The sequence below is a fragment of the Actinomycetota bacterium genome (genome assembly GCA_035765775.1).
In the GTDB taxonomy this organism is placed as follows: domain Bacteria; phylum Actinomycetota; class CADDZG01; order JAHWKV01; family JAOPZY01; genus DASTWV01.
Genome location: DASTWV010000021.1, coordinates 115343 through 171339, shown reverse-complemented (window position 1 = coordinate 171339; position 55997 = coordinate 115343). Strand labels below are relative to the sequence as shown.

Below are 55997 nucleotides of genomic sequence, written 5' to 3'. Positions count from 1 at the left end.
CTGGGATTCCTGAGCAGCCTAACGGGGCGTACTCACCCGCGACCCGCCTTCGACCCTCCTGGCGGCAAGTACCGGGCCGCCCCGCTGCCGGGCTTCGGGTGCACCAAGGTCACCGGCCCCGCCATCGCCGCCGACGCGATCGGGCGCATCGACGCCGCGCTGCTCTCGCACGACCAGCACTTCGACAACCTCGATCCGGCCGGTCGGGCGCTGCTGCCCACGATCCCGATCGTCCCCACCACCCCGCAGGGCGCCCGCCGGCTGGGCGGCAACGCCCGGGGCTCGAAGACCTGGGAGACCACGACGCTCACCGCCAGCGACGGCCGGGAAATCCGGGTGACGGCCACGCCCGCCCGCCACGGGCCGCCCGGGGCGACGCTGACCGCCGGTCCGGTCACCGGCTTCTGCCTCGCCTGGGAGGGTCAGGTCCACGGCCAGTTCTACCGTCCTCAACCTGGGAGGGCCCGGTTCCAAGCCTCCGGCCCGATGCGCTACACGATGAACGCCGCCAGATTCCCGGCCCGCTGGATCCTGCCGGGCCAGACCGAAGGCGTCGAGGTCTAGCGCTGCAGGGTCGCCGCCACGCCGATGGCGACGTTGCCCTCCAGGGCGAGCGACACCGGGCAGCCGTCCTTGGCCGCCAGGGCGAGCTTCTGGAACGACTCGTCGTCGCAGCCCGGCACCCGGCCGGTGGCGGTCAGGCTCATGGAGGTGATCTTCCAGTTGCCCGCCCGCTGGTCGAAGGTGCACACCGCCTCGGTGGCGAGCCGTTCGGGGACATGCCCGGCCTGGCCCAGCTCGTAGGCGAGCGCCATGCAGTAGCACGCGGCGTGAGCGGCGGCGATCAGCTCCTCGGGGCTCGTCTTGCCGCCGGCGGCCTCGGTGCGGGAGTGCCAGGACACCGGGAGCTCGGAGCTGCCGCTACCGAGCTTCGTTACCCCCGATCCCCGCAGGAGATCCCCCGTCCAGACCGCTTCGGCATGGCTTCTCATCGCGCCCTCCAGTTCATCCGGTTCCCGAGCACCCCGACACTACCGGAACGGGCACACCTCGGGCCCAGGGTCTTGCCTTACAATGCTTGTGCTACTGTCCAACGCGCTCCGGGTCTTCTTCCGGCAGTGCCTCTCTGGCGCTCTGAGCGGAGGTTCATTTGTCCGTATCATCCGTAGACACGCGCGCCCGCGGGGGCGAGATCGTCCAACTCCCGACCCTCCTCCGCACTCAGAAGTGCCTCACGCTTGCCATCACGATCATCCCCTTCATCGGGCTCCTGGTCGGCCTACGCCTGCTCTGGGGGGGCATCACCGCCCTGGACCTGGGACTGCTGGTCGGCCTCTACAGCTTCTCGATCCTCGGCGTCACGCTGGGCTTCCACCGGATGCTCACCCACGGGGCGTTCGAGGCCCCGACCTGGGTGCGGGTGGGCCTCGCCATCGCCGGCTCCTTCGCGGTCGAGGGCTCGGTGATCCGCTGGGTGGCCGACCACCGCCGCCACCACATGTTCACCGACCGGGAGGGCGACCCCCACTCCCCCCACCTCATCGACGACGAGACCTGGCGCGGGACCCTGCGGGGCCTGTGGCACGCCCACATCGGCTGGTTCTTCGTCGAGGAGACCACGGTGGTCCCCCGCTTCGCCCCCGACCTGCTGAAGGATCGTCCGATCGTCGTCGTGAGCGCCCTGTTCCCCCTGTGGACCGTGCTTTCCCTCGCCACCGCGCCGGCTATCGCCCTGGCGCTCACGCACTCGTGGCACGACGCCCTGACCGCCCTGGTCTGGGGCAGCCTGGTGCGCATCTTCCTGCTGCACCACGTCACGTGGAGTGTCAACTCGATCTGCCACTTCTTCGGCAAGCGCCCCTACGAGACCGGTGACTTCTCCACCAACAACTGGCTGATGTCGATCGTGTCCTTCGGTGAGGGATGGCACAACAACCACCACGCCTTCCCCAGCTCGGCGTTCCACGGCCTCGAGTGGTGGCAGGTGGACCTCACCGGCCTGGTCCTCCGTCTGCTGCGCCGGGTCGGCCTGGTGCGCAATCTGCGGATGCCCTCCGAGAAGCAGCTGGCCAAGAAGGCGGTCCACGGCGAGCCCGTGGAGGTCACCGAAGGGGTCTAGGCCCTCCGCCGGCGCACCAACCACACGGTGGCGCCGGCCAGCAGCAGGGCAACCAGCACGTAGGCTGCCGCCTCCACGCCCTGGAAGTGCCAGAAGCGGCTCCCCGGCTCGAAGGTCGCCCACTGCGTGAAACCATGTTGGGTGAAGTAGCTCTGCAGCGGCCCACGCGAGTCCGGCGCCACCTTCACCGGCCCCCGGCCCGGCCCGGCGGGTCCCGACCCGAACAGGGTGGCGGCTGCCTGCTGCATGACGGAGCGCACCTGGGCGCTGGTCAGGTGCGCCCCGGCGGCGTTGGTGGTCCACTGCGAGATGATCCAGGCGGTGGGCTTGTCGGCCAGGCGGGGCGGGGCGGCGCCGCTGACCGGGTGCGCCGACGAGATGACGGCCAGGATGGGCTTCTCGATATGGGACCGGAGCCACCGGGCTGAGGCCAGCACGGCGCCGACCGACACCAGCAACGTGGCCCCCATCGCCGCGACCGTGCGCCGGATCAGCGCACCGAGAAACGCCCCCAGCATGAGGGTGAACAGCGTCCGGGCGGCGAAGACGAGGCCCGACACCTCGTAGGCGCCGATGCTGTTGGACAGCCGGCCGTCGATGGCGGTCCACGGGCCGTACCACCAGGTGAAGACGCCGGCGAAGGCGAGGGCGAGGCCGGTGACCGCGGCCCCCAGGAGCGCGAGCCGGATGACCGTCCACCGGGTCCGGCTGGCGCCCTGGGTCCAGGCGAAGCGGAACGTGCCCGACTCCAGCTCCCGGGCGACCACCGGGGCTCCGAGGAAGGTGCCGATGACCATCGGGAGGAGCATCAGGAAGGCGGGGAGGGCCGACACCCAGCCCTGGTAGGCCTGTTCGAAGAGGCCGAGCTGCACGGCGCAGCCGGGCCCGGTCACGATGCCGCAGGTGGTGAGGCCGTCGGCGACGTAGGCGTGGTGCATCGCCCGCCCGTTCACCACCATCAGGACGGTGAAGGCGGCGAGGAGCAGGAACGTGCCGGCCAGGGCCAGCCGGTGCTGGCGCCAGGTCACCCAGCTGAGTCCCGGGAGGAGCCGCCGGCGCGGCAGGGAGAGGGCGGCAGTGCTCATGCCGAGGCCCGGCTCTCCGCCGACCGCTGCGGGCCGGGCAGGGCGGAGGCGCTCGGGGAGCGCAGGTAGGCCAGGACCAGTTCCTCGAGGTTGGTCGATGACACCTCCCAGCCCGGCGGCGGGGAGACTGCCGCCCCGGTGCGGGCCAGCAGGGTGGCGTGGCGGTCGGTGCGCTGCTCGGAGACCACAGCCAGCGACGCCGGCAGGGACGCCGCCCCCTCCGCCGGCCCCGAGAGGATGCGGTGCTCCACCAGCAGCTCGTCGACGTCGCCGGCCAGCTGCACCGTCCCCCGGTTCAGGACCACCAGGTAGTCACAGACCCGCTGGAGCTCTGCCACGACGTGCGAGGAGAGCACCACCGAGATGCCCTCCTCGGCAACCGCCGCCATGAGGGTGGCCAGGAAGTCGTGGCGGGCGAGGGGATCCAGGCGGGCGACGGGCTCGTCCAGCACCAGCAGCTCCGGGTGGCGGGCCAGGGCGACGGCCAGGGCCACCTGGGCGTACTGCCCGCCCGAGAGCTGGCCCACCCTGCGGTCGAGCGGGATCTCCAGTGCCCCCAGGCGCTCCCGGGCGTTGGCCTCGTCCCAGGTGGCGCTCATGCTGGCGACCAGGCGCAGGGTGTCGGCGGCACTGAGGTTCTTGTAGAGCGGTGTGTCCTGGGCGACGAAGGCGACCCGCTGGAGGGCGCCCGGCGACCCGGGGACCTGCCCGCCCAGCACGGCGATGCTGCCGGTGGTGGGGGCCAGCAGGCCGACGGTCAGGTGGATGAGCGTGCTCTTGCCCGCCCCGTTCGGGCCCACCAGGGCCACCACCCGGCCGGCGGGGATGGTGAGGTTGCACCCGGCCAGGGCCCAGGTCCGCCGGTACCGTTTGGCGAGGCCCTGGGTCTCGATGGCGTTCACGACGCGGCGCCCCCGGCCCGGTCCTGCTCAGAAGGGAGGTTTCCCCGGGGATCCCCCTTCGGCCCCGGCGCTGGCCCGGCCGCAGCGCGGTCCTGGAGGGCGTTGGCGAAGAGGGCGGCGACGCCCTCGGCGTCGAGCCCCGCCTCGAAGGCGGTGTCCAGCCAGCGGGCCAGGCCCTTGCGCAGGGCCTGCTGGTCCCGCAGCGGCACGACATCCAGCGCCCGCTCGACGAAAGTTCCCTGCCCGGGGCGGCCACCCACCAGGCCCTTGTGCTCCAGCTCCCGGTAGGCCTTGAGGACGGTGTTGGGATTGATGGCCAGGGCGGCCACCACATCCTTGACGGTCGGGAGCTGGTCCCCCGGCGCCAGGTAGCCGAGGCGCAGCGCATGCTCCACCTGGCGGACGATCTGCTGGTAGGTCGGCACCCCGGACCCCGGGTCGAGCCGGAAAGTGACCGGGACACCGTTACCCTCTTTATCTATCACCATAGATAAATGGTGGCACGGAAGAGCGGGGCCGTCAAGTCCCCGGGTAGCGCCCCGGGTAGCGCCGGACTGTCATACCCTCTCAGTACGCTTCTGCCGATGGACGACGATGCAGACGGCAGCGAAAGCACCAAGAGGGAAAGAGAGGACGCCCTCAGGCAGCTAGCGGCCCGTCAACAAGGACTTATGAGCCGCAAACAAGTATCGGCGATCGGCATCAAGCCCGACGCCATCGCCTACCGGCTGAAGTCGGGTGCATGGCAGCTGGCCTACCCGAACGTGTACCGGATGGCCGGCACAGCGCCCACCTGGGAGGGCGATCTGTTGGCCGCACAGCTCTGGGGTGGCCCCGGGACGGTGATCTCGCATGAGTCTGCCGGAGCCCTGTTCGGCCTCGATGGGGTCCCGCAGGGCGTGGTGGCCATCACGAGCCGGCGCAGCGTGGCTCCGGAGGGCATCACGCTGCACCGCAGCGGCAACCTGAGGCGCTGGGAGCACGGGCTGCTGCACCCCTTCAACGTCACTGGCATCGTGCGGACGCTCTTCGACCTGGGTTCAGTGCTGGCGCCCGCACAGCTTGCGGTGGCGTTCGAGGACGCGCTGCGCCGCGACGACGAGCGATTCGAACTCCTGCGCCGCCGGCTTGACCAGTCCGGGCTGCGGGGCCGGCCGGCGGTACAGGCGCTGGCTCAACTGGTGCACTCACGCGACCCAGGGGCGGCGGTCGCCGGCAGCGCGCCCGAGGTGTTCCTCGAGCGCCTCATCGTCTCCGCCGGCCTCCCGCCACCCGTCCGCCAGTTCGAGGTGAAGATCGGCGGCAAGACCTACCGGATCGATTTTTCCTACCCCAGCATCAAGCTGGCGATCGAGTTCGATGGCTTCACCTGGCACTGGGGCCGGAAGAAATGGAGGTACGACCTCGCTCGCAGCAACCAACTGATGCTGCTGGGCTGGAGGGTGCTGCATGTCACCTGGGACGACCTCGTCAACCACCCGGACAAGGTCGTCGCCCAGATCCGGGAAGCTCTGGGGATGTAGCAGGTGGCCCCGGGCGGCCCGGGCGGGGCGGAGAGTCGTTTCGTGCGAGCCTGACCGCCAAAATGGCGGCGAGACTCGCATGAAAGCCCCCACCCGGCCCAGGCGGGGGCCTCACGCCCAGCCCGGGCGCACCAGGCCGGACTCGTAGGCCTTCACCACCAGCTGCGCCCGGTCCCGGGCCTGGAGCTTCGTCATCGCCCGGCTCACGTGGGTCTTGGCGGTGGCGACGCTCACGAACAGGCGCTCGCCGATCTCGGCGTTGGAGAGCCCTTCGGCCACCAGGGCCACCACCTCCCGCTCCCGCTCGGTGAGCAGCCGCAGCTCGGGGAGGGGGGCCGGCGGGCGGGACTTCGCCACGAACTCCTCGATGAGCCGGCGGGTGACACTGGGGGCCAGCAGCGCCTCCCCACCGGCCACCGCCCGCACCCCGCGCACGAGGTCGGCGGGCTCGATGTCCTTCACCAGGAAGCCGCTGGCGCCCGAGCGGAGGGCTTCGAAGACGTACTCGTCGAGTTGGAAGGTGGTGAGCACCACCACCTTCACGCCGCTCAGCCCGGGATCGCTCGCGATGGCCCGGGTGGCTTCGAGGCCATCGGTGCCCGGCATGCGGATGTCCATCAGGACGACATCAGGTCGCAGGCGACGCGCCTGGCTGACCGCCTCGGAGCCGGTGGCTGCCTCGCCCACGACCGAGACGCCGTCCTCGGACTCCAGCAGCGCCCGGAACCCGGCCCGCACCAGGGCCTGGTCGTCGGCGAGGACCACCGTGATCACTGCCCGGGCTCCGCGGCCACCGGAGCCCCCGCCGGCAACTCGGCGTGCACCCGGAACCCGCCGCCCGGCCGGGGGCCGGCGTTAAGGGTCCCCCCGAGTGCAGCCGCCCGCTCCCGCATACCCAGGATGCCGCTGCCCGGGGACGGTAGGGTCCCGGCCCCGGAGCCGTGCCCGTCGTCCTCGACGGTGAGCACCAGGGCCGCGCCGGTCCGCCGGATGGTTACCTCGGCCGAACCCGCACCGGCGTGGCGGATGACGTTGGTGAGCGCCTCCTGCACGATCCGGTAGGCGGCGACATCGACCGGCACCGGAACCGGCACCGGAACCGGCCCCCCGACCCCCTCCACCGACACCGCCACGTGCAGCCCGGCAGCCCGGGCACCGGCCACCAGGTCGTCGAGCTGGGCGAGCCCGGGCGATGGCCTGTGGGGGGCGGCGTCGCCGGTCTGGCGCAGGGCGTCCAGCGCCGAGCGCAGCTCGCCGAGCGCCTCCTTGCTGGCCGCCCGGATGGCGGTGAGCGCCGAGCGGGCCTGGTCGGGCAGCTCGCCGTTGACGTGGAGCGCGACCCCGGCCTGGACGCTGATCAGCGAGATGTTGTGGGCCAGCACGTCGTGCAGGTCGCGTGCGATGCGCAGCCGCTCCTCCGTGGCCGTCCGGGCGGCCTCCTCCTCACGCCGGCGGCGCTCCTCGTCACGCCGGGCACGCCGGGCGCGCACCGCCTCGGCCGCCCCGAAGAGCACCAACAGCCCGGCCGCCAGCAACGTCAGGCCTAGCGCATTGGGCGCCGGCCCCCGCCCCAGCCAGTCGTCCAGCCAGGGAAAGACCGAGAAACCCACGACCGCGGCGATCCCCGCCGCCAGGCGCTGGCCGTGGACGACGGCGGTGGCATACGCCACCAGGAGGGCAAGCCATACCGGCCCGGGGCCGTAGCCGATGAGGAAGTACACGAGCAGCAGGCCGGAGACTGCCCCGAGGACGATCGCCGGCTGGCGGCGCCGGAACGCCAGCGCCCCGGCGATCGCCAGGATGAGCAGGCCGCCGGCGGCGTCCATCGGGCGATGGGCGTGGAGGTGGTGCGACGTCCCGAAGCTGCCGGCCTCCATGACCCCGGCCAGGAGGGCGGCCAGGGCCACATCCCCCAGCCGTGGCCGCCACGACGACGCCGTGCTCATCCCGCGAGCGTAGGCCACCGCGCGCTCGGCGTCATCGGCCGGAGGTATGACCCTGGACGACCCCGGCCTACTCCCGGCGTGGTACGCGGCCGGCCCGGAACGGGCGGCCGGGAGGACACCGAAAGGGCCCACCGGCTGACGACTCGGGAGCCCCCGGCGCCCAGCATGGTGACCCTGCCCATCGCGCAGGTTCACCCGGCCCTAGGAGGCTTGCCATGCAACGAACCATGCTCCGCACCGCCGCCCGGGCGGTCGCCGCCACCAAGGTCTACGGCACCGGGCCCACCGCGGTCGTCGCCCTCGACGCGGTGACCGTCGACATCCCCGCTGCCCGCTTCACCGCCATCATGGGGCCCTCGGGATCGGGCAAGTCCACGCTGATGCACTGCCTGGCCGGCCTCGACCAGCTCACCGACGGGCAGGTCTTCCTGGGCGAGGTGGACCTCGGCACCCTGTCCGACACCGAGCTCACCGTCCTGCGGCGCACCCGCCTCGGCTTCATCTTCCAGTCCTTCAACCTGCTGCCCACCCTGACCGCAGCTGAGAACATCACCCTCCCGCTCCGACTGGCAGGCACCCGCGCCGACCCGGCGTGGGTGGACGAGGTCGCCCGCCAGCTCCACCTCGAGGACCGCCTGCGCCACCGCCCGTCCGAGCTCTCCGGCGGCCAGCAGCAGCGGGTGGCCGTCGCCCGGGCGCTGGTCACCCGGCCCGAGCTGATCTTCGCCGACGAGCCCACCGGCAACCTGGACTCCCGCACCGGGGCCGAGCTGCTCCTCCACCTGCGGGGGGCGGTGGACCGCCTGGGCCAGACCATCGTCATGGTCACCCACGACCCCCGGGCTGCCGCCGTGGCCGACGCCGTGGTGTTCCTGTCCGACGGCCGCATCGTCGGGACGCTCCCCGAACCCACCGAGGGCGCCGTCCTCGACCGCCTGAAGGCCCTGGGCGCCTAGCCAGGCCTGGTACCCGCCACCAAAGGAGACCCGCCAATGCTGTCCGTCATCCTCACCGGGCTGTGGGCCCGCAAGCGCCGCCTCATCGGCATGCTGGCCGCCGTCGTCCTCGGGGTCGGGTTCCTCGCCGGGGCGCTCGCCCTGGGCGACACCCTGAGCGCCAACTTCAACCAGCTCTTCACCCAGGCCAGCGCCGGGACCGACGTCGTCGTCCGCGCTCCCGCCGCGGTGGGTACCGGCCTGGATGCCTCCCGGCCGCTCATCCCCCAGTCGCTGGTGGCCGCGATCGCCAAGGTGCCCGGCGTGGCCGACGCCCAGCCCTCGATCACCGGCTCCGGGCAGATCATCGGCTCGGACGGCAACGCGGTGGGCGGCCTCGGCCCGCCCCGCACCGCCGGCGCCTGGATCTCCGACCCCGCTCTCACGCCCTACCGCCTGGTCGAGGGCCGGGCCCCCGCCGGCGCCAACGAGGTGGTCATCAACAAGGGCGCCGCCCTCAGCGGCCACCTGCAGCTCGGACAGGAGATCACGGTCGAAACGCCGGCTGCCATCCAGGTACGCATCGTGGGCATCGTCACCTTCGGCGACGCCAACGGCTTCGGCCAAGCGACCTACGTGGGCTTCAGCCTGCCGGGGGCGCAGGCCTACGTGACCGGACGCCCGGGCTCGGTGTCCAGCATCCTGGTCCGGGCCGCCTCTGGCGTCACCCAGCCGGAGCTGGCCGCCCGCATCGCCCGAGTGCTACCCGCCAACGTCCAGGCCCTGACCGGGGCTGTGGTCACCCAGCAGACCATCGCCGACCTGACCGGCGGCTTCCTCTCCGCCCTGCGGGCGCTCCTGGTGATCTTCGCCGCCATCGCCCTGCTGGTGGCCACGTTCTCCATCGTGAACACCTTCTCGATCCTCATGGCCCAGCGCTCCCGGGAGCAGGCTCTGCTCCGCTCGCTGGGCGGCACCCGGCGCCAGCTCCTCCTCGCCGTGCTGGCCGAGGCCCTGGCGCTCGGGATCGCCGCCAGCGGGCTGGGGCTGGCGTGCGGTCTGGCCATCGCCGGCCTGCTGAAAGGCGTCTTCGACAGCTTCGGTTTCGCCCTCCCGGCCGGTGGACTCGTCATCTCGCCGACGACGGTGATCGCCGCCCTCGTGGTCGGCATCGGGGTCACTGTGGGCGCCGGCCTGTTCCCCGCCCTGCGGGCGTCCCGGGTGCCGCCCCTGGCCGCCCTCCGGGGGGCCGCGGTGGAGGCTCCGCCCTCGCTGCGCCGCCGGCTGATCCTCGGCGCCGGGGCGGGCGTTCTGGGGGCGATCCTCCTGGCGGTGGGCGTCACCACCGCGGCCAACGGCCTGCGCTGGGTGGGTCTGGGCTCGCTGCTGGCCACGGTGGCAGTGGTCGTGCTGGGCCCGGTGGCAGCTCGGAGCGTGGCCGGTTGGATCGGCACCCCGTTCGAGTCGCTGCGCGGCATGCCGGGCGCCCTCGCCCGGGAGAACGCCCGGCGCAACCCGCGCCGGACGGCGGCCGCCGCCACCGCGCTCATGGTGGGGGTGGCCGTCGTGTCGCTGTTCACGGTGTTCGCCCGGTCGATCTCGGCCGCCGGCACCGCGGGCGTGAGCGATGCCTTCAAGGGCGACATCGCCGTGGTGGCCGATGGCTTCGGCCCAGGCGGCGTCGCCCCCCAGTTGGTGGGCGCGATCGCCGCCCTCCCCGGCATCGGTACGGTGTCGGGGATCGGCGAGGGCCAGGCGCTGATCGGTGGGCGGGCCGAGCAGGTCAGCGTCATCGACCCCGCCACCCTCCCGGCCGTCCTGGACCTGGCTCCGGCCGCGGGCTCGCTGGCGAAGCTGCAGCCGGACCAGCTGGCGGTGTCGCAGGCCGAGGCCACCAAGCGGGGATGGCACCTGGGCAGCACGGTCACGGCGGTGCTCCCCGACGGGACCCGCCAGGCGCTCACGGTAGGGGCGCTGTACGGCTCCCGGGTGCTCACCGGCGACTACCTCCTCCCCCAGGCGCTGTGGGCACCGCACGCCCTGCAGAGCCTGGACGCCGAGATCTACGTCACCCTGCCGCCGGGGGCGCCGGCCGGCCCGCAACTGGCGGCGGTCAAGAAGGCGGCGGCGCCCTTCGGCAAACCGTCGGTTGAGGACCGGGCGACGTACCTCGCCCAGGCGGGCTCGGCCATCAACGTCGTCCTCGGCATCGTCTACGTCCTCTTGGCCCTGGCGATCGTGATCGCCGTGCTGGGCATCGCCAACACGCTGTCGCTGGCGGTCCACGAGCGCACCCGGGAGATCGGCCTGCTGCGGGCAGTCGGCCAGACCCGACGCCAACTGCGCACGATGATCCGCTTGGAGTCGGTGGTCATCTCCCTGTTCGGGGCGATCGGCGGGGTGGGCCTCGGCCTCGTGCTCGGCCTCGCCCTGGCCGAGGCAGCGGGCCAGTCCGACGGCCTCACGAAGTTGTCGGTCCCGGTGCCGCAGTTGGTCGTCATCCTGGCCCTGGGCGCCGTCGCCGGGCTCCTGGCCGCCATCCGCCCCGCCCGCCGGGCTGCCCGCATGCCGCTCCTGGGAGCGATCACGGCCGAGTAGGGGCCGGCCGGGCCCAGCGGCGGGGCGAAGGGGTCGTTCGTGCGAGCTTGACCGCCAAAATGGCGGCGAGATTCGCAGGAAAGCCGCCCACCCTGCGCAAACGCGAGCCCGAACGGAGGGGCGGCCCCCAGCCCAAAACGGGGGCTGGCCCCCTGTGCGCCGCACCTGCGGGATGCCACACTTGCGGACGTGGGGGCGGTGCGGTACCGGTTTGGCGCCGAGTGGCGCGCGCGGTGGCGGGGTTGGCTCGCCATCGCGCTGCTGGCCGCGGGGTTCGCCGGCCCGGCCCTCGCCGGCATGGCGGGCGCCATCCGCACGGACACCGCCTACGCCCGCTTCAACAAGGCCCACAAGGGCGCCGACCTCCTCGTCGAGGACTTCATCCCGAACCCCGATGCGGCCACGGTCACCCACGCCCAGGTGGCCGCCACCAAGGGCGTCGCCGAAGCGGAGAACGTGCGCTCGTTCGGCTTCGAGGAGGTCGGCTTCGACGGCTCGAACCCGGACACCACCACGGCGGCCCTCACGGCCGCCGGCCAGGACAGCCTCGAGGTGATCGCCAGCGCCGACGGCCAGGCGTACGGGTCGGGGATGGACCGCCCCAAGCTGCTGGCCGGCCGGTTCCCCGACCCGGCGAACCCGAGCGAGGTCGCCGTCGACTTCACATTCCCCCGCACCCGGCTGGGCACCAAGGTCACGGTGCTGGCCGACAGGAGCCTCGACGGTGACCCCCACCAGCCCGACCAGCAGGCGAACCCCATCCCCATCACGTTCACCATCGTCGGCGTGGTGGCGGCACCGGGACAGTTCCCGCCGCAGACCCCGAACAACTACTACACGGGTGCCGCCATGTACGCCACCCCGGCCTTCTACCGGGCCCACACCGGCGACCTGATCGGGCTGGACATCGACCTGGTCCGCCTGGCTGCGGGCACCACGCCGGACCGGGCCGAGAACCAGTTGCAGACCCTGAGCCCGGATACCCGGCAGGTGCCCGTGAACGCGCAGTCCGAGCAGGCCGCCGAGGTGGAGCGCTCGACCCACCTGGAAGCGCTCGCCCTCTGGGTGGTCGCCGGGCTGATCGGGGTTGTGGGCCTGCTGGTGCTAGGCCACATCCTCGCCCGGGCCGCCGCCTTCGACGCGGCCGACTTCCCCACGCTGCGCTCGATGGGCCTCACCCGCGGGCAGGGCTTCGCCCTGGGCCTGCTGCGGCTGGCGATCATCGGCGTCGTGGGCGGCGCCCTGGCGGTGCTCCTGGCCGTGGCGATCTCCCCCCTGACCCCGATCGGCCTGGCGCGGGTCGCCGAGCCCTCGCCCGGCTTCGCCCTGAACTGGGCGGTGCTGGGGCTGGGCTTTCTGGCGGTCGCCGCCGGGTGCCCCGTCCTCGGGGCGCTGCCGCTGTGGCTGGCCACGGCCCCCAACCGGGCAGCCGACGCCGGGCGCCGGACCCAGCCCTCGATCGCCGTCGCCCGGCTCTCGGCCGGTGGTGCCTCCCCGGCGGCAACCTGCGGCGTGTGGATGGCGCTCGAGCCCGGGCGGGGCCGCCGGGCGGTGCCCGTCCGCTCCACGCTGGCCGGAGCCGCCATCGGACTGGCCGCCCTGGCCGGAGCGCTGACCCTGGGCGCCAGCCTCACGCACCTGCTCGGCAGCCCCCGGCTGTACGGCGTCACCTGGGACACCGACATCCTGAACAACAACGGCCCGGACGGGGTCCCGGCCGCCGTGCCGGTTCTCCAGAAGGATCCCGACGTGGCGGCGGCCGCCTACCGCTACGCCGGCATCGACGTGCAGATCGGTGGGCACTACCTCACCCAAGGGATCGCCTTCATCCCGGTGAAGGGGGCCCTCGGCCCGCGCGTGGTGGCGGGCCGGGCGCCGGCCGGCGACAGTGAAATCGCCCTCGGCACCCGGACGATGGACCAGCTGCACCTGAAGATCGGCAACACGATCCAGGCCGTCGCCGAGAACCAGAACGCCCCCCCGGTGAGCCTGCAGGTGGTGGGCCGGAGCGTCCTCCCACCGGGCGAGTTCGTCGGGCGCCTGGGGGTCGGAGTGGTGGTCACCGAGGCGGGGCTGGAGCGGATGGCCGACGTGGCGCACGGCTACCAGCTGCGGCGGCCGTACATCATCTCGGTGGCCTACCGCCCGGGAGCCAACGTCGCCCGGGCCCAGAAGCGGCTCCTGTCCGCCCTGACCGCCGCCGATCCGCAGTTCCTCATCCAGCGCCCGCCGCAGCCCAACGACCTGGTCAACTTCGGGCGGGTCCAGAACCTGCCGCTGGTGCTGGCTGGCCTTCTCGCCCTCCTGGCGGCCGCCACGGTCACCCACCTACTGGTGAGCTCGGTGCGCCGGCGCCGGGGCGACCTCGCCGTGCTGAAGACGTTCGGCTTCGACCGCAGCCAGGTGCGCCGCACCGTGGCCTGGCAGGCAACCACGCTGGCGCTCATCGCGTCGATCGTGGGGATTCCCCTCGGCATCGCCGCCGGGCGGCTGGGCTGGGACCTGATCGCCGGGGCGCTCGGGACGGTGGTGGACCCGATCACGCCGGCCCTGACCCTCATACTCGTCATCCCCGGCACCCTGGTGCTGGCGAACCTGGTCGCCGCGGGCCCGGCGGCCCTCGCCGCCCGGATCCACCCGGCCGACGCCCTGCGCACCGAGTAGGCCCGGCGCCGCTGGTAGGTTCTTCAGCGTGCAGCCCAACGAGATTGCCGAGATCCTGAACCGCCCCCTCAGCCAAGCACTCCTGGGGCGCGGGATGACCCGGCTCGCCTACATCGCCAACGACGGGACACCCCGCAGCATCCCGATCGGGTTTGCCTGGAACGGCTCGCACATCGTCATGTGCACCACCAAGAACGCCCCCAAGCTCAAGGCCCTGCGCCACCATCCCGCGGTTGCGCTGACCATCGACACCGAGGAGCACCCGCCCAAGATCCTGCTGCTGCGCGGCGTTGCCGAATTGGACATCGTCGAGGGCATCCCGGCCGAGTTCCTGCAGACCTCCGGCGTGACCAACATGACCGCCGAGCAGCGGGTCGACTGGGAGGCTGAGGTCCGTTCGCTGTACGACGGCATGGTCCGGATCGTGGTTACTCCCACGTGGGCAAAGCTCATCGACTTCGAAACGACGCTGCCGAGTGCCGTCGAAGCACTGGTCCGCCAGCGCGAGGAACGCCGGCGCTCAGCGGCGGAGACCGCAGGTGGACAGGAGCGGGCTGTGGACAATCTGTGAGGGTGTCGCTACCGCCCGGCCACCTCCAGCACCATCCCCTGCGCCGCCGCCGCCACCGGGACGGAGGCTGCCGCCAGCGAGGAGACGATGGCGTCTAGCTGATCGTCGGTGCGGGGCGGGTCGTGGTGGAACAGCAGGAGCTGGCCGACCCCGCACAGCTCGGCCAGGTGCACCGTGTAGTCGATCGCCGAGTGCCCGAAGTGTGCCCTGGCAGGGAACTCGGCGGCGGTGTACTGCGAGTCGTGGATCAGCACGTCCACGCCGTCGATCAGGGTGCGGGCCGCCTCGTGGTACTCGCCGAAGCCCTCCGGGCCCGGGCCGAAGTTGTTCGGGCTGTGGTCCGAGAGGTAGGCGAGGCTGGCTCCGGTGTCGTCGGTGATGCGGAACCCGAAGGTCCGGCCGCCCTTGTGCGGGATGTCCCGGGCCAGCACGGACAACCCCTCGATGCGGTGCGCCCCCTCCTCCAGCGACCCGAACGACCATTCCCCGAGCAGGTCCCAGGGCATGATCGGGAAGTGGGGGGGCGACATCATCCGGGCCAGCACGTCCCGGGCGGGCGCCCCCTGCTCGGGCAGCAGGACGGAGACCTTCGAGTCCCGCCGGTCCCCCCCGCCCGGGAAGAAGGGCAGGCCGTGGGTGTGGTCCCAGTGCAGGTGGCCGAGCAGGATCGTCCCCTGGAACGCCTCGCCCCCGAGGTACCGCGACAGCTCGCGCAGCCCGGTGCCGGCGTCCAGCACCAGCCGCGGCCGGTCGTCCCCGGGTGCGGTGATCGCCACGCACGAGGTGTGGCCCCCGTAGCGGACGAACTCGGCCCCGGGCGACGGCGTCGATCCGCGCACCCCGCAGATGCTGACCTGCATGGCGCTACTCCGATCGAAGGACGAGGGCGGGCGGGGTCCGCCCGGCGAGGGCCGCCGGGATCAGCGACGCCAGGTTAGCGGCCGCCAGGACGGCTGCCACGCCCGCGGCGATCAACAGGATGGGCGTCGCCGGCTCGGGAAGGATCCCCTGCTGGTTCGCCAGCAGGTCCCACAACCAGTGCCCGGTGCCGACGCCCACCGGGATGCCCACGACCAGCACAGCGAGCCCGAGGGTCGTCGCCTGCCACAGCACGGTGCGGCGCACCTGGGCCCGGGTGAACCCGAGCGTCTTCAGGATGGCGAGGTCGCGCCGGCGGCGCCGGACGGCGGTGACCACCAGGTGCACCAGCACGAGGAGCGCCACCAGCCCCAGCAGGCCACCGAGCACGTAGGGCAGGTAGCGCACCTGCCCGAAGTTCACCAGGGTGTCGGGCACCTGCGGCGAGGTGGCGCCGAAGTTCTCGTCGAGGGCCTGGAGGCGGTCCTGCAGCTCACCGGTCGCCTTGCCCACGTCCCTCCCGGGCTTGAACTGCACGGCGATGATGAAGGGCGGGAACGTGGTGGACCCCTGCGCCAGCCGGTCCAGGCCGGACCGGGTCAGGACCGCCCCGGTGCCCAGGGCCCCCGAGCTATCCCCGGGTTCCAGTACCGCCTGGCCCACCAGGCGCACGGCCAACGGGCGGGCCCCCTGGTCGAGGGCGCTGGCCTCCAGGCTGTCGCCGATCCGCAGGTGCAGGCCCTGCATCGTGCGGATGCCGAGGGCCACCTCGTCGGGGGCGGAGGGCTCCCGGCCGGCCACGATCACCGGGTGGACCAGCCCGTGCACCGGGTCCAGCACCTGGATGCTGGTCTGCACCGGATCCGCCCCCGAGCCCCGCCCCGCAGCGCTGAAGGTGCCCGGCACGTTGTAGTCCCACGCGGCGGCGAGGACATCGGGATCGGAGCGGATGATGTCGATCCCCTTGGCGGCGGCGTCCGGCCCGTTGTTGTTGGTGACCTCGGTGTCCCACGTGACCCCGTACAGCCTCGGCGTGTGCACCAGGTGGCCGAGCGACACCGCGAAGGTCAGCGCCGCGACCAGGGCCGCCACGCCCACGATGCCGCCCCCGAGCGTCGAGCGCACCGGGACCGCGGTCGGCCCGCGGCCGGGCTCCAGGGCCATCCGGACCCCGGCGGTGGCCGCCACCGGAAGCCCCGCCGCTGCCACCCGGCCGGCAACCGTGGGGCGCTCCTGGACCACCTGCTCGCCGGGCTCCACCCGGGTAGCCGCCCGCGCAGCCCGCCACAGGGGTACCGCCGCCACCGCCAGGGCCAGCACCAGGAGGCCCACCGCCCCCGGGACCAGCACGAGGGCGTCGAAGGCCAGCCCGGGGTGGGTCTCGGCGTCGCGGATCACGCCGATGGGCGCCAGCGGGGAGAGGGCCAGGGACGCCGCGATCGCCACGACGCCAGCCGCCCCGCCGGTGACCGCCGTCCCGGCCAGGCCCAGGCGGACCAGCTCGCCGCGCCCCAGGCCCATCGCCCACAGCGTCCGCCAGTCCCGGCTCTCCAGCACCGCCTGGCGCACCAGCAGGTCGATCAGCACCAGGAGCGCCACGAGGCCCAGGAGCCCGGAGAGCATCCACAGCGCCACTACCTGCAGGTGGAAGCTGCGCTCGGTCTGGGCCGACTGCTGGCCCATCGGGATGATGACCGGCTGGAACCCGGTGCCCGTCAGCTGGCCCACGGCGGCGGTGAGGGCGTCGACGCCGGGGGCGCCACCCCGCACCCGCACCACGTTGGCGTCGTAGTAGGACAGATCGCTGACATGGGCAGCGATGAACGCCGGCGTGACGTAGATGCCCGGACCCGACCAGTAGAACCCGGTCTCGGGCGGGAACTGGCCCGGCGTGGCCACGACACCCACCACGGTAAAGGTGAAGGGCATGGTGGACTGGTAGTTGGGGATCCACTGCGGCCCGCCGGGGGCGGGCAGCACCAGGCGGAGGCGGAGCCGGCTGCCCGGACGCAGGTGGTCCCGGTCGGCGGTCGAGTAGTCCACGACGACTTCGTTCGCACGCGACACGTCCGCGGCACGGCCCGACCGCAGGTGGAGCTGGTTGATGCCCCGGCCCACGGTGAAGGCGTCGCCGCCGGGCGACCCGAAGGTGTTGGCGAACTGTTGGCCCTCGAAGCTGTCGAAGACCCGCATGCTGGCCGCCTGGGCCACCTGGGGTAGGGCCGCCACCGCCCCGGCGTCGAGCGCCGGGATCTGGGGGTTGGGGGTGGTGTCGAACACCACCGCGTCCGCCGGGTTCGTGGCCGCCTCCAGGCGCGGGTAGGCCGAGGCGGTCCGCCGGGCTCCGGCGACCCCCGCCAGCGACACCGACACCACCAGGCCGATCACCGCCCCGAGGCCCAGCCACGAGCCCCTCCGGCTGCGCAGCTGCGCCCGGAAGCAGAGCCCGACCGCGCTATTCGGCACGGAGGGCCTCCGCCGGGAACCAACGGCGGGCGACGGAGCGCCCGAGCAGGACGGCGAGGACGTTCACCACGGCGACCGTGATCGGGATCAGCGCCAACACCGCCAGCAGCGACAGGGGGGCGTCCGCCGCCAACGGCACCCGCTGGGCCACCAGCCGCCACCCGAGGCGCCCGGCGGCGATGCCCAGCGGCACGCCGAACACCAGCCCGAACAGCCCGATGGCGGTGCCCTGCGAGTTCACGACCAGGCGGGTCCCCGCCGGGGCGAGGCCCAGGGCGCGCAGGATGGCGAAGTCCCGCCGCCGGCGGCGGCTGGAGGCCACCAGCGCCAGGCTGACCGCGGCGATGGCCACGAGGGCAAGGAAGACCGCCAGCGCAACGGGCAGCACCGTGATGTTGCGGAGGTTGGTGAGCTCAGGCGGCAGGACCGGCGGGCCCACGCCTGCCACGGAGCCGCCCAGAGCCTGTCCCAGGTGCCCCACCAGGGCGCCCCCCGACTCCCCCGGGGGGGCCTGCACCGCCAGGAGCCGGTCGACATCGCCTCCGGTCAGCGTGTCGCCCAACGGTGGCACCAGCGCGTCGTAGCCGCCCGGCGTGAGCCAGATCCCCTCGTCGAACTCGGAGTGGGGGTCGGTGGGGAACAGGGCCGCTCCCACCAGGCGCACCGTCGTCTCCGGGTCGCCGATCCGCACCTGGTCGCCCACCTTCACGCCCAGCTCCCGGGCGGTGGCCGGGCCGATGTCGGCCTCGCGATCCTCGGCCGGCGCCCGGCCCGACGTCACCGTCATGCCGAAGGCGGCCGGGGTGGCGCTGGTCGGGGACCGGAGCGAGAAGGCCGGCACCCCGACGCCGTTGACCGGGAGCACGTAGCGGTCGCGCACCGCCACCGACGCGGCGGGGCCCGCCGCCGTCTCCACCTTCGAGGCCAGGTCCGGGCTGATCCCCCGGGCCGTGAGATCGCCGGGATTGGGGGACACCTCGGCGTCCCAGTTCACCCCGGCAAGGGCGGGATGGTGGAGCGCATAGACGATGCCCTGGTTGATGGAGAAGGTGGCGACCACCCCGGCCACACCCACCACCGCCCCGGCCAGGGCGGGCCGTACCGGGATGCTGCGGACCCCGCGACCCTTGTCGAAGGCCATACCGGCGCCGAGCCCGACGGCGGCGGGCGCCGATCGGCGGATGGCACTGGCGAGGCTGGAGGGCCGCGCCTCGGCCGCCGCACCCCGGCCGTAGGTGCGCCGCGCCACCGCCCAGGCGTAGACGACGACCAGCGCTCCCGCCACCAGGACGCCGGGCGCCAGCACGACCCAGTCGATGTGGAACCCGGGGTTGGGATCGATCTGCCTGCCGAGCCCCACGGGAAAGGCGTCCGACAGAAGTGCGGCGGTCACAAACGTGACGACCAGCGCGGCGGCGGTCGTCAGGATCTGCGCCAGGGCACCCGCCACGGCGACGTCGCTCCGGGTGAGCCCGATCGCCTGCAGGGCGGCCACGTCGTCGCCGATCAAGGCGGCGGAGCGGCCGAGCGCCTGGGCGACCAGGAAGCCCCCCGCCAACACCACGGCCACACCGAGGAGGAGGAGGGCGACGCGCTCGACGTCGAGCGTGGTGGTCACGCGCCGGCTGACCTGGGCCAGATCGAGCACGGGGGTGCCCGGGGCGACCAGCTGGTGGACGTCGCGCTGCAGCGCGGCCACGCCACCCCGGCCCGGCCGCACCACCGCCTGGGCATTGGGCAGGGCGAGGATCCGGCTGCGGTTCTGCTCGATGAATGCCGGCGACGTGAAGACCTGGCCGTCGGGGACGAAGAGGTACTGGTCGATCTCCTTCACCTCACCGACGACGTGCAGGGTGAAGGTCGGCCCGTCGGGCGGGTCGCCAAACGCCGCGTTGGCCTGGTCGGGGCCGTTGGCCTGGAAGGAGAACGTGCTGCCGACCGGCGCCTGGGAGACAGCGTGCTGGTCCACCACCACCTCGTCCGGCGCCCGGGGGTCGTACATCCGGCCCCGCACAACGATGGGATGGTCGACGCTCCCGAAATAGGTGCCGTCGTCCGAGCCGAAGATCACCGCACCGGGCTGGCCGCCGATGCTGCCGAACAGCAGGTCCCAGATGGCCAGCTCCTTGACCTCGGGCCGGGCGCGGAGCCTGCCCCAGTCGGGGTTCAGCTCGCCCACCTGCGAGGCGAAGATCACCGCGCTGGCGGCGTGCGTCGCCGCCTCCAGGCGGGGCAGGGCGGTCGCCGTCCGGCGCGCCCCGGCGAAGGCGGCGAGCGCCACGCCGGCGGTGACCCCCGCCAGGATCCCGAGCGCCACCAGGGAGACCCACCGCCGGCGCAGGTCGTGGCGCGCCCAGGAAGCGGCTGCCGCCCGCCCGCCGGTCATGTCGGTACCCGGTCGGGGGCCAACCCCAGTTCCTTCATGGCCGCCTGCGCCGCCCACCAGCCGCACATGCCGTGCACCCCGGCCCCCGGAGGGGTCGAGGACGAGCACAGGAACGCGCGCTGATCCTTCATCGGCACGGAGTAGGGATGCGGCGTGACCATCGGGCGGGCCACCAGCTGGAGCCCGCCGTGTGACCCCCCCGTGATGTCGCCGCCGATGTAGTTGGCGTCGTGCGCCTCGATCGCCGCCGGCCCCATGGCATGGCGGGCCAGCACCCGGTCCTTGAACCCGGGGGCGAAGCGCTCGATCTGGGCCTCGATCCGGTCGGTCATGTCCACCGAGGAACCGTTCGGCACGTGGCAGTAGGCCCAGAACGTGTGCTGGCCCTCCGGCGCCCGGGAGGGGTCGAAGAGGCTGGTCTGCGTGCACAGGACGTAGGGCGCCTCCGGGTGGCCGCCGCGGGCCACCTCGGCCTCCCCGGCGGCGATCTCCTCCATCGTCCCCCCGACATGCACGCTCCCCGCCCGGGCCACCTCGGGCGCCTTCCAGGGCACCGGCCCGTCCAGGGCGTAGTCCACTTTGAAGGCTCCCGGGCCGTAGCGGAACCGGCGCAGCCGGGCCCGGTAGGCGGGCGCCAGGGCGTCGCCGGCGATGGCCAGCAGCTGGCGGGGCGTCACGTCGAACAGCAGCGCCCGGCTGGGGGGGAGGTCGGTCAGCGAGGTGACCCTCCGGCCGGTCTCGATGGTGCCCCCCTGCCCGGCGAGGTAGGACGCCAGGGCGTCGGCGATGCGCCCTGAGCCGCCCGCGGCCATCGGCCACCCGCCGGTGTGGGCGGTGCCCATGAACGTGAGGCCGAACGAGGCGGTGAGCGGCTTGCGCAGGTCGAGGATGGAGTGGCCCGCCAGCCCGGTGAAGAGGGCCCGCGCCCGCTCGGTGCGGAACTGGGTGTGGGCGAAGGTCGTCGCCGGCCAGATCGCCCCGATGCCGAACCGGCCCATCACCAGCGGGTGCGACGGCGGGCGGAGCACCGGCGCCAGGATCGACGAGGCCAGCTCTTCCCAGTGCTCCACCAGGGGGAGGGCGATGCGCCGCCAGGCTCGCCCGTCCTCGCCGAGCCCCTGGGCGGTGGCGTCCAGCGAGTGCTCGAGGAGCGCAGCAGTCCCGTCGGGCAACGGGTGGGCCGCCGGGGCATCGGGCTGGACCCACCTGAGGCCGTGCTCGGCCAGCGGCAGGGCCTGGAACGCCGGCGATGCCACCCCGAGGGGATGGATCGCCGAGCAGACGTCATGCAGGAACCCGGGCAGGGTGATGGCTTCCGTGCGCGTCCCACCGCCGATGCGGTCGGCCGCCTCCAGGACGTGCACGGAGCAGCCCGCCCGCGCCAGGGTGGCGGCGGCGGCCAGCCCATTGGGGCCGGCGCCGACGACCACTGCGTCGTACGTGGTCACTCCTTCTCGCGGCGGTGCTGCTTGCCCACCTCCGCCAGGAGTGCCGGGTCGATCGTGGTCTTGGTGGCCCGGGCCGCCTTCACCTTCGTCACCGCCCGCAGGGTGGCGGTGCGCTTGCCCCCCTCGAGGATGGCCCGCTCGCCGACGATGGCGCCGGGGCCGACTTCGGCGACCCCCACGCCGTCCACCTCCACCACCAGGACGCCGTCCAGCACCACGAACAGGTCAGTGCCCTTGTCCCCCTGGTTCATCAGGGTCTTGCCCTCGGCCACGTTGAGGATGTCGACCCCCTTGCCGCCCATGATGGTGGCCGAGATCTGGCGCTCGGTGGCGCTCTCGGCCACGGTGATGAGGGCCTTGGACCCGGTGCCACCCCAGGGGCTGTCCCGGGTGAAGGCGCTGCGGTACCAGGTCTTGAAGTCGATCATCCCGCTCTTGGCCGCCAGGTCGCCGTTGCGGTCGTAGACCCAGTGGCGCGGGAAGGGGCTGGCGCCGGCCACCTCGAAGTGGGACGTGCCGTTGGCGTTGATGGTGAGGGCCAGGCTGGTCCACGCCAGCGGGGCGGTCACCTGGACGAAGGGCGGGCGCCGGACCCGTCGCGGCGCCGGGGCACCCGTGCGCCCGCCGGCCGACTGCACGAAGCGCACCGAGGTGGCGGTGACCTCGGGCTCGGGCTGGATGTCGGGGAACGCCACCGCCGGGATCGACATCGCCACCGGCCCCAGGCGCAGCGAGGTGGACCCGATGTGCCCGTGGCCCTCGTGGCCGTAGCCCACGATCTTGCCGCCCTCGACCTCGATCCACGCCTTCAGCTGGTTGGCGAAGCGGAACCGGTCGGCCTCCCGCAGGGCGTCGAGGTCGTCGAGGTGATCCGGGGGCGGCGGGTCGTAGTGGCCGATACCCACCTCGAAGGGCAGCTTGGTCAGACCAGCCACCGCCTCCGACGGAATCCACGACAGCGATGTGACCGACGAAGCAATCCGCATGTCCCCCTCCTTGCGACGGCTGTTTCCCCGCTCTGGCTCTGGTGCGAAAGGCTACTGCCCGGCCCCTCCGTGACCCACCGTGCCAGCCGGTGAAATCGGGGGGGTACCCGCCCCCCGCGAACTGGCGGGGCATCCCCCCTTGTGCCCGGCGCCGTGTGCCTCACAATGATCACCCATGAGTTCGATCACGGTCTTCCTCGCCGACGACAACCTGCTGGTGCGGGCCGGGGTCCAGGCCCTGCTGCGCCTCGAGCCCGATATCGAGGTGGTGGGCGTGGCCGAGGATTACGACAGCCTGCTCGCCGGGGCCGGGGCCGCCGCCCCCCAGGTCCTCGTCACCGACATCCGCATGCCCCCGACCTTCCAGCAGGAGGGCATCATGGCCGCCAAGGAGCTGCGCAAGCTGCACCCCGGCACCGGCGTGGTCGTCCTGTCGCAGTACGACGACCCGGAGTACGCCATCTCGTTGCTGGGCGAGGGTTCCGCCGGCTACGCCTACCTGCTGAAGGACCGCATCGCCGAGGGCGACCAACTCGCCAAGGCGGTGCGAGACGTGGCCACCGGCGGGTCGATGCTCGACCCCGCCATCGTGGAGGCCCTGGTCCACCCCGTGCGCGACTCCGACCTGTCCGAGGCCGACGAGGAGGTCCTGCGCCTCATCGCCGAGGGGCGCCCGATCAAAGCGATCGCCGCGGTGCGCGGGCTGACCCCGGCTGCCGCCTCCGAGGAGGTCGAGCGGCTGTTCCTGCGCCTGGCTCAGCAGGCCAGCACCGGGGCCGAGAGCTCGCTGCGCCGGCTGCGCATGCTGCATGAGGCCATCGTCTCCCGGGAGGAGCAGGGCGAGACCCTCAGCCGCCTCCTGCCCGGCGGGCTGGCGGAGAAGGTGCGGACCGAGGGGCGGCGCATCGGCGAGACCGAGCGCCTCGACGTCACCGTGCTGATGTCCGACATCCGGGGGTACTCGACCATCGCCGAGCACACCGACCCCACCGTGCTCGCCGGCCAGCTGAACCAGCACCGGGCGGCCATGAACCACGCCATCCTGGCGACGGGCGGCACCGTGATGCAGTTCGTGGGCGACGCGGTCATGGCGGTGTTCGGCGCCCCACTGCCGACGCCTGACCACGCCGACCGGTCCGTCGTCGCCGCCCGGGCGATGCACGCCGAGCAGGCCGCGCTGAACGACCAGTGGGAGGCTGAGGGCCGGGAGCCGTTCGGCCTGGGGATCGGCCTGTCCACCGGCGAGGTCGCCGCCGCCCTGCTCGGCTCCGAGGAGCGCCTGGAGTACTCGCTGGTGGGCGACACGGTCAACCTGACCCAGCGCCTCCAGCAGTGGGCCGAACCCGGCCAGACGGTGCTGAGCGATCCCACCCGGGGGGCGCTGTCCCAGCCGCTGGACGGGCTGGAACCGCTGGAGCCGGCGCTGGTCAAGGGACGGCAGACCCCGGTGCAGGCCTGGCGGCTGCCTGCGGAACGTGCTTCGGAGATATCGGCGCCCGTCCCAGGGCCCGTGCAAGGGGGGAGTGAGTGATGAGCCAAGCGGTGCTGGAAGCGCACGGCGTCCACAAGAGCTACGAGTCTGAGGGGGCGCCGGTCCGGGCGCTGCGGGGGGTGGACTTCACCCTTGAGGAGGGCGAGTTCGTTGCCATCATGGGGCCCTCGGGCTGCGGCAAGTCCACCTTCCTCAACCTGGTGGCCGGGCTGGACACCCCGAGCGATGGTGAGATCCTGCTGGCGGGCACGCCGCTGGTGGGCAAGGACGAGAACCAGCTCGCTCACATCCGGCGCAAGCACATCGGCATCGTCTTCCAGTTCTTTAACCTGCTGGAGGGCATGAGCGTGCTGGAGAACGTGACCCTGCCCGCGGTGATCGCCGGCATGCCCCGCAAGCAGGCGGAGAGCCGGGCGCGGGACCTGCTGGACCTCCTTGGGCTGGCGGACAAGGCCCGCAGCGCCCCGGGCGTGCTCTCCGGCGGGCAGCGCCAGCGGCTGGCCATCGCCCGCGCCCTGGCCAACAAGCCCACCCTGCTGCTGGCCGACGAGCCCACCGGCGCCCTCGACTCCGAGGGGGGCTACGAGATCCTGGAGCTGTTCCGCCGCCTGCACGCCGAGGGCCAGTCGATCCTGCTGGTCACCCACGCCGACGAGGTCGCCGAGCCCGCCGACCGCATCGTGCGCATGCGGGACGGGCGGGTGGAGGAGACAGTCGGGGACCGGGCCGGGGTGCTGTCCGAGCCTCCGCCAGTGCCCGAAGCCACAGGGGCCGCCACCGGGGCCGCCACAGGGGCCGTGCCCGCCGCGCGTGAGGTCGAGCCTCCGGCCGCGGCACCCGAGGCCTAGGAACTCCCGCCGGTGAGCGCCTCGTCGGGCCTGGTCGAGCAGGCCTCCACCGTCCCCGAGGGCGCCGTCCGCCCGGGGCTGCACCGCGGCCTGGTGGTCCTGCTCGCCCCGCTGTCGGTAGCCCTGGCGGCCTGGGGCGCCGCCCTGGCCAACCGGGCCGGCGGCCTGGCCACCGGGGTGCTGGAGACGGCTGTCGTGGCCGCCTGGGCGCTGGCGGGCACTGCCGCCAGCCTGCGCCGGCCGGGTGAGCGCCTGGGCGACTTGGTGCTGCGCGGCTGCCTGATCGGCGGTGCCGCGGTGCTGGCCGCCGGGGCACTGCGCTCCGGGGGGCACGCCCACCCGCTGGGCGAGCTGGCCGGCAACACGGCCCACTTCGTCCTCCCGGTAGCCCTCGGCCTGCTGCCCGCCGCTGGCCTTAACGTAGTCCTGGCGCTGCCCGATGGCCGGTGCCGGGTGAGCCGCGCGGTGGTCGCCACCGGCTGGATCACCGGTCTGGCCCTCGGCGTCGTCCTGTGGGCGCTGCGGCCGTCGCTGCCCCTATGGCCCATCCTGGTGGAGGGCATGCTGGCCGCCGCCGTCGGCATCGGGGTCTCCAACAAGCGCTACCGGGTCTCCCGCGGCATCGAGCGCCAACGGTTGCAGTGGTTCGGCTGGGCGGTGACCGTCGGCGTCGAGGTCATCCTGGTGGCCCTCGCCGCCCGGTTGCTGGCGGGCTGGCCGCACGACAACGCCGCGATCGCCGCTGCGGCCACGCTCCCCCTCCCGGCCGCCCTCGCCTTCGGCTCCTTCCCCAGGGTCATGGGCCGCGTGGACTGGTTGCTCGCCCGCACGGTCTCGCTGGCGGGCCTGACCTGCGTCGTGATCGCGGTCTACCTGGTGATCGTCATCGGCCTGGGCCACATGCCCACCTCCACCGAGCGCCCCCTGCTCGGCCTCTCGATGCTGGCCGCCGGCGTGGCCGCCCTGCTGTACGTCCCCGCCCGGGAACGGCTCTCCCGCTTCTCCAACCGGCTGGTCTACGGCGAGAAGGAGTCCCCCGACATCGCCCTGCGCACCTTCGGATCGCGCATGACCCGTGCCGTCCCGCTCGACGAGCTGCTCCTGCAGGTGGCCGAGCTGCTGCGCCGCAGCATGGGGCTGAAGGTGGCCGAGGTGTGGACCGGGTCCGAGGGACGCCTGGAGCGGGTGGTCTCGGTGCCCAACAGCCCACCGGCGACGATCACGCTCAGCCCCAAGGAGGAGGGCGTGGTGGCCCGGGCCGGCTGCTCGGGACCCGCCTGGGTGAAGGTGTGGCTGCCCGCCCTGCTGGCGGGCCGGGAGGACAGCCCGATCCGGGTGGCGCCCGCCAGCCACTCCGGCCGCCTGCTGGGCCTCGTCGTGGCGGTGCGCAACCCAATGGACGACGGCTTCCGCACCGAGGAGGAGTTGGCGATGGGCGAGCTGGCCCGCCAGGTGGGCGGTGCCCTGCACAACGTCGCCCTGGACTCCGCCCTGCAGGCGTCCCTGGACCAGGTGCGCAAGCAGGCCGAGGAGCTGCGGGCCTCCCGGTCCCGCATCGTGGCCGCGTCGGACGCCGCCCGGCGCCAGATCGAGCGCAACCTGCACGACGGCGCCCAGCAGCACCTCGTCGCCCTGGCGGTGAACCTCGGCCTGGCCCAGAGGCTGGTGGACGCCGACCCGGGCGAGACCAAGACCATGCTGGTGCAGCTCTCCGCCGACCTCAAGGAGGCGATCCAGCAGCTGCGCGACCTCGCCCACGGCATCTACCCGCCCCTGCTGGTGGACCGGGGGCTGGGCGAGGCGCTCGCCGCCGCTGGCGGCCGCTCGGCACTGCCGACCACGGTGGACGCTAAGGGCATCGGGCGGCACTCGCCGGAGGTGGAGGCGGCGGTCTACTTCTGCTGCCTCGAGGCCCTGCAGAACGCCGGCAAGCACGCCGGGGCCGGGGCCACCGCCACCATCACGGTCCGGGAGGAGGCGGGCGGCCTGCTCTTCGAGGTGGCCGACACCGGCGCCGGGTTCGACATGGCCTCGCGTAGCCGCCTCGGGGCCGGCTTCGTCAACATGGCGGACCGGGTGGGCGCCATCGGGGGCAGCCTGACCGTGGACTCCGCCCCGGGCAAGGGCACCCGGATCGGGGGGCGGATCCCGCTGGCGTAGAGCGGATCAGACGCCGGCGGGCTTCCAGCCGTCCCAGGTGTCGCGCAGGATGGTCGGGCCGAAATCGTCCTTGTTGACGTAGGCGGCGAACCCCGAGGATGCGGCGTCGGCGGGCAGGTCGTCCGCCTGGTAGGTGGACAGCAGCAGCACCATCACCTCCGGGTGGTCGGCGGTGATCCGGCGGGTGGCCTCGATGCCGTTCATGCCCGGCATGTTGATGTCCATCAGCACAAGGGCCGGGTGCAGCGAGTCCACCATCTCGAGCGCCGCCTCACCCGATTCGGCCTCCCCGACCACCGCGAACCCGGGGGTCAGGCGGACCACAGCGGAGGCTGCCCGCCGGAACGGCGCCTGGTCGTCGACGATTAAGACCGCCACTCCGTCAGCCATCGCAGCATCCTCACACAGACTTTCCCAGCCTCGCCAGGGTGCCAGCCCCCCCTTCTGTGCGAGGCACCCCCACCCCGGCCCCCTCGGGGGGCGGCCGACCTCCGACTCCCGGCCAGTTTGGCCGGGCAGTGAGCCGGTGGCCCGCTAGTCGTCGGACTTGTCGGACAGGAACAGCAGCACCGCCTTCACCCGGCGGTGGACCTCCCACTCCTCGATCAGGCCCAGCTTCGAGAAGATCGAGCTGATGTGCTTCTCGACCGCCCGGTCGGACAGGGACAGGGCGGCGGCGATGCCGGCGTTGCTGCGGCCCTGGGCCATGGTGGCCAGGATCTCCAGCTCCCGGGGGGTGAGCAGCGTCAGGGGGGAGGCTTCCGACCGGCTCCGGGCCTGCACGAGGGCGTCGATCACTTTGGCATCGATGTAGGAGCCGCCCTTCGACACTTCGGTGACCGCGGCCAGGAGCTGGCCGATCTCCGAGATCCGCTCCTTGAGCAGGTACCCCCGGCCCCGCGAGCCGTGCTCGAGGAAGGCGAGGGCGTACTGCGGGTCGGCGTACTGGCTGAGCAGGACCACCCCGGCGTTGGGGTTCAGTTCCCGCAGGCGGTCGGCGGCCTGCAGGCCCTCGGTGGTGTTGGTCGGCGGCATCCGGATGTCGGTGAGCAGGACGTCGGGACGGTGTTCCTCGAGCGCCGCCAGCACCGAGTCGAGGGTGTCACAGACCGCCACGAGTTCGAGCTCCGATTCCGACTCGATGAGTCTCCGGACGCCCTCACGTACCAGGTAGTGGTCCTCTGCCAGGACCAAGCGGATCGCCACGCCGCTGCGGAGCATACCTCAGCCCTCCCCAGCACCCGGGAGCCGAGTGGGAGCCAACCCGGGCGCGACCGGGAGTCCGGGAGGCGTCTCGCCACGATGCTTACAAGGGTGCAAGTAAGTAAAATATGGCCCTCCACAGTGACGTCGGTTTGGCGGAGTATGGAACGCCAGCCGGAAACCGTTTCGGCTGGACAACCCGAGAACCGACCCCCCGAGACGCCATGAGCCTGCTGGAAGCATCCCCCGGAACAGCCGCACGACCGGCCACCGGGCGCGCCCGGTACGCCCACCGCCCGGGCCTCGACGGCCTGCGTGCGCTGGCCATCATCGGGGTGCTGCTGTACCACGCCGGGATCCGCTGGATGCCGGGCGGGTTCCTCGGGGTGGACCTGTTCTTCGTGATCTCGGGCTTCCTCATCACCTCGCTGCTCATCGCCGAGGTGGAGCGGACGGCCCGGATCTCGCTGCCCGACTTCTTCCGGCGGCGCGCCCGCCGCCTCCTGCCCGCGCTCGGGGCGGTCCTGGTGGTCACCACCCTGGCCCTGCTGACCTTCTGGCACCGCGACCTCGGCCGATTCAAGGGCGACGTGGTGGCCTCGATGACCTACCTGGCCAACTGGTGGTTCGTCATCAAGCACCAGTCCTACTTCCAGGCCAGCGGGCGGCCCTCCCCCTTCCAGCAGCTGTGGTCCCTCGGGGTCGAGGAGCAGTTCTACCTGGTCTGGCCCGTGGTGGCCGCCCTCGTGCTCGCCGGGCGGGCCAGCGTGCAGCGCCTCACCCGCCTCGGGCTGGTGGCGGTCTTCGGCGCCGTGCTCTCCACCGCATGGATGGCCGTGCTGGCCATCCATGAGCATGTCCCGTACGGGACCGACGCCTCCCGGGTGTACATGGGGACCGACACCCATGCCATGGGCGTGCTGCTGGGCGCCGGGGCGGCGGCCCTGGTGGCGGCCGCCGAACGCCGGGGAGGGCGCCTGTGGGGCCGCCCGGAGCGGATCCTGCTCCTGGATCTCGCCGGGGGCATCGCCCTGGCGGGCGTGGGCGCATCCATGCTGCTGGCCAGCGAGTTCACCACCGGCCTGTACCGGGGCGGGTTCCTGGCGTTCGCCGTGCTGTCGGCGGTCGCCGTCGTGGCGGCCAGCCAGCGCGAGGGGGGCCTGGGGCTGCTGCTCGGTGCCCGCCCCCTGCGGTGGATCGGCGACCGGTCGTACTCGCTGTACATCTGGCACTGGCCGATCTTCGTCTACACCCGGCCGCAGCTCGACGTGCCGTTCGGCGGCGCTGCCGATGTGGTCTTCCGCCTGGCCCTCACCGTGGCGGCGGCCGAGGCCAGCTACCGCCGGGTCGAGCAGCCGGCTCGCCAGATGGGCATCCGGGCATACCTGCGCCAGGTCGCCGCCTCGGTGCAGGCGTTCGGGCGCCGGCTGCAGGAGGCCTCCAGGGCGGAGCCCGGGCCCGAGCCGGGAGCCGACGGTGCGTGGCGCCCGAGCATCCGGGTTGAGCAGTGGCGCCCGATGTTCAACGCCCTTCGTCTTCGGTCGATCGGCCAGGAGCACCTGCGGTGGGAGCACCTGCGGTGGGAGTCCCTGCGCGACTCCCGGGCATTGGCCGTCGTGGGCCGGTGGCGGCCGGGCATCGCGCTCTATTCGGCCTGCGCCCTCGCCGCCCTGGTACTGGGCATCTTCGTGACCAGCGGGTCCGCCCCGGCGCACGCCGTCAACCGGGCGGCCGGATCGCGTGCCGCAGTGACGGTGCCGCGCACCCTGGTACCGGCGCCCACCCACAGCCAAAGCGTGGTCCCCGCCGCCAAAGCAGCCAGCCCGGCCGCCCCCGCCCAGCCAGCGGGGGCCGGGGTAACGGCGATCGGGGACTCCGTGATGCTGGGGGCGGCCCCCCAGCTCCAGGCGGCGCTGCCCGGGGCGTCGGTCAATGCGGTGGAGGGCCGCCAGGCGAGCGACGCCTTCAGCCTGATCGACTCCATCCTCGCCGAGGGACACCTCGGGCCCACGCTCGTCCTCCACGTGGGGACCAACGGCACCATCGACGCCCGGGCGCTCGGGGCGCTCCTGGACAAAACCGGGGACCGCACGGTGGTGCTGCTGAACGTGCACGTCCCCCGGGACTGGCAGGGCTCCGACAACACGATCCTGGCGGAAGCGGCCCACGCCCGTCCCAATGTGGTGTTCATCGACTGGAACGCCATCGCCTCGGCGCACCCGCAGTGGTTCTGGAGCGACGGCATCCACCTGCGCCCAGCCGGGGCCCAGGCCTACGCCGAGTTGATCTCGGCAGCGCTGCAGCCGGGAACGTGAGGCGGGCAGTCAGGCTGATCCCCCTCGTGTTCCTGCTGGCCTCCGCCTGCCAGCTGGCCCGCTCGGCAGCCCGGGCACCCCAGGCGAGCGGGCACCCTCCCCGGTCCCCGGCGGCGGTGCCCAGCCCCTCTCCGAGCCCCCCTCCGGCCCCGGTGCGGATCCCATCGCCGTACGGGGCGGGCCCGTCCAGCCCGACCGCCCCGCCGGGCGGCGTGACCGCCATCGGCGACTCCGTGATGCTCGACGCCGCCCCCAACCTCAGCACGCTGGTGCCCGGCATCGCCATCGATGCCATGGTCAGCCGGCCGGTGGCCACCGGGATCGCCGAGCTGCAGCGCCTCGCCGCCAGCGGCGCCCTCGGCGCCCGGGTGGTGATCCACCTGGGCACGAACGGGGGGCTCTCCCGCGCCCAGCTGGACCAGATCGTGGCGCTCGCCGCCGGGCGGCATCTCGTGCTCCTCACCAACCACTGCCCGTACTGCTCCTGGGTGGCGGCCAACAACGCCGTGATCCGGGCCGGGTGCTCGGCGGCCCGCCACTGCACGGTGGCCGACTGGAACGCCCTGGCCGATGCCAACCCGCAGTGGTTCGGCAGGGACGGGGTGCACATGCCCATCGGCGGGACCGGTGGGGAGGCCTATGCCGAGATGGTCGTCCACGACCTGTGACCCGTACACTCGGTGCCAGACCAGCGACGAGGAGGGCCAGATGGGCGATGGAACGGCGGGAGCCGCGGGCCGCTTGGCCATGGGTGTGCCCCCCGGATGGAGCTGCTGGGCCTGGCCGAAGTGGAACACAACCCCCGGAACAGCCGCACGCGGGCGCTGGAGCCCGCGGTAGATCGAGCCCGCCCGACTCCAATTCGCGATCCCCGCCCGGGCGAAGACCCGGCCTGGACCCTCTCCCGGCGCGTCCTCGGCGGGCTGGTCGCCGCCCTGCGCGCGGTGGCGCCCCGGCCCCCGTCACCCGGCCCGGAAACCCGACTCCTGGAGCAGTTCGAGACCGTGCTGGCGGAGGAGCGACGGGGGTCGCTGCCCTCCTCCGAGGCCCGGCGCGGCCTCGCCCGGGCGGTCCAGGGCTACATGGCGGCAACGCTGCTGTCCGGCGTTCCCCCGGCCGGCGTTCCCCGGGCGGCACCCGACGGCCCGGCCTGCGCCATCGACATCGACGGGGTCCTGGAAGCCGACCTCATCGGCTTCCCCTTCCTCACCCCGGCGGGCGCTCTCTCGCTCCGCGCCCTGCGGGCGCACGGCTACACCGTCTTCCTCGCCACCGGCCGGAGCCCCGACCACGTACGGGACCGGTGCCGGGCCTACGGGCTGGCCGGCGGCGTCGCCGAGTACGGCAGCGTGGTGTTCGACGGCGCTCGCGAGCGCATCCTCGTCCCGCCCGACGCCCAGGCGGCGCTGGCCCGGGTGCGGGCGTTCCTCGACGTCCAGCCCGGCGTCGTCGTGGATACCCGGTACGTCCATGTCGTACGCGCCTACCTCCCCCGCCCGGACGGGCCCCGGCGCCAGCTCGGGGCCGGCCTCGTCGCAGCCGCCCTCGCCCGGGCGGGCGACGTCCCGCTGCGCATCTGCGCCGGGGCCACCCAGACCGACTTCCTGGCCGGGGCGGTGAACAAGGGCACAGCCATGGCCGGCCTGCTCGCCGGCCGCCCGCTGGCCTTCGCCATCGGCGACGCCCCCGAGGACCTCGCCATCCTGCGCATGGCGGCCTTCCCGGCCGCCCCAGCCAACGCCGACCCCGCCCTGCGGGAAGCCGGCATCCCGATCATGCGCGGCCTGGTGCAGCGGGGCCTGCGGGAGGCGGTGGGCCGCTTCCTCGGCCACGCCCCGGGTGGGTGCCCGGCGTGTCGCCCGCCGGCGCTGCCCCCGGCTACCCGCCGGTACCTTCGGGTGCTGGGCTTCCCGGACTACAGCGTCGCCGGGTAAACCCGCCTCAGCCCTTGCCGGTCTCCGCCGCCAGGGCCTCGGCCTCGGCCAGCAGCTGGTCGACCGCCTCCAGGCCACCGGCCCAGAAGCCGGGGTCGGCCAGGTCCAGGCCCACGATCTTGGCCAGGGTCTCGGGCGCATCCGAGCCGCCCGCCCGCAGCAGGTCCAGGTACGGCCCCACCACGGGTGGCCCCTCCTGCTGGTAGCGCTGGAAGATGGCCAGCGAGAACAGGTAGCCGAACGCGTAGGCGTACACGTAGCCCGGTGACCCGATGAAGTGGGGGATGTAGCTCCACCACATGCGGTAGCCGTCGGTGAGCTCTACCGAATCGCCCAGCATCGCCCGCTGCGAGGCGATCCACAGCTCGCAGATCCGGTCGGGTGCCAACTCGCCCTCGCTGCGCCGGGCGGTGTGCACGGCGTCTTCGAAGCGGTTCATGGCCACCTGGCGGAAGATCGTGGCAATGGCGTCCTCCAGGCGGCCGACCAGCAGCTCGAGGCGCCGGCCGGGATCGGACTCGGCCGCCACCAGGCGCCCAAAGACGAGGGCTTCACCGAAGACCGAGGCGGTCTCCGCCAGGGTCAACGGGGTCTGGGCGTTGATCAGCCCCTGCTCCCCCGCCAGGACGCCGTGGACGCCGTGGCCCAGCTCGTGCGCCAGGGTCAGCACCGAGCGCCGCTCGCCGGTGAAGCTCAGCAGCACGTAGGGATGCACGCCCGGGATGGTCGTGGCGCAGAACGCCCCGGGCTGCTTGTTGGGGCGGACCGCGGCGTCGATCCAGCTCCGCTCGAAGAAGTCCCCGACGATGGCCCCGGTGACCGGGGAGAACGACGTGTAGGCGTCCATCACGATGTCCCGGGCCTCGTCCCACGAGGTGGGCACCGAGGTGGCCAGGATGGGCGCCATCCGGTCGTAGTCGGCCAGCGTCTCCAGGCCCAGCAGCCGGGCCTTGAGCTTGTAGAACCGCTGCGGGATGTCGTAGCGGGCGATCACCGCGTCGATGAGGGCCTGCACCGAGGCATCCGAGGCCTCGTTGGACAGGTTGCGGGGGGCGATCCAGCTCTCGTAGCCCCGCCGGCGGTCCTCGGTCGCCTTGTCCAGCAACAGGGTGTTGAAGATGTATGACCGCGTCCGCAGCTCCCCGGACAGCACGGTCGAGACCGCCTCGGCGGTGGCCCGGCGCACGTCGCGGTCGGGCTGCTGCAGCCGGGACAGGGCCTCCTCCAGCGACACCGGCTCGCCGTCGCCCGCCGGGATGCGGAGGGCGGAGGACAGCTCGGTGAACAGGCGGGCCCACGCCGAGGACGAGGTCAGCGCCTTCTCGGCCAGAAGGGTCTCCTCGGGCTCGGACAACAGGTAGGGCCGGTAGCGCCGCGCGGACGCCAGGAAGTGGCGGAAGCGCTCGACCGCCGGGTCGGCCAGCACGGCGTCGGCGTGCTCCTCGGGGGCGGCCACCCACTCGAGGCCGAAGAACAGCACCTCGGTGGACAGGGCGGCGGACTGCTCCTGCACCCGCTGCAGGAGGGCACCCCGGGCGGGGTCAGCGGTGTCGGTGGCGAAGTGCAGGAAGGCGAACGACTCGGCCCGCACGAACGTGGCCTGGATCTCTTCCAACTCGGCGACCGCGTCCGCCAGCTCAGAGGCGGCAAGGCCGGCGACCTGGCCGTGGAACCGGGTGCGGAACGCCTTGGCGTCGGAGAGGGCCTGGGCCATGTCGGCTTCGAGCCGGGGATCGTCCGGCCCGCGGTAGAGGTCGCCCAGCTCCCAGGCGACGCCCTCGGCACCGGTCGGCCCGCGGGAAAGACTCGTTGCAGTTGTACTCATGGGCGGCCTCCTGAACGTGCGTGATGGTGCGATGAGGGTGCGGAGCGGCTGGCGAGCAGCCTGCGGATTAGTCTACCGACCGTATGTCTGACACCGGCCCCGCCAAGACCGTACGGGAATCGCAGGTGGAACTCTCCGCGGCGATGGGACTCGGCGACGCCAACCTGGCGGGCTTCGTCCACGGTGGGGTCATCATGAAGCTGGTCGACTCGGCCGGGGGCCTGTGCGCCATCCGCCATGCCCGGGGACCGGTGGTGACCGCCGCGATCGACGAGATGGTGTTCGTCTGCCCGATCCAGCTCGGGTCCCTGGTGACCGTGAAGGCATCGGTCAACCTGGTCGGGACCACCTCGATGGAGGTCGGGGTGCGGGTGGAGACCGAGGACGTCATGACCAGCGAGCGGGCCCACGCCTCCAGCGCCTATCTCGTCTTCGTCGCCCTCGACGACAAGACCGGCAGGCCCCGCCCGGCGCCGGCGCTCATACCCGAGACGCCCGACGAGAAGCGCCGCATGCGGGAGGCCGGGATCCGGCGGCAGGCCCGGCTGGCGCGCCGGGCGAGCATCCTCGCCGACCGGTCCTCGCCTCTGGACTGACCAAAGGCAACGTCACCCCCCGGCTGAGGTCGGGGACATTCGTCCCGGGCAGTGGGACAAATGTCCCCGCGATGATTTGGCCCTGGGTGACGGCAGGGCTGACTCCCGGGCCGGCTCTCAGCAGGCCCTTCACCGGGGCACGGACAATGGTGGCATGCAGATCCTGGTGGTGGACGACGACGAGGCGGTGCGGACGTCGCTCGGGCGCGCCCTGCGGCTGGAGGGCTATGCGGTCGACCTGGCGGCCGACGGGGCCGAGGCCCTCGGCCGGGTGGAGACCCAGAACCCCGACGCCATCGTGCTCGACATCCTCATGCCCGCCCCCGACGGGCTGGAGGTGTGCCGGCGGCTGCGGCGCTCCGGCAACCAGACGCCCATCCTCATGCTGACCGCCCGGGAGGCGGTCGGCGACCGGGTCGAGGGCCTGGATGCCGGGGCGGACGACTACGTGGTCAAGCCGTTTGCCCTCGCCGAGCTGGTCGCCCGGCTGGCCGCGCTGCTGCGCCGGACGCCGGTGGGCGACTGGGGCGACGACGGGCTGGCCGATGCCGAGCAGCTGCGCTTCGCCGACGTCACCCTCATGCCCGCCGCCCACGAGGCCTACCGGGGCAGCCGGCGCCTGGAGCTCACCCGCACCGAGTTCCTGCTGCTGGAGCTGTTCCTGCGCAACCCCCGCCAGGTGCTGTCCCGGGGGGTGATCCTCGACCGGGTGTGGGGCTTCGACCTCACGTCGTCCACCAACTCGCTGGAGGTCTTCATCAGCTACCTGCGCCGCAAGATGGAGGCGGAGGGTGAGCCCCGGCTCATCCACAACGTCCGGGGCGTCGGCTACACCCTCCGGGAACCCCAGCCGGACTGACCCCGCGCGGCATCCGTTTGCTGCTTTGATGGCTGCGTGACCTTCCGGGCCCGCGTCACCCTCGCCGCCGCTTTGGCGGTGGCGGTGAGTATCGCCGCCGCAGCCGCCATCACCTTCGTGCTGCTGCGCCGATCGCTGGGCGACGCGGTGGACGACACGCTCCGGGACCGGACGGCGGGCTTGACCCAGGTGGTCACCACCAACGACCCCGACGCCAGCGTGGACCTCTCGGAAGAGGTGGACCGGCCCGGGGGCCTGGCCCAGATCATCGGGGTCACCGGCACGGTCATCGCCCCCGCGACCCCGACGTTCCCCATCCCTGCCGGCGCCGAGGCGGTCGCCCGGGGCACGCTGGCCGCGCAATTCGCCACCGTCGGCCCCGAGGACAACCAGGTCCGGGTGCTCACCGTGCCCCTGCACCGGGGCCAGGCCATCGAGCTCGGCATCCCGCTCGATGAGTTCCGCCGTGACCTGCGCGTGCTGGCCATCAACCTCTCCCTGGTGGCGGCGGCCGGGATCCTGCTGGCCGGCCTCGTCGGGTGGCTGGTCTCCCGGGCGGCCACGGTCCCCCTGGAGCGCCTGACTGAGACCGTCGGCGCCGTGGCCGACACCACCGACCTTTCCCGGCGCGTGGCCGTCACCTCGGGCGACGAGCTGGGGCAGCTGGCCGCCGACTTCAACCGGCTGTTGGAGGCGCTCGAGCAATCCCAGAGCCGACAGCGCCAACTGGTGGCCGACGCCTCCCACGAACTGCGCACGCCCCTGACCAGCCTGCGCACGAACATCGAGGTCCTGCAGCGCTACGACGAGCTGGAGCCCGCCGAGCGCGACGGCATCCGCCGGGATGTAGTCCTCCAGATGGACGAGCTCACCTCGCTGATCGCCAACCTCTCCGAGCTGGCCCGGGGCGAGGTGGGCTCCGCCCCCCGGGAGGAGACCGACCTGGCCGACCTGGTGGGCGGGATGGTGGCCCGGGCCGAGGTCCACGCCCGGACCCGGGGGGTGAGCTTCGCCACGGACCTGGAGGCTTCTTCGGTACGGGTGGTGCCCGCCCGCCTGGAGCGGGCGATCGCCAACCTGCTGGACAACGCGGTGAAATGGAGCCCCCCCGGGGGGACGGTCGAGGTGATCAGCGCCCGGGGCTCGGTCGTGGTGCGGGATCACGGCCCCGGGATCCCCGACGCCGACCTGCCCCACATCTTCGAGCGCTTCTACCGGTCCGCCGCCGCCCGGGGCCGGCCGGGATCGGGCCTGGGGCTGGCCATCGTGCGGGACGTGGTCGATGCCGAGGGCGGCTCGGTGGGGGCCCGCAACCACCCGGGAGGGGGCGCCGAGTTCGAGGTGCACCTGCCGCCCGTCTCCTGAGTGGCGCCCGGTCGCAGAACGCCCGGTCGAAAGACAAATCCGGAGATTTCCCGTTCTCAGGGGTAACCTTCGACCCCCATGTTCGACCTGCTCCCGGTCTTCGACGATGTCCAGGCCCCGTTCCCGGGCATGGACTACGGGCTGCGCCCGGCCCTCCGGCTGGTCCCCCCGCCGATCGACCCCGAGGACCTGGCGCCCGGCCCCAGCCAGCTGCGCTTCGGCTGGGAGCAGCTCGAGGTCTGGGACGTCGAGCCCGAGCCGCTCCAGCCGAGCCTCCTGCCGCCACCCACGTTGTGGGAGGAGGCGGCGCTGCTGGCGGCGGTCACGGTGCGCCCGCCCACGCGGGAGCCGCAGGCCCGGCCGCCCCGCCGGGGGCGGCGGCCGGTGTCGGGGCAGCTGGCCCTCTTCGGCTGACCTCTTCGGCTGCCTCGTCGGCGGACCCGGCGAAAGGGCAGGGCACGGGGCCGTGGCGGGGGTCAGCTCCGCTTGCATTGGTGCTCACCGGGCGCCGGTTCGCCGGCGACGAGTGACCGCCGTAGGATTACGTCCATGGAATTCGCCAGCCAGCTGCGCCCCGCCGCCGGAGCGGCGGAACCTGCTGAGGCGGCGCAGCACCCGCTGGTTTCCCTATCCCCCTCCCGGGCGTCGGATTTCAAGGCCTGCCCGCAGCTGTACAAGTTCCGGGCCATCGATCGGCTCCCCGAGCCCGCCGACCCCTACCGGGCGCGGGGCTCGCTGGTCCACGCCGTCCTGGAGGAGCTCTACCGCCTGCCGCCCGACGAGCGCACGCCGGAGGCGGCCGAACGCCTGCTGCAGGAGGTCTGGGATGCCTGCCGGGCGGAGGAGATCCTGGCAGGCCTCGATCTGCCGGGAGATGCCGAGGACGCCTGGCTCGCCACGGCCGAAACCATGCTGCGCAATGCATTCCTGCTTGAGGACCCCACCGCCGTGGCGGTCGAGGACGTCGAGGTCAAGGTGGCACACGCCACCGAGCACACCGCCCTGCGGGGCATCGTCGACCGCATCGAGCGCCACCCGGACGGCGGGTGGATCTTGGCCGACTACAAAACCGGTCGCAGCCCCTCGGACACCTACGCGCTCGGGGCCTTCTTCGGCCTGCAGTTCTATGCCCTGATCTGCTGGCGGGCCTTCGGCGAGCTGCCCCGGGAGCTGCGCCTGTTCCAGCTCGGCGTCCCCGAGGTGCTCACCCTGCGGCCCACCCTAGAGATGCTGGAGAGCCTGGAGCGCAAGCTGGACGCCCTGGGCGCCGCCGTGCTGCGGGCGATGCGCACCGGCGACTGGCGCCCCCGGCCCAGCACCCTGTGCACCCGGTGCGCACACCGCGGCCTCTGCCCGGCGTGGGTTTCGGCCGAGGCCGGCTCAGCCGCCCCAGCCCCCCAGCTCGCCGACGAACGGGTTGGTGCGGCGCTCCTGGTCGATGGTGGTGGCCGGGCCGTGGCCCGGGAACACGGGGAGGTCGCCCAGCGGGAAGAGCCGGCGGCGGATCGACTCCAGCTCCGCCTCGCCATCGCCCCCGGGGAGGTCGGTGCGGCCGATGGAGCCGAAGAAGAGAGTGTCGCCTGAGAACAGGGCTTCGCCCGGGGCCAGGAGGCTGATGCTGCCCGGCGAGTGACCGGGGGTGTGCAGCACCCCCAGCCGGGCCGCCCCGGCGGTCAGCTCGTCGCCGTCGGCCAGGCGGTGGTCCACATCGGTGGGCGGCGGCAGCCGCTCGCCCAGGAAGAGCAGGCCCGCCTCCTGCTGCATGGCCAGGATGGTGAGGTCGTCGCCGTGCAGGTGGAAGGGGATCCCGAGGCGCTGCCGGAGGGCGTCGGCCGCCAGGACGTGGTCGAAGTGGGCGTGGGTGGCCACCGCTGCCACCAGCTTCAGGGTGTGGGCCTCGGCTGCCGCGATGATGCGGTCCGGGTCGTCGCCCGGGTCGATCACGATCGCCTCCCGGGTGACCGGGTCCCCGACCAGGTAGCAGTTGCACTGGAGGGCGCCGACCACCAGCTGGTCGAAGACGATGAGGGCCATGCGCCAGACCTTACTTGGGCGAGGGCGAGGCCGGCGCCGTCAGGAAGCTGGTGACCGCGGCGGCGATGCCGCTGGCGATCGCCTGCTGGCCCGCTGCGCTGGCGGCGATCGAGCCCTCGAACGGGTCGGTGAGGTAGAGCGGCTCGACCAGGGCGCCGGGCATCTGGCTTGGGGTGGTGAAATACCCCGGGTCGGCCGGGCCGAGGATCAGGAGGTGCCCGTAGTTGGCCGCCGCGCTGGACAGCGCCGGGGCGCCGGCCCCCGAGTCGTCCACCACACCCTGGTCGGGGATCTGCCACCCGCGGGCATTCATCGCCCCGATGATGTCGCTCTGCAGCAGGCTGGCGAGGGTGTTGTTCGAGCCGGCGAACGGCCGGGCACTGTCGTAGGCGGTCATCATGCCCGCCGCCGAGGCACTGGCCGCCGAGTTGAAGTGCACCGAGACCAGGACCGCGGCGTGCGCCTCGTTGGCGCACTGCGTCCGGGCGGCCGTGTCGTTGAACTCCCCCTGCACGCTCAGGATCTGGCCGCTGACGTCGCCCGGCCCCAGCTTCACCACCGGGCCATTGGTCGTACGCGACACGACCACCCGGAAGCCGTGGGCCCGCAGCAGCGGGAGGGCGTCCATGACCACCGGCAGCGTGAGCTCCCGCTCGGCGATCGGGGTGCCGTCGCTGGTGGATCCCTGGGCGCCCGGGTCGGGGCCGCCGTGGCCGGCGTCGAGGAACACGGTCTGGTGGCGGTTGCCGGCGGTCGGCGGGAAGGCGAGGCAGGAGCCCGCCGCGAAAACGGAGGCATTGACCGCCCTCGCGGTCGGGACCGGCGGGGACGTCGGTGCCCGGGTCCCCGGCCCGATCTGCAGCGTCACCACGGCCGCCGTGGCCGCCGGCGTCTCACCGCCGATCAGGTAGCCGGCGCCGTGCTGCACCGCCGCCCCGGCGAAGGCCACCGGGTGGGGCAGTGTGCCCGCCCGGCGCACGTGCCGCCGGGAAGGGTCGAAGGCCGAGACGCTGTCCACCGGCCGGTCGCCGTCGGACCCGCCCGCGACGTAGATCGTCCCGTCCAGGGCCAGAGCGCTCGCCCCGGCCAGCGGCCGGGGCAGGTGGCCGGCGACGCTGACCCGCCGGGAGCGGGTGTCGAGCACCTGGATGTCGTCCACCGGCTGCAAGGTGGTGGACCCACCGAAGAGGTAGACGTCGGTGCCGTGCACGGCGACTGCGGCGTTGGTCACCGGGACCGCCAGCCGGGCGACGCTCCGGAAGTGGGTCCCGTCGGTGGTGGCCAGGATGTCCGCCACCGGCTTGCCGGCGTGGGCACCGCCCAGCACGTAGGCCGTGGCACCCACGACCGCGGCCGCCGCGCCCGACCGGGAGGAGGGCAGCGCGCCCAGCGAGGGATTCCCGCCGGCCGAGGTGATCTCCACCACCGAGCCTGCCGGCCCCGACCCGCCGAGAACCAATGCGGCGCCGTTCAGGATGGCACCGGCAGCGGAGTCGGTGGCCTGGGCGAGGGTGCCGGCGGCGGTAAGCCCGCCGGTGGCGGGATCCAACTGGAAGACGCCGGTGGACGGGGAGCCCTGGGCCGTGCGGCCCCCCAGGATGAGGAGGCTCCCGCCGAGCGGCAGGACCACGGGCCGGGAGACCGGAGCGGCGAGCTTCCAGGGCTCAGCCCGCACCTGCAGGCCCTGGGGAGGAGCCGGCCGGCCGCATGCCACGGTGGCGACCAGGAGCAGCGCGAGGAGAGCGAGGACCGGCCGCACCCGCTCGAACCTATCAATGCCAGCGTAATCTTGGCTGGTAGCGCCGGTAGCGCTGGTAACGCTGATCGCGCTGGTACGGTGCCCGGGTGCCCGTCCAACCGGTCGCCATCGAGATGGCCATCGCTTTGCCCGCCCCGCCCGAGCAGGTGTGGCCGTGGCTGGTGGACTGGGAGCGCCTCGGCGAGTGGATGAAGGAGGCCTCCGGCTTCGAGGTGATCGGCGACCAGCGCGAGGGTCTGGGCGTGCGGGCGAAGGCGTCGGTGCGCATCGCCGGTATCACCACCACCGACACCGTGGTGGTCAGCCGCTGGGAGCCCCCGCACTGGCTGGAGATCCGCCACCGTGGCTGGGTGAAGGGCTCGGGCCTCATGCACTGCCGCCCGACCCCGTCGGGCTCCTACCTCTGGTGGCGGGAGTCGCTCATCCCTCCGGGGGCCTTCCCCTGGCGGCTGGCGACGGGGGCCGGGCTGCACGCGCTGGCGCCGGTGATGCAGCGGGTCTTCGCCCGGGACCTGCGCGAGCTCAGGCGCCTGCTCGAAGGCGGCAGGTAGGCCCCGAGCGGCAGTGCGGCGGGGGCGGGGCTGGTGGAGTAGTACATCCACTCGTTTCCTGCGAGCCTGACCGCCAAGATGGCGGCGAGACTCGCAGGAAAGCGCAGGTAGGACAGATGGCGCCCCATGCCAGATGGGGCGTTAGTGGCGCAGGGGCCGTCCGCACACCTCTCCGTGCGACCCTGCCCGGCGGCTGCGGAACGACGCGGATAGTTTCTTAGCCCCACTCGCGCTACAGTTCGTCCATGGCCACAGCGACACGGCGGCCAGCACCCCCCTCCGGTCCCCGGCCTGCAGCATCGCCGGGTGCCCCTAACAGGCGCGCCCCGGGGTCAACCGGGCAACCGCCTTCCAGCGCAGCGAGGGGCGCAGCGCCCGTAAGGGCCCGCCCTCCGGCTCGGGAGTATCCCGTGAAAGGACGCACGGTCGATCTCGCCCCGCCGAAGCCAGCGGCCCCACGGCAGCCCCCCCGGCAACAGTCACCGCGCCCCGCGGCCTCGCGCGCGGCGGCGCCGAGGCCCGCAGCCCCGGCGAAGGGTGCCCCCAAAGCCGGCGTCCAGGCACCCTTCCCCCAGAAGATCCACACGAAGCCCGAGTCCGGCCCGGCATCGAAGCGCCCGCCCCAGACCGGCCGGGGGCAGACGGCCCCGCCGGCTGGCGCCGCGAAAGCGGCCCCCAAGGCCTCCCGCCCCCGCATCCCGCGGCCCAGTCCCCGTGACAAGGCCCGTCGGGAGCGAGGCATCTTCTTCAAGTGGCTCTGGCTGGTGTACGCCCCGATCGTCTTCACCGCCCTGGTGCTGGTGGTCGCCTTCAACGGGCTGCTCCCCCACCAGGCGACCCTGCCCCTGATCCTCCTGCTGGCCTACGACGCCGGGTGCGTCTGGATGATCACTGAGCGCCGCCGGCGCAAGGTGTCGATTCCCATCCCGCACTCGGTGCTCTTTGGCGCCATCGCCCTGGCCTCCCTCATCCTGGGGGGCGGCATCCTGACCGTCATGGGCACGGACCGCCTCGCCACCAGCGGCGGCCCGACCCTGCTGGTCGCGGGCGTGTTCATGCTGCTCTTCGCCGGCTTCGCCCCCGCCTTCCGGATGCTGGACGCCACGATCCGGTGGTTCGGCCGGGCCCTCTTCCGGCCGCCCCAGAAGCCGGCGAAACGGCCCACCCGGCGCCCGGCCTCCTCGCAGCGCCCCCGCCCCCGGAGCAGGGCGGCCGCCTGACCATCAGCGATACCGATCCGGCCGCCCGGGTGGCGCCCTTCCTCGAGCCCAATGCCGTCGCCCGGGCCGGCGCCCACGTCATCTCGGGGACATTTGTCCCACTGGCCGGGACGAATGTCCCCGAGTTCAGCCGACCTGAGGGGTCACACCACCGCCGTTCAGCCTCCGGGAAGCCCCCGGCGCCCTACCTTCGCCCAGCACCCGGAGTGGTAGTGGCGGCGCTCCTCGGGCAGCCCGGCGGGGAACGCCACCACGTGGACGGCGTCCGGCAGGATCCACCCCTGGCAGTACGGGCAGAGGTAGCGCTTCGTGCCCCGGACGTAGCGGCCCTCGAAGCCCGCCTCCCCGATCGCCCCCGCCGGGCCGGCGATCCTCTGGGCAATCTCCTCCAGCGGCACGACGACCGGTTCGGTCCCCCACCGCCGGACCCCGGGCGGGAGGCGCCGGCTGCGCCGCGGCATCGCCGGCGACGCTACGTCGTCTGGGCGTTGGGGCGGGACTCGAAAAAGAACCCCTTGAACGCCTCGGCGTACTCGAAGCCGGTGCCGCCCCGCTCGGCGGTCAGCTTCGCCATCTCCCGGACCCGGTCGCCCAGCGCCCCATACCCCCCTAGCTGGGAGTGGTGCGCCCGCAGGGCCTCGAGCTTGGTCTCGATGTGGGCGGTGATGTCCACGTAGTAGTCGGCGTTGTTGGTGTTCGCCAGCAGGGCGGCCTTCGGGCTGTGCGGCAGGAACCCCTGGTCGTAGAGCTCCGCCCGGTACAGGGGCGTTGTCGAGGCGCCCGGGTTCACGGCGGCGGCGAAGACCAGGCCCGCCGCCCGGTGGTCGGGATGGTTCACGTAGCGCTGCTCGGCATAGAACGTGGAGGGATCGGGGCCGACCACGACATCGGGCTTGTAGCGGCGGATCTCGCGGATGACATCCCGGCGGATCTCATGGCTGTCCTCGAGGTAGCCGTCCTCGTAGCCCAGGAACACCACGCCTTTGAGGCCGGCCACCGCAGCCGCGGCCCGCTGTTCGGCCTCCCGCAGGGCGATGAGGTCTTCCCGGGCGACATCGGGGTTGTTGGAGCCCATGGCCCCGTTGGAGATGATCACGAGGACAACATCCTTGCCCTCGGCCGCCCATCGGGCCATGGTCCCGCCGGACGAGAACTCGCCGTCGTCGGGGTGGGCGCACACCACAAGGGCGCTGGTGAAGTCGATCGCAAGCAGCGGGTCATCCATTAAGGTGCCTTTCGTCCGAACTCTTCGAAGGCGGCGTGTGTCGCCGGCATCAGGGTGGCGAAGAACTCCTCGGCGGCGGCGGCGTACTGGCGGATCTCCCACATGGCCGCCTCGGCGTTGCGCAGGGCGAGGAAATTCATGAGCGCCCGGGCGTTGACGCTCCAGTAGAACTCGGTGTAGATGCCCACAGGAAGGACCAGGCGGGCGAGCTCCCGGGCGACGCCCATCTCCAGCAGCTCCTGGTAGCGGTTCCACGCCTCCTGGTACTGCTTGGCCAGCAGGTCCTGCGCCGCCGCCGCCACGTCGGGTGCCACCGGCTCAAAGGTGTAGGCGCCGGGCTTGCCCACCTGGGTGCGCATGTTCTCGGCGGCCGGGATGTAGAAATCGTCGATCGCCGAGGAGTAGCGCAGGCTGTGCTCGTTGAAGCTGCTCCAGCGGTGGCGCATCCACTCCCGGGCCACGGCGATGGGGCACCGGATGTGGTAGCGGAAGAAGTTGTGCTCGAAGGGCGAGGCGTGCCCGTTGCGCATGAGGAAGCGGATCAGGCCCTCGTCCTTGGGCCGCATCTCCTCGGTCATCTGCAGGAACGAGACCCGGGCGCCGTTCACCACCGAGAGGTCCGACGCCTCGGCGGCGTCGAGGCGGACGAAGCCGTGGTCGAGGACGGGCAGCGAGTCGCCGGGGCCGGGCATGCCCCCAGACTACCCTTGGCGCCGGATCGCCAGGCCGAGGTCCCGGAGCGAGCCAGTGGCGCGTTCCGCCGGGGTGGGTGAAACTTCCCCACGTGCAGAGCCTGGTACATGGCCGCGTCGGGATGGGCGCACTGAGCATCGCCGCCGCGACAGTCGTGGTGCTGGCGCTCGTCGCCTCCCAGGACGGGGCCACGAAGGCCGCCCCCCGCAGCGGCCACGCCGCCCTCGCCGCCCCGGGTCAGAGCCCGAGCCCCAGCCCGTCGCCCAGCCCGAGCCCCTCGCCCGCCCCCAGCCCGAGCCCCAGCCCGGTGCCGCCGCCCGACCCCAACCCGCATCTCGGGACATCCGGTCCCCAGGTCACCCAGATCCAGACCAGCCTGACCGCCCTGCACTACATGGTGGGCAGCGTCGACGGCCAGTTCGGCGGCGGCACCCGTGACGGGCTGGTCGCCTTCCAGAAGGTCGAGGGCCTGACCCGCTCGGGCGAGGGCGACCCCGCCACCCTGGCCAAGCTCGCCAGCGCCACGACCCCGGCGCCGGCCTATGCCACCCCTGCAGACCACATCGAACTCGACATCGCCCACCAGGTGGTCTACGTCGTGCGGGGCGGCACGGTCAGCGAGATCCTGCCCACGTCGACGGGGTCGGGCCGCACCTACACCGAGAAGGGCTACTCCAAGCCGGAGAAGGCCATCACGCCCAACGGCGTCTTCACCGTGTACTGGAAGGTCAACGGTTGGCACCAGGCCCCCCTGGGCGACCTCTACAAGCCGTCGTTCTTCAACGGGGGCATCGCCTTCCATGGGTACCCCTCGGTGCCGACTTACCCCGCCTCGCACGGCTGCTCCCGGCTCCCGATGGAGTTCGCCGACTGGTTTTTCACCAGCGCCGCCCCCTACGGTGAGACGGTGTACGTCTACGGCGGCCCGAGCGGCCCGAACCCCGACCCGGTGCAGCAGAACTCGACCGCCACCGAGGCCCCGCCCACCAGCCTGAACGACAACGCCCCGGCCACCTCGCCGACCCCGAGCCCGATCCCCTCGCCCAGCGCCCCGGGGCTGCTGAATCTGCTCGCCCCCTCGCCCAGCCCGACCCCGCCGCCGAGCCCGCTCCCGTCGCCCAGCCCGAGCCCAATTCCCTCGCCAATCACCACCCCACTGCCGAGCCCCAGCCCCTCGTAGAGACGCGTTGTCCCCCAAACGGCCGGTGTGATGGTGGTGCTAGCACCCCCGCAAAACAGGCATGCTGGCACCCCTTGCCTCTCTCCCCGAGTGGGCCGATAACTCTCCTACGCAGGTCTTCGTAGCCCCCTCGTAGCACCCATGCAGGAGGGTTACGAGGGGGAACCTGGGGTAAGGGGGAGTGCACGGTGGAAGTGCAGGCGGAATGCCCGTGGTGCGGCCTGGTGACGGTCAAGCCCCAGCAGGTCCGCTGTGCCATGGACCCGGAGGGCGAAGCGGCACTGTGCCAGCTCGAGTGCCCGGTCTGCCACCGCCTGGTCTGGGCACGCACCACCGCCGAGGGAGTCGTCCTCATCCTCAACTCGGGCGGCAGCGCCATCACCGGCCTCGTCCCCTTCGAACTGCTGGAGCGGCGCAACGGCCCGCCCCTGCTGTGGGACGAGATCCTGGATCTGCTCTCCGAGCTGGAATCCTCCGCCTGCCCGCAGGCCGAACTGCTCGGCACCAGGTGGGCGCCCCGCCAGACCAGCCAATCCTGAGCCAGTCCTGAGCCAGTCGTAGCCCGCCGGCCGGACCGGCTACGAGTCCTTCTTCTCCTTGGTCCCGGCCCCTTTCCGGCCCGCGGACGCGGCCGAGGAGCGCACGGCGTCCGAGGCCACCTTGCCCGCGGTCTTCGCCACCTCGACCGTCGAGCGGGCGACGCCCGCAGTCTTGGCCGCGACCTTCTTCACCTCGTCGGACTTGCCGATCCCCGCCGCCCCGGCGGCCAGCACCCGGGTGGCCGCCTTGGCCGCCGCTTCCATCGCCTTGATGGCGTCGCCGGCCTGGGAGTGGGCGTCGTGGAACTCCTTGGAGTGGCGCAGCTCGTCGCCGGTGGCCTTGGCGATGTGCCCTGCCCGGTCGGCTGCCTTCTTCAGGCTCGAGACCGCGTCGCGCAGGTGCTTCTGGGTCTCCTTCAGCTCGCTCTTCAGCTTCGGATCCGCCATGGCGGGCCTCCTTTCGGGGTCGGCTACAAGATCGCGCCGGGGGGCAGCTGCTTGGCCGTCCGGGCGGCCACCTTGTCGGGGAAGATCTCCGACATCAGGGACTCCAGCTGGTCGCCCACCAGTTCCTCCCGGTCCAGGAGCTCGTCCCGGATGCGCTCGACCGCGACCCGCCGGTTGCGCAGGATCTCCGAGACCTCGTCCTTGCAGCGCCGCAGCAGGGCGTCCACCTCGGCCCGGATCTCTTTCTGGCCCAGCATGAAGGCCGCCCCCTGGGGGTCGCCGGTCACGCCGTTGGGGATGACGGTGTAGGAGATGAGCTGGTCGCCCATGCCGTAGACGCCCAGGTACTGCAGGGCCACGCGGGTGGCGGTCTGCAGGTCGCCGGCGACGCCGCTGGTGGAGGTGCCGAACCAGATCTCCTCGGCCGCCATGCCGGCCAGGGACACCTTCAGGTCGGTCAGCAGGCTCTCCTTGGTGGCGCTGAAGTGCTCCTCCAGCTCCATCGAGTGCACGAGCCCGAGGGCCTCCTGGCGCTTGATGATGGTGATCACCTGGATCCGCATGTCCTCGGAGCGCAGCTCGTGGGCAGCCACCGCGTGGCCCGCCTCGTGCACCGCGGTCATGACCTTCTCCCGCTCGGTGTACTTCACCGGCTGCTTGAGGCCGATCTCGTCGATCAGCTTCGCCTGCCAGATGTCTTCCCAGGTCAGGGCATCCCGGCCGTCCTGCAGGGCGACGATCAACGCCTCGTTGACGATGTTCTTCACCCGGGCGGGCGAGTAGCCAATGGTCATCTGGGCGAATTTGCCGATGTCGATGGGGGCGTGCTTCACCTTGCCCAGGTAGTAATCGATGATGTCGATCCGGCCCTCCTTATCGGGCAGGCCGACGTGGATCTTGCGGTCGAAGCGTCCCGGGCGCAGCAGGGCGGGGTCGAGCACCTGCGCCCGGTTGGTGGCCGCCACGATGAGGATGTTGTAGGAGGGCACCTTCGGCTTCATCCGCAGGTAGCGGCGCACGTTGCGCATGATGCCCTTGGGCATCACGAGGCCGTCCATCTGCACCAGCAGCTCGTTGACGATGCCCGCCCCCAGGCCGCCACCCGGGCTCATGAAGCGGTCGACCCGGCCCCAGAGGCCGGCGCGGGGCTCCTCGACCGGCGTGGAGGCCGACGACACGCCCGCCCCCCGGGAGCCGAGAGCATCGATCTCGTCGATGAAGATCACGGCGCCGTCGTAGCGCTTGACGTACTTCTTGGCCTTGCGGAACAGCATCATCACCCGCATGTTGCCGACGCCCATGAACATGTTGGCGAAGCTGGTGGCCGAGGTGTAGATGAACGGGACGCCCACCGTGCCCGCCACCGCCTTGGCCATCAGGGTCTTGCCGGTGCCCGGGGGACCCTCGAAGAGGATGCCGTGGGGCGGGTAGCCGCCCAGCTCCCGGAACTCCCGGAAGCCCCGGAAGAGCTTGACGACCTCCTGCACCGACTCGACGACCGGGGCCTGGCCCTTCACGTCGTCGAAGGTGACGTCGTACTCGTAGGGGAATACCGTGTAGGTCCGGCCCCGGGACAGCAGCCAGAGCATGAGCCCGATCTCCAGCAGTGCCGCACACGACAGCGCCAGCATGATGAAGATCACGCCTTCCTGGCGCTGGAAGAAGTGGCCGATCGCCGCGTTGGCCTCGCCCGCGGTGCAGACCGAAACACATGTGGCGTGGGTCTCGAACAGCCAGAGGTAGGCCAGGTAGGCCAGCACCACTGCAAGGATGCGCGGGACCCAAATCTTCAGCCGATTCTGCAGGGGCATTGCGCTATCCGATCTGCTCGACTGTCCGGAAAATGATACCTGCTGAGCAGGAACGTCGGCCTCCCGGCATGCGGACTTGAGGTCCTGAGAGCAGATGGTGCTTAGTCCTTTTGGACCCCCTCCCCGCCATCCGGGGTGTCGCTCGGCCCTCCGTCTGGGTCTGCAGGACCGCCGTCCGCTCCCCCGTCCGGGGGGTCGCCCGCCTCGGCGGTGAGGTCGAGACTGGCCTCCTCCGGCGCCGGAGACGCGGTCTCGGGGTCGAACACCGGCGCCTCGAAGCCGGAACGCTCCACCAGCTCACGGATTCGGGTCTCGGACCAGCCCTGCTTGCGCAGCTCGATCATGAGGTTGACCACTCCCAGCTGGCGGCCGCAGGTGGGGCAGAAGGCCCAGGCATAGCCCCCTTCGGGAAGGTGGCTGCCGCACCAGGCGCAGGTGTCCTCGCCCGAGCGATCCTCGGTGAAGGCCTCGTAGCCGTCCAGGAAGCCCAGGGCGTAGTCCCAGGTGACGTACTCGTCCGGGTCCGGCTCCCAGGCCGGCTCGTGGACCGGCGGCTCGCCCGACTCCAGGATCTGGCGGAGGTTGTCCGCCAGGAGGTCCCAGCCCAGGAAGTGGTCGTCCTCGCAGTCCGGGCAGTACACGACGACGCCCTTGATGCCCCGCTGGGCGAGCACGGATTTCAGCGTATTGACATCGACCAAGTCCTGTTGGAGAGCCTCCCGTTCTTCGGCGTCGATCTCCTCGGGGTCGCCATCGAAGTCGTCGGGCGGGTCGATGTGCTCTTCGTAAGCCATCTCACCTATCCTACTCGCAGGCCTTTGCCCCGGCTCCCGGGTTCCTCGCACCACGTCCAGTGACCACGGGCCGACGACAAGAAGGAGAACGAGCGTGATCGAAGTTCGCATCGGGGTAGTGGAGTCACCCAAGGAGCTGATCTTGGAGCTCGAGGAGGATGCCGAGGACCTGATCGACAAGGTGAAGGCCGCCTCCGCCGAGACCGGGGGCATGGTCTGGCTCACCGACTCCAAGGGCAAGCAGGTGGGCGTCACGGCCAGCCGGATCGCCTACATGGAGATCGAGGCCGAGCGGGCACGCAAAGTGGGGTTCGGGGGCTGAGGCAGATCCCGGACTCCCGACCCGCGCGCATGCCGGGGATTTGCGCACCCGTGCCTCTATAATCCGCCGCGATGGCGCCCCCCGGACACTTCAGCTCCCTGCTCAGGGCACGCCGCGGCTACCTCGCCACGATCGGCCAGCAGGGCGATCCCCGGGTGGTGCCGGTGTGCTTCACCTGGGCCGGCGACCAGATCTGGACGGCCATCGACGGCAAGCCCAAGACCACCGACATCCCTGCCCGGGTGCGGGACATCCGCGCCCACCCCAAGGTGGCCTTCACGGTGGACCGGTGGGACGAGGACTGGAGCCGGCTGGCCTGGCTGCAGGCCCGGGGACGCGGCGTGGTCCTCCCCGAGGGGCCGGAGGCGGAGCGGGCCCGGGCGGCCCTGCGGGACAAGTACCCGCAGTACCAGACGACCCCGCTGCACGGCCTGGTGATCCGGGTGGACATCGACCAGTGGGTGGGGTGGGACCCGGAGTCGGTGGAGTAGGAACCGGGCAGGAACCGAGCGGGCGCAGCCCTACTGGTCGCCGACGTGGCCCACCAGGGAACCGATGCGGTCCAGCAGCTTCACGGGTTCGAAGGGCTTGGCGAACACGTTCTCGTCCCCGATCATGCTGCGGCAGCGGTCCAGCGCCTCGTAGCGGCCGCTCACCACGATCACGGGCAGGGCAGTGGTTTCGGGGTTCGTGCGCAGCCGGGCCAGGACACGCTCACCGTCGATCTCGGGCATCATCAGGTCGAGGATCATGAGGGCCGGGTTGACCTCGCCCGCCTTCTCCAGTCCCTCGAAGCCATCCCGGGCCTCGACGATCTCGTAGCCCTCCACCTCCAGGAGCACCTTCAGCAGCTCGCGGACCGAGGGATCGTCCTCCACGAGGAGGATCGTGATGCTCATGGGGCGCTGTTCCGCCTCCTCCGCAACCCTCATTACGTCGTCGGGCTGCCATCTCTGCTTACCTATTTCCTGCGCTCCGCCTTGGCTACGGCTTTTACTGCGCTCCGCCTCCGGCTCCGCTGGCCTTCCTCTGCAACCCTACGACGTTGCCGAAGGCCGCGCAGCGTGGCCAACAGCTCGGGGGAGACTTCGGTAGGCTCCGCCGGCATGGGAGGCCGGCCGGAGGTCGCCGTGGGCGCCGTGGCGGTGCGCGGCGGCTCGATCCTGCTGATCCGGCGGGGCCAGCCCCCCTCCGAGGGGCGCTGGTCGCTGCCCGGGGGGCGGGTCGAATGGGGGGAGTCGCTGGCCGGCGCCCTCGCCCGGGAGGTCCTCGAGGAGACCGGCATCGAGGTGGCGGTCGGGGCACTGGCCGGGGTGGTCGAGCGGCGCTACCTACCCGAGTTCCACTACGTGATCCTCGACTACCACGTGACCGCCGCGGGGGGCGCGCCCCGGCCCGGGGGCGACGTCACCGACGCCCGCTGGGTCCCGCTCGCCGAGCTGGAGTTAGGTGCCGTCTCCCTCGCCGACCGGCTCGTCGAGGCCCTGCGCGATTTCGGCGTCCTGCCCGCCGGTGAAGGAGCTGGCGGGAGCGCCTGAGCCCACCGGCGCCAGCTCGTCCTCGTCGTCCTCGAGCTCCTCCTCCGCCGCCTCGATCTCCTCCTCGGTGGGGGCCGGGCTGAAGATCACCTCGTAGGTCAGCGAGCCGAGCAACGCACCCAGCAAGGGGCCCGCCACCCACACGATCCAGCTGGCGAAGTGCGTCCCGGCGACCGCCGGCCCGAACCAGCGGGCGGGGTTGACCGCCGCCCCGGTGAAGGAGACGCCCACCAGGCCGGCCGCCGCCACCGACAGTCCGACCACCGCCGGCGCCGCCCGCGGGTGGCCCCGGTCGTCGATGCACACCGCCCAGAAGGCGAAGGTGACGAAGAAGGTGAGCAGGGTCTCCAGCCCCGCCCCCCGCAGCGTGCTGATCCCGGCGGCCAGCCCGGGGACCCCCCCGCTGGCGAAGTCGAAGGCGCTCTTCGGCGCCAGGGCCCGCAAGAGGAACCCGGCGATCAGCGCTCCGGCGAGTTGCGCCACCACGTAGCCGAGGGTGTCCTGGATCGACAGCCGCTTGGAGACGTAGGCCGCAATGGATATCGCCGGGTTCAGGTGCCCGCCCGAGACCGGCATGACGATGGCCATCGCCACCGCTACGCCGGCGCCGTAGGCGGCCACCAGGCCCAGGGGCCCGAACGAGTCGGCGAGGCGGACGTGGGTCAGGAACACGTCCGCGACCACGGTCCCGGCCGCGAGGAACACCACGAAGAAGGTACCGACCAGCTCGGCCAGGTAGCGGCGCACGGGTCCAGCCTCCCAACGATTGAGGGCACACGGAGCGTCGTGGCTGCACCTCGGCAGCCGCGGACCGGACCTATCCTAAACTCGCTGGGTCGTGCGCCTGCTGGAGATCACCAACGACTTCCCCCCGACCCTCGGTGGCATCGAGAACTACATCTACTCGCTGGTGGCCCGCTGGGACCCCGGCGAGGTCGTGGTCCTGACCCGGGACCGGCCCGGGGCGGCGCGGGTGGATGCCACGCTCGGTGCCCGGGTCCACCGGATGCCGGTCGGTACCCTGCTGCCCAGCCGGCGGGTGTGGGCCCGGGTCTCGGGCCTGCTGGCCGAGGGCCAGTTCGACATGGTGCACTTCGCCAGCCCACTTCCCCTGGCCCTCCTCGGCCCGCGCATCACGCACGCCACCGGCATCCCCTACGCGGTGTCGGTGCACGGGGGAGAGTTTGTGGCCGGCGCCCGCCTGGCGCGGCCCCTGATGCAGCGCGCCCTGGGCGGCGCCGCCGTGGCGCTGCCCGTGTCGCAGTTCACCCGGGACGCCATCCTGGCGCTGCTCCCCGACCCCCCGCCCACCGAGGTGATCTCCCCGGGCGTGGACGCCTGCGCCTTCTCGCCCGAGCGCCCCCCGGCGTTCGGCGCAGACCCGGGGTCCGGGCCGGGGGGGCCGGTCGTGCTCACCGTGTGCCGCCTGGTGGCCCGCAAGGGGCCGGCGACCCTCATCGCCGCCCTTCCCCGGGTGCGGGAGGCCCACCCGGGCACGACCCTCGCCATCGTGGGCGGGGGGCCGGACCGCCGCCGGCTGGAGCGGGTGGCCGCCGCCCGGGGCCTGCAGGATTCGGTGCGCTTCCTCGGCCCCCAGCCCTGGGACACGCTGGGTGGGTACTACGCCGCCGCCGACGTCTTCGCCCTCCCCACCCGGGAACGGTTCTGGCGCCTGGAGACCGAGGGGTTCCCGCTGGTGTTCCTCGAGGCGGCCGCCGCCGGGCTGCCCAGCGTCGCCGGGGCCGCCGGCGGGGTGCGCGAGGCGGTGGTGGACGGGGAGACCGGCGTGATCGTGGACGGCCGCGACGCCGGGGCGACCGCCACCGCCCTCATCCGGCTGTTGGACGACCCCGCTGCGGCCCGTGCGATGGGCGCTGCCGCCCGGGAGCGGGCGCGGGTGCTGTTCTCCTGGGAGCGGGTAGTCGAGCGCTTCCGGACCGCCCTGGAGAAGGCCCTCTCGGGCCACGCCCGCCCGGGGTGGCCGTGACCGAGGGCCGGGAGGGGCCCGGCATCGTCGCGCTGGGCACCTCGGTGTTCCTGCGCCGTCCCGAGAAGGGCGACGAGACCGAGTTCCTCGCCATGATCGCCGCCGGCACCGACTTCTACCGGCCGTGGATCAACCCACCCTCCAGCCCGGACGAGTTCGCCGCCTACCTGGTGCGGGCCTCCCGGCGCACCGGCGACGCCTTCCTGGTCTGCCTGGTGGCCTCGGGCGCCATCGTGGGGGCGTTCAACCTGGCAGAGCTCTCCGCCCGGGGCCGCACCGCATTCATCAGTTACTACGTCCACCCGTCCTATGCCCGCCAGGGGCTCATGCGGGAGGGCCTGCAGCTCCTCCTGGGCCACGCGTTCGGCCCGCTCGGCCTGGTGGCGCTGGGAGCGAGCATTCAGCCGGGCAACGCGGCATCCGCCGGCCTGGTGGCGCAGGCCGGCTTCCGGCCGGAGAAGGCTCCGCCCCGCTACCTGCGCCTGTTCGGGGTGTGGCGGGGCCACCCGACCTGGTCGCTCACCGCCGCCCGGTGGCGGGCACTGGCGGCCGACACCGAGGCCGAGCAAGCGGGGGCGCCGGATTGAGCACGCTGGGGCCGGCCGGGGCGGGGCGGGGCGATGCACGCCATTCGGGGCCGGGCGCCGAGATACCTGGAGGAGTAGTACATCTCCTGGCTGTACCACGCCGCCAACAATGCCCGGGAGCGGTATGGGCGCCCGTCGCCGGCACCGGAACGGACGGGTCTGCGTCAGGCCTGGGCGACGACCTCGATCTCCACGGCGGCGCCCTTGGGCAGGGCGGCCACGCCTATCGTTGAGCGGGCCGGCGGGACGTCGGAGAAGAAGCGGCCGTAGACCTCGTTCATGGCCGGGAAGTCGGCCATCGACACCAGGAAGACGGTCGTCTTCACCACATCGGCCGGCTCGAGACCGGCGGACGCCAGGACCGCCCGCACGTTCTCCAGGACCCTGGTGGTCTGCTCGGCGATCCCGCCGCCCACCAGCTCCCCGGTCTCCGGGTCCAGGGGGATCTGGCCCGAGCAGAACAGGTAGTCCCCGGCCCGGACGGCCTGCGAGTACGGCCCGATGGCCGCCGGGGCCCCCGACGAGGAGATCGCGGTCTTCACGGGGAGATCCGGCTGGGGCACGGTACGTCGGGTAGGGTGAAGGGGAAGGTCAGCGTCGCCATGGCCTCACGCTACCACCGCAACCGCCGGGCTCCGTCTGAGTCCGGAGCCGGTTTGGAGCCGGATCAGGAAAGGAGCTCGCATGCCGTCGTATGAGGGGTACTGCGTCAAGTGCCGCACCAAGCGGCCGTTCGAGGGCGAGAAGAAGGACCTCCCCAACGGCCGTACCGCCGCCCAGGGCACCTGCCCGGTGTGCGGGACCAAGATCACGAGGATGCTGGGCAAGTCCGCTTAGCGGACCCCACCGAGGCCTCACGGAGGCCTACCGGGCTGGAGGTAGGCGGGAAGGAGCCCGGAGGCCCCTTCCGCCGCAGTTGGCCTGTAGGCCGGGTTCTGTCCGCCGCCCCCGGCCGTGGCCTCGGGCGGCGGGGCGACCATCCATCTCGAACCGGCGTTGCCGCCGGCCTCTAGCGACCTACCCGGGGCGGTGGAGGCGGGCAGCCCCGTGTCCCCTGTTGGTCTTGCTCCAGGTGGGGTATTCCGAGCCGCCCCGGTCACCCGGGGCGCTGGTGCGCTCTTACCGCACCGTTTCACCCTTACCCCCCGGCCACCCCATCGGGCGCCCGGAGGGCGGTTTGCTTTCTGTGGCACTGTCCGCCGGTCACCCGGCCTGGGCGTTACCCAGCACCCTGCCCTGTGGAGCCCGGACCTTCCTCAGCCCCGTGCGCAACGGGGCCGCGATCGCCCGGCCAACTGCGGCGATCATTGTAAGCCCGAGCCGAGCCCGTCTGGCGCCCCACCGTCCGGCGCCGCCCCATCCCCGGCCGCCCCATCCCCGGCCGCACCGCCAGGCGTAGCGCTGCCCGCCCTCGGTGGGCGAGCCGAAAGGGCGCCGGTGCGCAGGAACTCCACCCGGGGGCCGGCCCGGCCCAGCTGGAAGGCGAAGGCGGCGTAGGCCAGCACCGCCAGGCCCACCAGTTCCCGCACGACGGCCCAGGCACTGAGGGGCAGGATGGCCCCCGCCAGCCCACCGCCGGCGGGCAGCTGGGTGAAGTGGGTGCCGAGCATCGGCCAGAACAATCCGACCGGGTCGCCCAGCATCCCTGCCAGCAAGAGGTGGACCACCACCGCCATCGGGATGACGAACCACCGCCGGGCGGTTGCGCCCCGCAGGGCGAACATGATCACCAGCGCCAGGACCACGGCGAAGGCGAACGTGTGGGCGTACAGGTGCACCCCGAGGTGCGTGTGGCGCTCGACGGTGAGGCGCAGCGGCACATCGACCAGGACGGGCAGGACCAGGCCGACCAGGGCCAGCCGGTAGTCCACCCGGCGGGGGCCGAGGGTGACGAGCAGGAGCGCGCTGCCTACCCCCAGGTACCAGAAGAACACTAGAAGAGCGGCCCGGCGTCCCGTCCGCTGATCCGGGCGGGCGGCTCCGCCGAGGGGTTGTCCCGGTCCACGCCGAGATTGGCCAGCTCGTCCGCCCGTTTGTTGCCTCCCCGGGGGACTGCCTGGTAGCGGATGCGGGTGAACTCGCCCGCCAAGGTGCGGGCGGCCGCCCACAACGGTCGCAGGCCTTCGTGTCTGACCTTCCAGGCCCCGCGCATCTGCTCCACCATCAGCGTCGAGTCGGAGAACACCGCCAGCTCGGTGACGCCGTGGCTCCGGGCGAGCCGCAGGG

55 protein-coding genes, 1 other RNA gene and 1 pseudogene (2 of these 57 running past the window's edge) are annotated in these 55997 nt (G+C 72.7%); 28 read left to right on the top strand and 29 right to left on the bottom strand.

Features of this window, described 5'->3' with window-relative positions; translation table 11 throughout:
- Positions 1 to 13 carry the 3' portion of a hypothetical protein gene (locus VFW71_04005; protein HEU5001929.1) on the top strand. 1049 nt of this gene lie to the left of the window's left edge, so 13 of the gene's 1062 nt are visible here — the last part of the coding sequence; the start codon falls outside the window, past its left edge; its stop codon occupies positions 11 to 13.
- Between the two features lie 19 nt (positions 14 to 32).
- Here VFW71_04005 and VFW71_04000 read toward each other — a convergent pair whose 3' ends face one another.
- Positions 33 to 398, bottom strand: coding sequence for a hypothetical protein (locus tag VFW71_04000; GenBank protein ID HEU5001928.1), 366 nt, complete (start codon positions 396 to 398; stop codon positions 33 to 35).
- A gap of 162 nt (positions 399 to 560) precedes the next feature.
- Positions 561 to 992 (bottom strand): OsmC family peroxiredoxin, encoded by a 432-nt coding sequence (locus VFW71_03995; GenBank protein ID HEU5001927.1) that lies wholly within the window; start codon positions 990 to 992, stop codon positions 561 to 563.
- 158 nt (positions 993 to 1150) lie between these two features.
- Here VFW71_03995 and VFW71_03990 point away from each other — a divergent pair, with 158 nt between their 5' ends.
- Positions 1151 to 2119, top strand: a complete 969-nt coding sequence (locus VFW71_03990; protein HEU5001926.1) for an acyl-CoA desaturase — start codon at positions 1151 to 1153, stop codon at positions 2117 to 2119.
- On the opposite strand, the gene VFW71_03985 is transcribed toward VFW71_03990, so the two are convergent.
- From VFW71_03985 to VFW71_03975, 3 genes are read right to left on the bottom strand one after another with little or no spacing between them, the layout of a single operon-like run.
- Positions 2116 to 3204, bottom strand: coding sequence for a hypothetical protein (locus VFW71_03985; GenBank protein ID HEU5001925.1), 1089 nt, complete (start codon positions 3202 to 3204; stop codon positions 2116 to 2118). The two genes, VFW71_03990 and VFW71_03985, sit on opposite strands and share 4 nt — an antisense overlap.
- Positions 3201 to 4106: an ABC transporter ATP-binding protein gene (locus tag VFW71_03980; protein ID HEU5001924.1), complete on the bottom strand. Its 906-nt coding sequence runs from the start codon at positions 4104 to 4106 to the stop codon at positions 3201 to 3203. Before VFW71_03980 ends, VFW71_03985 begins: the two co-directional genes overlap by 4 nt.
- Positions 4103 to 4594, bottom strand: a complete 492-nt coding sequence (locus VFW71_03975; protein HEU5001923.1) for a GntR family transcriptional regulator — start codon at positions 4592 to 4594, stop codon at positions 4103 to 4105. The genes VFW71_03980 and VFW71_03975 overlap by 4 nt, the downstream gene beginning before the upstream one ends.
- A gap of 183 nt (positions 4595 to 4777) precedes the next feature.
- Between VFW71_03975 and VFW71_03970 the strand changes: the two genes are divergently transcribed.
- Positions 4778 to 5629, top strand: a complete 852-nt coding sequence (locus VFW71_03970) for a DUF559 domain-containing protein (GenBank protein ID HEU5001922.1) — start codon at positions 4778 to 4780, stop codon at positions 5627 to 5629.
- A 111-nt stretch (positions 5630 to 5740) separates the two neighbouring features.
- On the opposite strand, the gene VFW71_03965 is transcribed toward VFW71_03970, so the two are convergent.
- Both VFW71_03965 and VFW71_03960 read right to left on the bottom strand, forming a co-directional pair.
- Complete coding sequence (locus VFW71_03965; protein HEU5001921.1) at positions 5741 to 6403, bottom strand: response regulator transcription factor; 663 nt, start codon at positions 6401 to 6403, stop codon at positions 5741 to 5743.
- The gene (locus VFW71_03960) at positions 6400 to 7575 is read right to left on the bottom strand and encodes a sensor histidine kinase (GenBank protein ID HEU5001920.1); all 1176 of its coding nucleotides are present in this window, start codon (positions 7573 to 7575) and stop codon (positions 6400 to 6402) included. The genes VFW71_03965 and VFW71_03960 overlap by 4 nt, the downstream gene beginning before the upstream one ends.
- Positions 7576 to 7790: 215 nt before the next feature.
- On the opposite strand from VFW71_03960, the gene VFW71_03955 reads away from it, so the two are divergent.
- The 4 genes from VFW71_03955 to VFW71_03940 all read left to right on the top strand — a co-directional run bounded on the left by VFW71_03955 (position 7791) and on the right by VFW71_03940 (position 14343).
- Positions 7791 to 8531 carry an ABC transporter ATP-binding protein gene (locus tag VFW71_03955; GenBank protein ID HEU5001919.1) on the top strand — a complete coding sequence of 247 codons (741 nt, stop codon included), beginning with the start codon at positions 7791 to 7793 and terminating at the stop codon, positions 8529 to 8531.
- Positions 8532 to 8567: 36 nt separating this feature from the next.
- Positions 8568 to 11108 carry an FtsX-like permease family protein gene (locus tag VFW71_03950; protein ID HEU5001918.1) on the top strand — a complete coding sequence of 847 codons (2541 nt, stop codon included), beginning with the start codon at positions 8568 to 8570 and terminating at the stop codon, positions 11106 to 11108.
- Positions 11109 to 11297: 189 nt separating this feature from the next.
- Positions 11298 to 13772, top strand: coding sequence for an FtsX-like permease family protein (locus VFW71_03945; protein HEU5001917.1), 2475 nt, complete (start codon positions 11298 to 11300; stop codon positions 13770 to 13772).
- A 28-nt stretch (positions 13773 to 13800) separates the two neighbouring features.
- Positions 13801 to 14343, top strand: a complete 543-nt coding sequence (locus VFW71_03940) for a pyridoxamine 5'-phosphate oxidase family protein (GenBank protein ID HEU5001916.1) — start codon at positions 13801 to 13803, stop codon at positions 14341 to 14343.
- A gap of 8 nt (positions 14344 to 14351) precedes the next feature.
- Here VFW71_03940 and VFW71_03935 read toward each other — a convergent pair whose 3' ends face one another.
- From VFW71_03935 to VFW71_03915, 5 genes are read right to left on the bottom strand one after another with little or no spacing between them, the layout of a single operon-like run.
- Positions 14352 to 15203: an MBL fold metallo-hydrolase gene (locus VFW71_03935; protein HEU5001915.1), complete on the bottom strand. Its 852-nt coding sequence runs from the start codon at positions 15201 to 15203 to the stop codon at positions 14352 to 14354.
- 4 nt (positions 15204 to 15207) lie between these two features.
- On the bottom strand, positions 15208 to 17667 hold the full coding sequence (locus VFW71_03930) for an FtsX-like permease family protein (protein ID HEU5001914.1): 2460 nt from the start codon (positions 17665 to 17667) through the stop codon (positions 15208 to 15210).
- Positions 17657 to 20053 carry an ABC transporter permease gene (locus VFW71_03925; protein HEU5001913.1) on the bottom strand — a complete coding sequence of 799 codons (2397 nt, stop codon included), beginning with the start codon at positions 20051 to 20053 and terminating at the stop codon, positions 17657 to 17659. The genes VFW71_03930 and VFW71_03925 overlap by 11 nt, the downstream gene beginning before the upstream one ends.
- Positions 20050 to 21501 carry an NAD(P)/FAD-dependent oxidoreductase gene (locus VFW71_03920; GenBank protein ID HEU5001912.1) on the bottom strand — a complete coding sequence of 484 codons (1452 nt, stop codon included), beginning with the start codon at positions 21499 to 21501 and terminating at the stop codon, positions 20050 to 20052. Before VFW71_03920 ends, VFW71_03925 begins: the two co-directional genes overlap by 4 nt.
- Entirely contained in the window at positions 21498 to 22487 is a 990-nt protein-coding gene (locus VFW71_03915) for a cyclic nucleotide-binding domain-containing protein (GenBank protein ID HEU5001911.1), read from the bottom strand. The genes VFW71_03920 and VFW71_03915 overlap by 4 nt, the downstream gene beginning before the upstream one ends.
- A 175-nt stretch (positions 22488 to 22662) precedes the next feature.
- On the opposite strand from VFW71_03915, the gene VFW71_03910 reads away from it, so the two are divergent.
- Genes VFW71_03910 through VFW71_03900 form a run of 3 tightly spaced genes read left to right on the top strand, consistent with a single transcriptional unit; the run spans position 22663 to position 26987 of the window.
- Positions 22663 to 24018, top strand: a complete 1356-nt coding sequence (locus VFW71_03910) for an adenylate/guanylate cyclase domain-containing protein (protein ID HEU5001910.1) — start codon at positions 22663 to 22665, stop codon at positions 24016 to 24018.
- Complete coding sequence (locus tag VFW71_03905) at positions 24018 to 24827, top strand: ABC transporter ATP-binding protein (protein HEU5001909.1); 810 nt, start codon at positions 24018 to 24020, stop codon at positions 24825 to 24827. The genes VFW71_03910 and VFW71_03905 overlap by 1 nt, the downstream gene beginning before the upstream one ends.
- Positions 24828 to 24839: 12 nt before the next feature.
- Complete coding sequence (locus VFW71_03900) at positions 24840 to 26987, top strand: histidine kinase (GenBank protein HEU5001908.1); 2148 nt, start codon at positions 24840 to 24842, stop codon at positions 26985 to 26987.
- Between the two features lie 6 nt (positions 26988 to 26993).
- On the opposite strand, the gene VFW71_03895 is transcribed toward VFW71_03900, so the two are convergent.
- Together VFW71_03895 and VFW71_03890 are read right to left on the bottom strand one after the other, a co-directional pair.
- The gene (locus VFW71_03895; protein ID HEU5001907.1) at positions 26994 to 27377 is read right to left on the bottom strand and encodes a response regulator transcription factor; all 384 of its coding nucleotides are present in this window, start codon (positions 27375 to 27377) and stop codon (positions 26994 to 26996) included.
- 144 nt (positions 27378 to 27521) lie between these two features.
- Entirely contained in the window at positions 27522 to 28193 is a 672-nt protein-coding gene (locus VFW71_03890) for a response regulator transcription factor (protein HEU5001906.1), read from the bottom strand.
- A 221-nt stretch (positions 28194 to 28414) separates the two neighbouring features.
- Between VFW71_03890 and VFW71_03885 the strand changes: the two genes are divergently transcribed.
- From VFW71_03885 to VFW71_03875, 3 genes are all read left to right on the top strand, one after another.
- The gene (locus VFW71_03885) at positions 28415 to 30505 is read left to right on the top strand and encodes an acyltransferase family protein (GenBank protein ID HEU5001905.1); all 2091 of its coding nucleotides are present in this window, start codon (positions 28415 to 28417) and stop codon (positions 30503 to 30505) included.
- A complete protein-coding gene (locus VFW71_03880) occupies positions 30502 to 31173 on the top strand; it encodes a hypothetical protein (protein HEU5001904.1) in 672 nt (223 codons plus the stop codon). The genes VFW71_03885 and VFW71_03880 overlap by 4 nt, the downstream gene beginning before the upstream one ends.
- A 96-nt stretch (positions 31174 to 31269) precedes the next feature.
- Complete coding sequence (locus VFW71_03875) at positions 31270 to 32439, top strand: hypothetical protein (GenBank protein HEU5001903.1); 1170 nt, start codon at positions 31270 to 31272, stop codon at positions 32437 to 32439.
- Between the two features lie 7 nt (positions 32440 to 32446).
- On the opposite strand, the gene VFW71_03870 is transcribed toward VFW71_03875, so the two are convergent.
- A complete protein-coding gene (locus VFW71_03870) occupies positions 32447 to 34264 on the bottom strand; it encodes a M3 family oligoendopeptidase (GenBank protein ID HEU5001902.1) in 1818 nt (605 codons plus the stop codon).
- An 83-nt stretch (positions 34265 to 34347) separates the two neighbouring features.
- On the opposite strand from VFW71_03870, the gene VFW71_03865 reads away from it, so the two are divergent.
- The 5 genes and pseudogenes from VFW71_03865 to VFW71_03845 all read left to right on the top strand — a co-directional run bounded on the left by VFW71_03865 (position 34348) and on the right by VFW71_03845 (position 38428).
- Complete coding sequence (locus VFW71_03865) at positions 34348 to 34860, top strand: acyl-CoA thioesterase (protein ID HEU5001901.1); 513 nt, start codon at positions 34348 to 34350, stop codon at positions 34858 to 34860.
- A 154-nt stretch (positions 34861 to 35014) separates the two neighbouring features.
- The gene (locus VFW71_03860) at positions 35015 to 35719 is read left to right on the top strand and encodes a response regulator transcription factor (GenBank protein HEU5001900.1); all 705 of its coding nucleotides are present in this window, start codon (positions 35015 to 35017) and stop codon (positions 35717 to 35719) included.
- Between the two features lie 36 nt (positions 35720 to 35755).
- Positions 35756 to 37084: a HAMP domain-containing sensor histidine kinase gene (locus VFW71_03855; GenBank protein HEU5001899.1), complete on the top strand. Its 1329-nt coding sequence runs from the start codon at positions 35756 to 35758 to the stop codon at positions 37082 to 37084.
- Positions 37085 to 37162: 78 nt separating this feature from the next.
- Positions 37163 to 37498 carry a hypothetical protein gene (locus tag VFW71_03850; protein ID HEU5001898.1) on the top strand — a complete coding sequence of 112 codons (336 nt, stop codon included), beginning with the start codon at positions 37163 to 37165 and terminating at the stop codon, positions 37496 to 37498.
- 135 nt (positions 37499 to 37633) lie between these two features.
- Positions 37634 to 38428, top strand: a pseudogene (locus VFW71_03845) (PD-(D/E)XK nuclease family protein).
- 36 nt (positions 38429 to 38464) lie between these two features.
- Here the strand turns inward: VFW71_03845 and VFW71_03840 are convergent.
- Both VFW71_03840 and VFW71_03835 read right to left on the bottom strand, forming a co-directional pair.
- A complete protein-coding gene (locus tag VFW71_03840; protein HEU5001897.1) occupies positions 38465 to 39118 on the bottom strand; it encodes an MBL fold metallo-hydrolase in 654 nt (217 codons plus the stop codon).
- 10 nt (positions 39119 to 39128) lie between these two features.
- Positions 39129 to 40877 carry an N-acetylmuramoyl-L-alanine amidase gene (locus VFW71_03835; GenBank protein HEU5001896.1) on the bottom strand — a complete coding sequence of 583 codons (1749 nt, stop codon included), beginning with the start codon at positions 40875 to 40877 and terminating at the stop codon, positions 39129 to 39131.
- An 86-nt stretch (positions 40878 to 40963) separates the two neighbouring features.
- Here VFW71_03835 and VFW71_03830 point away from each other — a divergent pair, with 86 nt between their 5' ends.
- Positions 40964 to 41428 carry an SRPBCC family protein gene (locus VFW71_03830; protein HEU5001895.1) on the top strand — a complete coding sequence of 155 codons (465 nt, stop codon included), beginning with the start codon at positions 40964 to 40966 and terminating at the stop codon, positions 41426 to 41428.
- 764 nt (positions 41429 to 42192) lie between these two features.
- Positions 42193 to 42648: a hypothetical protein gene (locus tag VFW71_03825; GenBank protein ID HEU5001894.1), complete on the top strand. Its 456-nt coding sequence runs from the start codon at positions 42193 to 42195 to the stop codon at positions 42646 to 42648.
- A 158-nt stretch (positions 42649 to 42806) separates the two neighbouring features.
- Here the strand turns inward: VFW71_03825 and VFW71_03820 are convergent, their stop codons facing one another.
- The 3 genes from VFW71_03820 to thyX are packed head-to-tail and all read right to left on the bottom strand — an operon-like array spanning position 42807 to position 44565.
- Positions 42807 to 43109 carry a hypothetical protein gene (locus tag VFW71_03820; GenBank protein HEU5001893.1) on the bottom strand — a complete coding sequence of 101 codons (303 nt, stop codon included), beginning with the start codon at positions 43107 to 43109 and terminating at the stop codon, positions 42807 to 42809.
- 11 nt (positions 43110 to 43120) lie between these two features.
- Positions 43121 to 43873, bottom strand: a complete 753-nt coding sequence (locus VFW71_03815; GenBank protein ID HEU5001892.1) for a PIG-L deacetylase family protein — start codon at positions 43871 to 43873, stop codon at positions 43121 to 43123.
- Entirely contained in the window at positions 43873 to 44565 is a 693-nt protein-coding gene (gene thyX, locus VFW71_03810) for an FAD-dependent thymidylate synthase (protein ID HEU5001891.1), read from the bottom strand. Before thyX ends, VFW71_03815 begins: the two co-directional genes overlap by 1 nt.
- A gap of 122 nt (positions 44566 to 44687) precedes the next feature.
- On the opposite strand from thyX, the gene VFW71_03805 reads away from it, so the two are divergent.
- Together VFW71_03805 and VFW71_03800 are read left to right on the top strand one after the other, a co-directional pair.
- Positions 44688 to 45746 carry a L,D-transpeptidase family protein gene (locus VFW71_03805; protein HEU5001890.1) on the top strand — a complete coding sequence of 353 codons (1059 nt, stop codon included), beginning with the start codon at positions 44688 to 44690 and terminating at the stop codon, positions 45744 to 45746.
- A 188-nt stretch (positions 45747 to 45934) separates the two neighbouring features.
- Positions 45935 to 46285, top strand: coding sequence for a hypothetical protein (locus VFW71_03800; protein HEU5001889.1), 351 nt, complete (start codon positions 45935 to 45937; stop codon positions 46283 to 46285).
- 39 nt (positions 46286 to 46324) lie between these two features.
- Here VFW71_03800 and VFW71_03795 read toward each other — a convergent pair whose 3' ends face one another.
- The 3 genes from VFW71_03795 to VFW71_03785 all read right to left on the bottom strand — a co-directional run bounded on the left by VFW71_03795 (position 46325) and on the right by VFW71_03785 (position 49337).
- Positions 46325 to 46732, bottom strand: coding sequence for a hypothetical protein (locus VFW71_03795; protein ID HEU5001888.1), 408 nt, complete (start codon positions 46730 to 46732; stop codon positions 46325 to 46327).
- 23 nt (positions 46733 to 46755) lie between these two features.
- A complete protein-coding gene (locus tag VFW71_03790) occupies positions 46756 to 48543 on the bottom strand; it encodes an AAA family ATPase (protein HEU5001887.1) in 1788 nt (595 codons plus the stop codon).
- Between the two features lie 101 nt (positions 48544 to 48644).
- Complete coding sequence (locus tag VFW71_03785; GenBank protein ID HEU5001886.1) at positions 48645 to 49337, bottom strand: DUF5319 family protein; 693 nt, start codon at positions 49335 to 49337, stop codon at positions 48645 to 48647.
- Between the two features lie 94 nt (positions 49338 to 49431).
- Between VFW71_03785 and VFW71_03780 the strand changes: the two genes are divergently transcribed.
- Together VFW71_03780 and VFW71_03775 are read left to right on the top strand one after the other, a co-directional pair.
- Positions 49432 to 49659, top strand: a complete 228-nt coding sequence (locus VFW71_03780) for a DUF3107 domain-containing protein (protein ID HEU5001885.1) — start codon at positions 49432 to 49434, stop codon at positions 49657 to 49659.
- Positions 49660 to 49730: 71 nt separating this feature from the next.
- Complete coding sequence (locus VFW71_03775; GenBank protein HEU5001884.1) at positions 49731 to 50150, top strand: TIGR03668 family PPOX class F420-dependent oxidoreductase; 420 nt, start codon at positions 49731 to 49733, stop codon at positions 50148 to 50150.
- Positions 50151 to 50180: 30 nt separating this feature from the next.
- Here VFW71_03775 and VFW71_03770 read toward each other — a convergent pair whose 3' ends face one another.
- A complete protein-coding gene (locus VFW71_03770; protein HEU5001883.1) occupies positions 50181 to 50558 on the bottom strand; it encodes a response regulator in 378 nt (125 codons plus the stop codon).
- 207 nt (positions 50559 to 50765) lie between these two features.
- Here VFW71_03770 and VFW71_03765 point away from each other — a divergent pair, with 207 nt between their 5' ends.
- A complete protein-coding gene (locus VFW71_03765; GenBank protein HEU5001882.1) occupies positions 50766 to 51197 on the top strand; it encodes an NUDIX hydrolase in 432 nt (143 codons plus the stop codon).
- On the opposite strand, the gene VFW71_03760 is transcribed toward VFW71_03765, so the two are convergent.
- Positions 51105 to 51944 (bottom strand): aquaporin, encoded by an 840-nt coding sequence (locus tag VFW71_03760; GenBank protein HEU5001881.1) that lies wholly within the window; start codon positions 51942 to 51944, stop codon positions 51105 to 51107. The genes VFW71_03765 and VFW71_03760 overlap by 93 nt on opposite strands.
- Positions 51945 to 52035: 91 nt before the next feature.
- Between VFW71_03760 and VFW71_03755 the strand changes: the two genes are divergently transcribed.
- Together VFW71_03755 and VFW71_03750 are read left to right on the top strand one after the other, a co-directional pair.
- Complete coding sequence (locus tag VFW71_03755; GenBank protein HEU5001880.1) at positions 52036 to 53184, top strand: glycosyltransferase family 4 protein; 1149 nt, start codon at positions 52036 to 52038, stop codon at positions 53182 to 53184.
- Entirely contained in the window at positions 53175 to 53771 is a 597-nt protein-coding gene (locus tag VFW71_03750; protein ID HEU5001879.1) for a GNAT family protein, read from the top strand. Before VFW71_03755 ends, VFW71_03750 begins: the two co-directional genes overlap by 10 nt.
- Positions 53772 to 53935: 164 nt before the next feature.
- Here the strand turns inward: VFW71_03750 and VFW71_03745 are convergent, their stop codons facing one another.
- Entirely contained in the window at positions 53936 to 54313 is a 378-nt protein-coding gene (locus VFW71_03745) for a RidA family protein (protein ID HEU5001878.1), read from the bottom strand.
- Positions 54314 to 54455: 142 nt separating this feature from the next.
- Here VFW71_03745 and VFW71_03740 point away from each other — a divergent pair, with 142 nt between their 5' ends.
- Positions 54456 to 54608, top strand: a complete 153-nt coding sequence (locus VFW71_03740; GenBank protein ID HEU5001877.1) for a DUF5679 domain-containing protein — start codon at positions 54456 to 54458, stop codon at positions 54606 to 54608.
- A gap of 71 nt (positions 54609 to 54679) precedes the next feature.
- Here the strand turns inward: VFW71_03740 and rnpB are convergent.
- From rnpB to VFW71_03725, 3 genes are all read right to left on the bottom strand, one after another.
- Positions 54680 to 55070: RNase P RNA component class A (gene rnpB, locus VFW71_03735), an RNA gene on the bottom strand.
- A 5-nt stretch (positions 55071 to 55075) separates the two neighbouring features.
- The gene (locus VFW71_03730; protein ID HEU5001876.1) at positions 55076 to 55705 is read right to left on the bottom strand and encodes a hypothetical protein; all 630 of its coding nucleotides are present in this window, start codon (positions 55703 to 55705) and stop codon (positions 55076 to 55078) included.
- Positions 55705 to 55997, bottom strand: partial view of a ribonuclease HI family protein gene (locus VFW71_03725; GenBank protein ID HEU5001875.1) — the 3' portion only. The gene runs 166 nt beyond the window's last position; the window shows 293 of its 459 coding nt (coding positions 167-459); the start codon falls outside the window, past its right edge — the gene reads right to left on this strand; the stop codon is at positions 55705 to 55707. The genes VFW71_03730 and VFW71_03725 overlap by 1 nt, the downstream gene beginning before the upstream one ends.

Bases quoted from the DNA above. Each gene is read 5' to 3' on its own strand.
- VFW71_03995 (HEU5001927.1), bottom strand. From the start codon at position 992: ATGAGAAGCCATGCCGAAGCGGTCTGGACGGGGGATCTCCTGCGGGGA.
- VFW71_03985 (HEU5001925.1), bottom strand. From the start codon at position 3,204: ATGAGCACTGCCGCCCTCTCCCTGCCGCGCCGGCGGCTCCTCCCGGGA.
- VFW71_03975 (HEU5001923.1), bottom strand. From the start codon at position 4,594: ATGGTGATAGATAAAGAGGGTAACGGTGTCCCGGTCACTTTCCGGCTC.
- VFW71_03970 (HEU5001922.1), top strand. From the start codon at position 4,778: ATGAGCCGCAAACAAGTATCGGCGATCGGCATCAAGCCCGACGCCATC.
- VFW71_03960 (HEU5001920.1), bottom strand. From the start codon at position 7,575: ATGAGCACGGCGTCGTCGTGGCGGCCACGGCTGGGGGATGTGGCCCTG.
- VFW71_03955 (HEU5001919.1), top strand. From the start codon at position 7,791: ATGCAACGAACCATGCTCCGCACCGCCGCCCGGGCGGTCGCCGCCACC.
- VFW71_03950 (HEU5001918.1), top strand. From the start codon at position 8,568: ATGCTGTCCGTCATCCTCACCGGGCTGTGGGCCCGCAAGCGCCGCCTC.
- VFW71_03935 (HEU5001915.1), bottom strand. From the start codon at position 15,203: ATGCAGGTCAGCATCTGCGGGGTGCGCGGATCGACGCCGTCGCCCGGG.
- VFW71_03925 (HEU5001913.1), bottom strand. From the start codon at position 20,053: ATGACCGGCGGGCGGGCGGCAGCCGCTTCCTGGGCGCGCCACGACCTG.
- VFW71_03915 (HEU5001911.1), bottom strand. From the start codon at position 22,487: ATGCGGATTGCTTCGTCGGTCACATCGCTGTCGTGGATTCCGTCGGAG.
- VFW71_03910 (HEU5001910.1), top strand. From the start codon at position 22,663: ATGAGTTCGATCACGGTCTTCCTCGCCGACGACAACCTGCTGGTGCGG.
- VFW71_03905 (HEU5001909.1), top strand. From the start codon at position 24,018: ATGAGCCAAGCGGTGCTGGAAGCGCACGGCGTCCACAAGAGCTACGAG.
- VFW71_03895 (HEU5001907.1), bottom strand. From the start codon at position 27,377: ATGGCTGACGGAGTGGCGGTCTTAATCGTCGACGACCAGGCGCCGTTC.
- VFW71_03885 (HEU5001905.1), top strand. From the start codon at position 28,415: ATGAGCCTGCTGGAAGCATCCCCCGGAACAGCCGCACGACCGGCCACC.
- VFW71_03875 (HEU5001903.1), top strand. From the start codon at position 31,270: ATGGAGCTGCTGGGCCTGGCCGAAGTGGAACACAACCCCCGGAACAGC.
- VFW71_03870 (HEU5001902.1), bottom strand. From the start codon at position 34,264: ATGAGTACAACTGCAACGAGTCTTTCCCGCGGGCCGACCGGTGCCGAG.
- VFW71_03865 (HEU5001901.1), top strand. From the start codon at position 34,348: ATGTCTGACACCGGCCCCGCCAAGACCGTACGGGAATCGCAGGTGGAA.
- VFW71_03860 (HEU5001900.1), top strand. From the start codon at position 35,015: ATGCAGATCCTGGTGGTGGACGACGACGAGGCGGTGCGGACGTCGCTC.
- VFW71_03850 (HEU5001898.1), top strand. From the start codon at position 37,163: ATGTTCGACCTGCTCCCGGTCTTCGACGATGTCCAGGCCCCGTTCCCG.
- VFW71_03840 (HEU5001897.1), bottom strand. From the start codon at position 39,118: ATGGCCCTCATCGTCTTCGACCAGCTGGTGGTCGGCGCCCTCCAGTGC.
- VFW71_03820 (HEU5001893.1), bottom strand. From the start codon at position 43,109: ATGCCGCGGCGCAGCCGGCGCCTCCCGCCCGGGGTCCGGCGGTGGGGG.
- VFW71_03815 (HEU5001892.1), bottom strand. From the start codon at position 43,873: ATGGATGACCCGCTGCTTGCGATCGACTTCACCAGCGCCCTTGTGGTG.
- thyX (HEU5001891.1), bottom strand. From the start codon at position 44,565: ATGCCCGGCCCCGGCGACTCGCTGCCCGTCCTCGACCACGGCTTCGTC.
- VFW71_03805 (HEU5001890.1), top strand. From the start codon at position 44,688: ATGGGCGCACTGAGCATCGCCGCCGCGACAGTCGTGGTGCTGGCGCTC.
- VFW71_03795 (HEU5001888.1), bottom strand. From the start codon at position 46,732: ATGGCGGATCCGAAGCTGAAGAGCGAGCTGAAGGAGACCCAGAAGCAC.
- VFW71_03790 (HEU5001887.1), bottom strand. From the start codon at position 48,543: ATGCCCCTGCAGAATCGGCTGAAGATTTGGGTCCCGCGCATCCTTGCA.
- VFW71_03785 (HEU5001886.1), bottom strand. From the start codon at position 49,337: ATGGCTTACGAAGAGCACATCGACCCGCCCGACGACTTCGATGGCGAC.
- VFW71_03775 (HEU5001884.1), top strand. From the start codon at position 49,731: ATGGCGCCCCCCGGACACTTCAGCTCCCTGCTCAGGGCACGCCGCGGC.
- VFW71_03770 (HEU5001883.1), bottom strand. From the start codon at position 50,558: ATGAGCATCACGATCCTCCTCGTGGAGGACGATCCCTCGGTCCGCGAG.
- VFW71_03765 (HEU5001882.1), top strand. From the start codon at position 50,766: ATGGGAGGCCGGCCGGAGGTCGCCGTGGGCGCCGTGGCGGTGCGCGGC.
- VFW71_03740 (HEU5001877.1), top strand. From the start codon at position 54,456: ATGCCGTCGTATGAGGGGTACTGCGTCAAGTGCCGCACCAAGCGGCCG.